Below are 57,671 nucleotides of genomic sequence, written 5' to 3' on the forward strand. Positions count from 1 at the left end.
CAGTGCGAGCACAATCTTGAGTCGGCGTTCAAACACGGCGAAGAGGTACCTTTACTGTCTCTACGATCGAACGGGTCTGCCGGTGCACAGATTCCCGTCGAAATCGCCGAAAGTCGCTTCGGCTCTCAGCGCATCTTACGCCCAACGAGGAACGGCTCCAACGCCCAGCGGCCCGCGAAGCTGCCGAAGCAACCAGTGACCGTACGGCGCAAGGGCCGCGGTATAGGCCGCCTCACACGACGCCAGGACCAGAAGCTCCCCTAACTGATCCATCCGGCCGACGAGGTAAAGCATGTGCAGCCCGGCCACCGACTCGATGGCAAACTTGGCGACGAACGTGAAGAACAACTGGCTCCAGACGCTCTCGCGAAACACGAACTCGCGCATCTTGACAATGAGCACGGCGAGAAACCCCATCGTGATGGCGCGAATGCCGACGTTGGAATAGCCATCGTAGCTCAGCGTCAGCAGATCAGCCGTCAGCCCCGTGATCCAGCAGGCCAGTCGGGCATCGGACGGCTTTGCCACCAGGGCGAAATAAACGCCAGTGATGAGAATGAAGTCGGGCCACACCCCATGCAGCGCCAAAAGCGGCGCGACCGAGCTCTGCAGAGCGGCGACGAGGTAGAGAATGATGGCGAAGGCGATCCATCGCATGTCGAATGTCGGCCTCAGCTTGGATGGGGCAGCGCGTCTCGTGCAATTAAGGCGTCAGTTCGCCCGGCTCTGTCGCTGCCCGGAGCGTGGGCGATTCGCCCGTGTTGTCACGGGACCCTCGCCGATCGATGATCCGAATCAGTGCACGGGCGACCGCCACGTTAGCCCGAGCCGGTTGCCCCGGGAGTTCAAACGCAGCCTTTAGCGCGCCCATCGACTCGGGACTTCCAATCGCCTCCAGCGCCAGGGCCGCCAGCGCGCGTACCCGGATGATCTGCTGTTCGGGCGGATCGTTGCGGCGTCCGGTGTCCGGCGAGTTGAACGAAAGATAAGCCAGCGCAAGGTCCAGTCCGTCATCGTAGCCGAGCCTGCCCAGTCCGCGTGCCGCCTGAAGTTTGATCTCAGGATGATCCGCGACTTCGAGGCGATAGCGAAAGAGCTCCTCCGCCTCATGCGTCTGGGCGTTTGCCAGGAGCATCAGCGCCAGGGCCGACTGATCCGGCACCGCGCTGTGCCCGAAGAATCGCAGCCGCTCGATGCCGTGCGTGTCTCCAAGCATCGCAAGGGCCTCGAGGATCTGCATCTTCACCGCGTCCTTGCGCTCGCGGCGCAGCGCGGTGCGGAGCAGCCGCGTAGACTGCGGCTCCGCCAGGCGGCCGATGGCCAGCGCCGCATTGGCCCGAACCCTGGCATCAGGATGATTGAGAAGAAAGTCTGACAGTTCGCCCGTCCGACGCTTGTCGCCAAGCCGATGCAGGGCAAAGAGCGCCGCGATCCGAACACTGACATCCGAGTCCTCGGCTCTCGTGCGAATGATCTCCATCGCCCGGCCGTCGCGAATCGTGCCCAGCGCCATCAGCGCGGCAAAGCTGACGCCGGCATAGGCATTATCAGCGCTCTTGATGAGTACCGCTTCGCCCTCAGCCGGCGCGACCTCCTGAAAGGCCTCGATGGCCTGCATGCGCAGTACGGGATCGTCAGACTCGGCGGCATCCGCCAGAAAACGAATGGCGTTTTGCCTGAGTGCGGGATATTCGCTGACGGGCAGGTTCGATCTGAGCGGCTTGGCGCATCCCGCGCCGGCCAGCGCGATCGGGAATACGAAGAGCCAACCGATGTGCGGATAACGCTTGCGGTCAAACGGGCTACACAACACGAGATTTTGCCTCCCTGCTTCCGGGTCGCCTCCCTGCTCTCCACATCCGACGCAGCAGCCAATCGAGGATCATCATACCGGCAAGGACGAGCGCCGCCTGGGGAAACCAATCGCCCCATCGCGTGTACAGCGTCACGCGGCTGTCGCACTTGAGGTCCGACACGGCGAAACCCGGCGCCGTCCACGGTTTGCTGCGCCAGCGCTGAACCGTCTCCATGTCTTCGGATATCTGATCCCTGAGCTCAGCGGCCGCGGCCCGGCGACTCGACACGGAGGCCGCCGCCAATGCCCGTGACAGATATTCAAGGCGCTCGACCAGGAAGGAGAATTCGCTTCCGACTCGCCCAAGCGCCGGTCGAAGATCGGTTCCTATCGTGCGACCGAATGCCTCCCGCGCCAAGAGGTAGTCGCTCTGATTCTCCGCCGTGTTCGAAAGCGATCTCGCCAGTCCGTCCAGTCTCCGCAACACATCATCCACCTTCGCGAGCAATTTCCGCTTCTCCTCGGAAATGGTCGTTCGGGCATGAATTTTTCCGTTGGGATGAATTATGGCGCTGGCCCCGGTGTTCACGCTTCGGGCAATGGCAATACGATTCTCAACCGCCCGAAAGACCGCGCCGGCCAGGTGTTGCTCCAGCTCGGAGGTGTGCAGAAACCAGCCGTCATTACTGATCGTGACAAGCATGTCGATGTTCTTGCGATCCGGCTCGCCCGGAACGACCGTGAAGTTGCGGGCGATATACGGAATGATCTCTTCATAGCAGATCGGCACGCCGGCCCGAAATGACCTTTGCCCGCTGGACGCCGCGGGGAATTCAAACGCATGGTAAGCCTCACCGGGCGTCAGCGAATACTCGATGCCCAGTCTGCCCCATGGCGTAATGCCATTAAGCCAGTCGTAGGCCCAGCGGTAAGTGAATCGAAAGGGAACATATTCGCCAAACAGAACGAGATGAATCTTGTCGTATCGCGCCGCCGGCTCCTTCGCATCCGGCATCAGCAGGAATGCCGAGTTATACACGTCCACCCGCGGCGGCACGGCCGACGGCTTCCATTCCATCGACGACGACCCCAGAATCAGCGGGATACCCGTCTCATCGCAAAGCGACTGAAACGAGTCCCGCACACGCTTGCTCCAACCCTGCATCGAGAGCAGATACCCCTTCGGAAACATCGGCGGATATCGCCGCCTTTGCATCTCGTCCAGTTCCGCTGCCGGCGCTTCCAGGAATTCCTTGTTCACAAACCCCTGCATCGCCGTCTCAGGCAGGACGATCAGGTCGGGCTTCTTGGCCGCGGCCTGACGTGCGAGGTCGAGGTATCCGTTCATGATCGAGTCGATCGGCGTGCGATCGGAATGATCGGCGTCGACATACATCGGAAAGTCGTGCTGTACCACGGCAACCCGCGGACCAGGCTCGAAGTACTTGCGGGAGGACTGCGCCGCGCCGTAAATGAGCGCCCCCAGCACAACCGCCAGCGTCGCCAGACTGCCGATCGGCAGACGCGTTGCCTGGTCAGATCGCCAAATCAAAATCGGCTGAATCAACAGATCGGTGAGCCATCCGTTGACCATGACAATGATGAATGTCACGCCGAGGGCGCCGACCAGATCGCTGATCTGAATGAGCGTTATCTGCAGGTACTGACTATGCGCCAACAGCAGCCACGGAAACGAGAGCGGTGGAATCGTCCGAATGTACTCCACCGCGACCCATACCAAGGGCGCCGTCAGCGCGACGGAGACGCCGTGCCGCTGATACATATGACGAATCGGCCATGCCGCCAACGGGAAAAAGAGCGAGTAGTAACCACATAGCGCCAGATACCCCGGCAGCGTGACCGGGATCATCCAGTGGATGTTCATGGCGAAGTAACCGAGGCCGAACAGCCAGCTCGTGAAATAGACCAGCGCCGACCTTCTCGCCGTGCACACGCACACCAGCCACGGAACCAGACATGCGTAGGCCAGCCACCACCAGCCGACATCCGGAAAGATCAGCCACGTCGCACCCAGGCTCATCCCGGTCAGAATAAAAACCGCCTTGACGCTTCCGATCTTCGCCTGTGCGCCAACAAGTCGCGCCGGAGCGCGGAATCGCTCACCCGAAGCAATCTTCACGGGCGACGGTGACGATGCAGTCCGCCTGGACGCCTTCTCGCGCGATTCCGGTCCGGCGGACGATGCATTCGTTGAAGGATTCGGTTTCATCAAGCCGGAAGTCTATCAGAGTCCGAACCGGCGTATATGGTTCCTGAAGCAAATCGGGTCTCACTTGCAAAATATCGAGACGCCGCCGTGGGACCCCGTTTCGCGGCCGGCAACATCGGCGATGGGCAGCCGAACGACCCCCCGTACAAGCTCGCTTGGCGGCGGTCCACCGATTGAGATATGGTATCAACTCGCGACGTTCAAGCGGCCCTTGGACCGATTCGCTGCGCTGCGGGAGCCCCATGATGATTCAGGCCACGCCCGAATGGAAAACTGCCGTCATTACCCTTGTGACCCTATTGGGTCTCACGGCTTGCTCGCAGGCCGGCCAGGACACACCACAACAGACACCGATTGAAGTCGCGGAGACATTCGCCGCCCGACTTTCGAGTGGTGACGCGGATAGCGCATACAAACTTCTCGATAAGAATCTCGCCGCTTCACTGCCCCCGGACAAGCTTCGCGCGGCATGGGGTGATGTGGTCATCCAATCGGGCGGGTTCGAAGCCTTCGGCACCTCCCGATATTCCAAACAGGCCGGGTACGACGTCGTCGTCATTCCGTCGAAGTTCGCGAAGCGCATGATGAACCTCACCCTGACCTTGAATGCCGATCGAACCATCGCCGGCTTTAAGATCGAACCCGCCGCGACAAATGACGGCGGATACGAGCCGCCCGAATACGACCACCCCGATAGATACGAGGTCGCGTCCGTGGAGTTTGGAGATGAGATGTGGCTGGTCCGTGGCGTACTGACTCTGCCGCGCGTCGAAGGCCGAGTGCCCGCCGTCATCCTCGTCCACGGCTCAGGCCCGCATGATGAAGACATGACCCTCGGCCCCAACAAGCCGCTGCGCGACATTGCCGCCGGCCTCTCATCCCAGGGGATTGCGGTCCTCCGCTATCCCAAGCGCACTTACACCTACCGTCTCCGTCTCGCTGCGGAAGGCACCGTCAGCGTGCGCGAAGAAGTGATCGACGACGCGCTGGAGGCCATCCAGTACCTCCATACTCGAAAGGAGATCGATCCCCAGCGCATCTATCTGCTCGGCCATAGCCTCGGCGCAGCGCTTGCCCCGCAGATCGCCGCCGAATCCGGCACCCTGGCGGGAATCATCCTTCTCGCCGCGACGCCGCGCGACCTCACGGACGTCCTGCTCGATCAGCTCAAGTACATCGCCGAATTGCCGTCGCCGAGACAGGAGCAGAATCGCCGCAACTACGAGGAAACGCGGAAGACGCTCGAAGTCGTTCGCGCCAGAAAGCTCGACGAGGGCACAATGGTGCTCAACGTGCCGATCAGCTATTGGAAGGAACTGTCGGCCGCCGTTCAGGAGGCTTTCAGGCACGCCAAGCGACTCAAGTGCCGCATGCTCTTCATGAACGGCGGCCGTGATTACCAGGTTACCGCCAGAGACTTCGACCTCTACAAGGATGCGCTCAAGGAGAATCCAAACGCCTCATTCAAATGGTATCCGGAGCTGAATCACTTGTTCTTCCCCGGCAAGGGTAAGCCAACGCCGCAGGAATATGGCGAGCCCGGTCATGTCGATAAAAAAGTATTGAACGAGATTGCTCAATGGATTCGCCGATGAGGCTCGGCTACCCCAAGGCGATTAGCGGAATGACCTTGAACTGCTCGACGTCGATCAATCCCTGATTTGTCAGTTTCAGTTTCCCAATCACCGACAAACTCAGAAACGACAGGGCCATGAACGGCTGCTCCAGGCGACAGCCCAATTCGCGCACCGCCTCGCCGATCCGGTGCAGCCTGCCCGACACCACTTCGGCGGGCTCGTCGCTGACCAGCCCGGCAATGGGAAGCGGCACCTCTGCAAGAACCCTTCCCTCATGCGTGGCCACGAGGCCGCCTCCCAATTCAATCAGCCGCGTCACGGCGAGAGACATGTCAGCATCCGACATGCCGACCACGATGATATTGTGAGCATCGTGAGCCACTGACGACGCGATCGCCCCCGCGCGCAGGCCGAATCCCTTGACGAATGCACGCCCGATTTCCCCGCTGGCACGGTGCCGCTCGATCACCACCATTTTCGCGAGGTCGCGCGTGGCGTCTGCGACGATTTGGCCCTTCTCAACCTTGCCCGGCTCGATGGTTCTCTCAGTGTCGATCCGGTTCTCCAGAACCTGGATGACATGAATCTGCGGCGGATTCGACTCGGTCGCGCCCACCGGACAGGGAATTGCGAACGCTTCGGGCGTCAACGCATGAACACGAATCGTGTCCCTGCCCACGTCCTCCGCGAGCGACGCCGCCTCCGCAACAAGGCTCCGACCGTCCTCCGCCACGAGTCGGCCGCGATGGTAGGTCTGCAAAACACGTAACGATTTCAAGTCTTCGACGATCGCCAAATCGGCGTAGTAGCCGGGAAGCACGGCTCCCATCTGGCGCAGGTTGAAGTAGCGCGCCGCGTTGTACGTCCCGAGACGAACCGCCGAGATCGGATCGAGTCCCAGCCCAATCGCCTTGCGAATCATGTGGTCGATTTGCCCTTCGTCGAGCAACTGGCGGACATCCTTATCGTCCGTGCAGAACATGAAGCGATCGGCGGTCTCCGGCGTTACCGATGAAAGGAGCGATTCGAGATTGCGCGTCTGCGAACCTTCTCGAATCATGACGTGCAATCCGCTGCGGAGCTTGGCCCGTGCCTCTTCGGCGGTGATGCATTCGTGGTCGCTCATGATGCCCGACACCGCGTAAGCCGTCAGCTCGCGGCCATTCACCGACGGTGCATGACCGTCGATAATTCCCGTCTCGATCATTGAGATTTTGCGCAGTACGTCCGCCTGTGCCGCGATGACCCCCGGGTAATTCATCATCTCCGCCAAACCAAGCACGCGCGGATGATTCACCAGTTGACGAAGATCATCGGCCGTAAGATTCGCGCCCGCCGTCTCCAGATAACTTGCCGGCACGCACGAACTCAGCGTCACGAACACTTCGATCGGAACGCGGCCCGCCCACGAAAGCACCGTTTCAATCCCTCGAATACCCATGACGTTTGCGAACTCGTGAGGATCGGCTACGACCGCCGTCGTGCCGTGAGCCGAGACGATGCCGGCAAACTGCGGAACGAAAAGCAGCGAGGACTCGATATGCACGTGGGCGTCGATCAGCCCCGGACAGACGAATCTGCCCTTCAGATCGATGACTCTTTCCGCGTCGTAATCGCCGATTCCGACGATCCGGTCGCCCGCGATGGCCAGCGACCCACGCTCGATTTCGTGTGAAATCACGTTGACGATGGAGGCGTTCGTAAAGACCAGATCGGCGGGGGCTCGCCCCGCAGCGACGTCAATCAGATGGGCAAGCCGATTATCGGACAAGTCGACAACTCCAAGTGCTATCACAGTTTATAACGCCTGGAGGTCCGTTTTGCCAACGCCGAAGCCCGCCACTAACATCTCCTTCTCTGGTGGGTTGCCGGGCCGGATAAACTTGGTATGATTTGGGGTTCTCCGCAGCTTTTGCTGGGAGCGGCCGTTCGCGTCGCAGGACGTGGCTGTGCAACGGGTTATGTCAGAATCGGAATTATCGAGGCGCATATGGCGGTAACGTTGAGGTTGGTGAGAGTCGGTCGTCGCAATCGGGCATTTTTTCGTCTCCGAGTGTCGGATTCCCGCCATGCCTGCAGCGGCAGGTTCATTGAGGAGTTGGGCTTCGTCGATCCCATTGAGCCCGATGCTGCAAAGCAGGTCGTCCTGAAGAAGGATCGAATCGAGCACTGGCTCAGCAAGGGTGCAACAACTTCGCCGACCGTGCGGGCGCTCTTCAAGAAGAACGGAGTCGAGACACCGGCCAAGGCTTAAGTCCCCGTGCTGGTATTGGATCCGCCGCAGCTTCTGGATTTGGAAGTGTAGCCATGCGGATCGATGTTCTGACGCTTTTTCCAGAGGCTTGCAGGCCTTTTTTTTCCGCCAGTGTCCTGGGTCGGGCGTGTGAAGCAGGATTAGTGACAATCGAGTGTCACAACATTCGTGATTACACCAGCGACCCGCATAAGAAAGTGGACGACAGGCCCTTTGGCGGCGGGCCCGGCATGGTGATGATGTGTCAGCCGGTCCTCGACGCGATCGAGGCCGTGACCAAGTTGTCGCCCGAGCCGCCCCAGGTTGTCCTCCTGACGCCGCAAGGCAAGCGGCTCGATCAGAAGTTTGCCAGAGAGTTATCCGGCGCAGGTCGATTGATCCTTGTCGCCGGTCATTACGAAGGGTTTGACGAGAGAATCAGGCTGCTGCTCTCCCCTTTGGAGATTTCCATCGGGGATTACGTCCTGTCCGGCGGCGAAGCAGCAGCCATGGTGGTGGTGGATGCAGTCGTCCGGCTTGTTCCGGGCGCCCTGGGTCACGATCAGTCGGCTGTGGAAGAGTCGTTTTCCGTGCCTCATCCCGATGAGCGCGAAAACGGTCCCGAAGCCGGTGGTCCGAGCCTGCTCGAGTATCCGCACTACACCCGGCCGCGGGAGTATCGCGGCCTGACGGTCCCGGACGTGCTGGTCAGTGGTGACCACGAAAAAGTAAGAGCATGGCGGCTCGCCGAGGCGTTAAGGCGGACCGCCCAGCGCCGGCCGGACTTACTGAATGGTTCCGGCGGCAGGCAACCGAGAGACTAATCGCCGAATTGGATTACGGCAGGAGACTTACGATGCGTCACAAATTAATCGAAGCCGTTGAGCAGGGTTCTTTGAAGAAGGACCCGCCCCAGTTCGAAATCGGCGACACAGTTTCCGTCGGCGTGCGCATCGTTGAAGGCACCAAGGAGCGCACCCAGCCCTTCATCGGCGTCGTCATCGCCCGGCAGGGTCGGGGTATGAATGAGACCTTCACCGTTCGGCGCATCGTGAATAACGAAGGCGTCGAGCGCATCTTCCCGCTCCAGTCGCCGCGCATCGTGGGAGTTGAAGTGACTCGCCATGGCAAGACCCGCCGCGGCAAGCTCTACTACCTGCGCAATCGAGTCGGCAAGGCCCGCAAGCTCCGCGAGCGCGTCTCCGCCGGCCACGGCAGCGACACGGCAGCCGCAGGCGCCGCCGCCGGACCGGCCCCAAAGTCTTCGACCCGCGAAACCGAAGTGGCCGTCACCGTTTGACGCAGTAGTCCCACGGCTCCTATTCAGACCATGTCCAACTCGAAAAAGAGTCTGGGCGCCGCCGGTGAAAAAGCCGCAGAGAAATTCCTCCGCGCCGCCGGCTTCCGAGTACTTTCCAGAAACTACACCTGCCCCGCCGGCGAGCTCGACCTTATCTGCCTCGACGGATCGACCATCGTCTTTGTCGAGGTGAAGACGCGCGCCAGCGACGACCTCGCCGACCCCGAAACAAACATCACGCCCGCCAAGATGCGAAAGCTCACGCAGGTTGCCCGCGCCTGGCTGACCGCGCATCGCAATCCTGATTGTTCTTACCGATTCGACGCCGTCAGCGTCGTGCTCGGCTCCGATCGGGAACCCGCCTGTCGGCATATCGTCGAGGCCTTCATTCCCTCGCGATAGCGTGCTTCCCTGTGGATGAGCAATACCTCGCCTTACTGCGAGTTCTTTTCGATGTTGAATTTCTTAACCCGGTAGCGGAGGTTGTCGCGGCTGATGCCCAGACTGCGCGCCGCCTTCGACTGGTTCCAGCCGTTCTCGCGCAGCGCCTTGACGATCAGTGCCTTCTCATATCCCCAAAGCGACGACTCGCACTTGGGCGTCTCAGCCATCGGCTCATCACCGATGATCTCTCTCGGCAGGTGCGCCGGCACAAGCGTCGCCCCGTCCGCCAAAAGAACCGAGCGCTCGATGACGTTTTGAAGTTCCCGAATGTTGCCCGGCCATCGATAACTCGCCAAAAGGGCCATCGCCTCGTCGCTGACCGTCGGCTTCATGCACCCCAGATGCACGCACGATACCTGAATGAAGTGATCCACCAACAGCGGAATATCCTCGCGTCGGGCACGCAACGGCGGCAGATTGATCGGGAACACATTGAGCCGGTAGTACAGGTCCTCACGAAAAGTGCCGGCCTCCATCGCCTCGCGCAGATTGCGATTCGTCGCGGCGATGATTCGCACATCCGTGCTGATCGTCTTGGTGCCGCCGACACGGACGAACTCCCGCTCCTGAAGCACGCGGAGCAGCTTCACCTGCGTGCTCATGGAGATGTCGCCGATCTCATCGAGAAACAGCGAGCCGCCGTCCGCCAATTCAAATCGGCCCATCTTTTCGGCGTGCGCCCCGGTGAATGCTCCCTTCTCGTGACCGAACAGCTCACTCTCGAGGAGCGTCTCAGGAAGTGCGGCACAGTTGATCGCGATGAACGGCCGCTCCGACCTGGGACTCGCCGCGTGCACCTGCCGGGCCGTCACTTCCTTGCCGGTGCCGGTCTCGCCGAGCAGCAGAACCGTCGCGTTACTCCCGGCAACGCGGTTGACCATGTCAGTTACTTGTTTGAGCGACGCGGAATTGCCGATGATCGGCGACGAGACTTTCAGTGTTTCCTTGAGGCCCCGGTTCTCCTTCACCACCTGCTGGTGCTGCGAGGCATTGTAGGCCCCGCTCGCCGCGAGGTTCGCGAATACCTGAAGCAGTGCGAGGTCTTCATCGTCGAAGTGCGTTCCGCCGAGTTTGTTGAGCACCTCGACGACGCCGATGACGTCGCCTTTCCAGATGAGCGGCGCCGCAATCAGTCCGCGCGTCTGAAAACTGCTCTTCGCATCGATACCGCGAAAGAAATCCCGATGGTCGCGAACGTCGCTGACAACAACCGGCTTGCCCGTCATTGCCACTTTGCCGGCGATGCCCAGCCCTGCGTCGAACTCCTCGCCGATCAGCGAAGGCCCCCGGTCCCCCACCGCCGCCATGAACACGAGTCGATTGCGCCGCTTGTCGAGGAGCAGCACGCTCGACGCCTCGGAGCGGAGCACGACGGCCGCCTTGTGGGCCACGGCCTGGAGCACCTCGGCGAGATTCAGGGAGGCATTGATGGCGGCGGAGGCCTCTACCAACGCCGACGTCATGCGCGGAGACAACGAGCGATAGCTGGCGGAATCCTGAAGGCTCACAGGTTTGGGTACCGATCCGGAGCGGACCAATTCGTCGGGAGATTTATGGTCCCGTAACCATTGCCCAGGCGTCTCGGAACAACCCAGTCCCGGACCCGTCTGGACGCTAACTTCTGTTGAGAACGATATTTTTGACGGGTGGGTGTGTCAAGGGTAAATTCACCCAACCTTGTGACGGACCGGACTTTCTGACATATCCGGGGCCAGATCGAACCCCAGCCGGCATCCCGGCGTAATAGAGGCAGTTTCGCAGTGTCCCGACGAGAAGATCGGTCCAGCATGGCGTCGGATGAGCATCTGCTGGTCGAATTCTTGGCAGGCGATGAGGACGCGTTTCAGACGCTGGTCGAGCGCCACAGCGAGGAGCTTTACCGGTTCATCGGCCGCTTCATCCGGGATGGTGCCGCTGCCGAGGACATTGCACAAGAGACGTTTATTCAAGTGTTCCATTCAGCGGCGGGCTTCGATCCGTCGCGTCGCCTACGGCCGTGGCTCTATACGATCGCGGCCAACAAGGCTCGGGACTACTTGCGATCGAGGGTGAGAAAGAAGGAACTCCCGCTTTCGACCGGAGCAAGCTCCGGTGATTCTGACCAGGTGAGCTATCTGGATTTCTTCTCGGACGACTCATTGTCGCCCGGGGAAGTTCTCGAAGAGCGGGAGACAAGGCAGCGGGTGCAGGAAGTGGTTTCACGAATGCCGGACAATCTCCGCGAGGTGCTGATTCTGGGGTATTATCAGCGCTTCCCCTACAAGGAGATTGCGGACATTCTCTCCATCCCGCTCGGGACCGTAAAAAGCCGTCTTCACGCCGCCGTGACCCATTTTTCCGCCGCTTATAAGAAGTTTGAACAGGAATCGTCGCCGACTCGTAAAGAGAGATAGGCAGCGTCTTGGAGTGGAGCCTTAGTTGAACGGACGACAGCCGACCATGAACAATAAGCCACACGACCCCCAATTGCAGAGCCTCCTTTTGGGCTATCACCTCGGCCTGACCGACGCACAAGATAGTGCGATGGTTGAGTCCGCATTCCCCGACTCCGCCGAGCGCGCCGAGGCGACGCGCCGCATCCAACAGATTCTCAGCCCCCTTGACCAGTACGAGCTGCCGCCCGCGCGGAGCGATCTCGCATCCCGCATCATGGCGGCGGTCGACGCCGAGCGCGGCATTCTCAAGTTCCCGACGAGCTCTTCGAAAGCGCTGCCTACCGAGGCCGAGATGGGCCCGGGCGCTGGGCCCGTCCTGCCGCTGCGCGAACTGATCGGCCTTGCCGCGGCGGTCCTGCTTTTTGTCGGCATTCTTGTGCCCGGCTACCGGACGGCGCGAAACTCGTCGCAGCGTGCGATCTGCGCGGACAACATGCGACAATTGGGCGTGGGCTACCAGGGCTACGCCGAGGCCAACTCCGCATTCTTCCCGTTCGTCGCCGCGGCCCCGCAGGGGGCATCGTGGGTACCGACGCAGCAAGGCGACGTCCAGCCGTTCAGCAACTCGCAGCACGCATGGCTCCTTGTTAAGCACCGATATGCACCGTCCAGCGCCTTCGTTTGTCCGAGTCGCCCTTCCGACAGCCCGATGACCGCCGAGGACGTCGCAAACAGGAATGACTTCCCCAGCGTGTACAACAACAGCTACACGACCAACCTGATGACCGCTGCCCGGGCACAGCAGGAGTTCCAGCCCGCCAATCCGCTTGCCGCCGACATGACCCCCCTCCTCGATCAGGATCGCAATCTCATCTCCGACGGACACATTCCACTTAATTCCGCCAGCCACGGCAATTCGCGGGGCCAAAACGTCCTGCGGGCGAATCTCGGCGTCAACTGGTCCACGACGCCCAACGTCGGCGTGGACAGCGACGACATCTACCGGGTCATCGGCATCAAGCGCTACACCGGCCAGGAGCGGCCGCAACTGCGCAGCGACGCGTTCCTCGTTCCCTGATATTTCGAACTGGTTCATTTCACGTCCAAAGCAGATCGTACTCAGTTCTTTCATTGCGCGGACTGGACATCGCCTTCCAACCATCAGAAGCGCGGGCCAAACGCAAAAATCCAAGGTGACACAAAGTGACACACGCCTGGCGTTGACGCTCGCAAGTCGTGTGGCGGTCATGGGTTGGGGCGAGGCGCGATTTGCGATGTTTTTTGGGCTTTCGTAAGGCGCGGCTTTTTCCACGCATGTTGCGGTACGAAGTGTGGGAGCCGCCCTCCATGACTCGCGATTGAGATCGGCGGTTGGTGTTGAGCGCGATCGGAAATTCCGCGTTTCTGGTACCGCTTGCTGACGCGCGCGGCTCGGATCGGGGGCTGCGGGACACGCGCAAGTCTTGCAAAGTCGAAGGTGACATAAGGTGACACACGCGATTTTTTTCGCTTGCAAGTGTTGTGGCGGTCATGTGTTGGGGCAAGTCGCATTTTGGGTGGTTTTTGGGGAGCAAACGTCGAAAAGCCGAAATGTCGAAATTCCGCAGACCCGGGGACCTGAGGCGCGAGGCTGTAGGCGGTAGGTTTTAGGCTGTAGGTTTGGAGGTTGAGGCTTGCGGTTGGGATTGTCGGTACCGGTGACATCGGGCGCTACCTCGCGGGGCGTGGGTGGATTGATCTCCATCAGTGAATCCTTGCTCCCCGTGCGCGCCTTGAATGGTGTATTGGTCGTGGTTCAGGGCGCACGAGGTGTGCATTCGCCGGGCAGGGCGCACTCTATCTAGGCATTCGCCCTGTAGTGGATCGAAATAATGGCGCTTGTATTCGCCCGGTAGGGCGCGTGATGGTAGCCAGTGATTTCGATCACTGGACCTTGGCGCCCCATTTCATTCCCGTCCGGAGGACGGACGAACTTGGATGACCAGCCCTCGTCCGCCCTGCCGTGCGGTGAAGAAATGAGAGGCTCGCTATCCGGTGGTTGAAACCACCGGCAACCATCGTTGGCCCTCCGGGCCTTGGTGGCGCCCCTAAACCATGTGATCGGTGCAGGCGCTCCTGTGCAATACCAAACAGCTTCTTGAAAGCTAGCGCGGACGACGGGAGCGCTTGGCGAGGATGGGCAGCGCGAGCAGCAACGCGGCGGCGGGCTCGGGGATTGGGGTGATGGTGAAGTGAAATTCGCCGGAGGCTTCGCCGAAGATGCCGGGCGGCGTGGGGTCGATGTGATCGACGTTTGCCGAGTAGTGAAGCATGTACTGTCCACCGGCTGGAATGAATGCGCTGCCGGAAAGGTTAATGGTTCCAAAGGGCGGACCGACACCGACGTTTCCGCCAAACTCAAATTCGATGGCAATCGGGTCTTCCATCGCAAGGTCGATAACGGCCATCACGAATCCCGTTTGGCCGAGCGCGGCAGAAGGCCAGGCGTATTGCCAGTTGCCGGAGAAGGCGACGAGGGAATCGACCGACGGCGTGAGGAAAATGCGGCCGGAAGTCGTGGTCTGGCCGTCGAGCTGCGCCAAGTGATGCGTCGTGGTGATGTCGAAATGGGCCTCGTCGAGAAGCCAGGAAAAATCGTAATCCGCGTTCGTAATGGACCCCTGATATTTTGCTAGGTGCGAATCTTGAAATGGATTTTGGACAACCAGTGTGAAATCTTGTGCGACGCCGCCGTTCAGAGCGAAATCGGAAATGCCGGTACCAAAGGCCCACTCGGTAATAACCAAATCTGCATCAACTCGCGCGGCAGCTACCGATGCCAGGATGGCGGCAGTGGTCAGGATTGTCGGCAGGCGATTCATGCTGCGCGGCCCCCGGGGCGAAAAGGCTGGCGGCCCACGTTCATTGTACCGGCGGCGAGATCAGAATTCACCGGGGGGGGGGGGGGGCGTTTGGGGATCAGACTATTTCATCCCGATTTTCGGGCCCCGAATCGACCTATGGGCAAGATAGACAAGGGGATTTTCAGAATGTCCCGCGTTGCTCCCGAGTTTCTCTAGATCGGACGCCGACCGCGCGAAGTGAGTGAGCCCCCTTCGCCCACGGCCTCTTCATTCGCATGCTGCCTCAGCTATACTGGGCCCGATGTCTCAACCCGGCATGGCCAAGGCACGATGGTCGACGCCTGCAATTGCATCCCTGGTCAGCGTTGCACTTGTCATCCTGGCGTTTTCCATTGAGGGCATATGGTCACCGGATATCTGGTGGCAGCTTTCCACCGGACGACTGATCTTCGAAAGCGGCCGCGTCCCCACTGCGGATGTCTTTTCGTACACCGTGACCGGCCACGAATGGATTGAGCTTCGCTGGCTCTTTTGCCTCGGGACATACCTGGGCTGGCAATGGGGTGGGCCCGGCCTGCTCATCGCGGCAAAGGCGCTCATTCTCCTTGTAACCTTCGCGATGATTGCGTGGCCGGCGCGTCGCGCGATGAACTCGCTTGCCGGGCCGGTGCTCCTTGCGCTTGCGGTCATCGCCTCCGTCGGCCGCTTTGCCGTGCGGCCGGAGCTGGTCACCTATCTCTTCCTCGCCACGTTTGTCGTCTCGCTGGAACGGCTCGCCTCCGACCGGTGCCGGCGGGGATTGTGGTTCATGCCGCTGGCGCAGATCGTCTGGACGAACTCCCATACCCTCTTCATCCTCGGGCCCGTTGTTTGCTGGCTTTACTGGGTCGGCAGTTTCATTCGACCGGTGGACCTCGCGGAGAGCAGCCAGTGCCCGCGCGGCACGTCCTCGGCGGGCGGCCCGCGATTTTCCATCCGCGGGCGATTGCTTGCCACCGCGATGCTTGCCAGCGTCGCCTGTTTTGCGAATCCCTATTTCCTTCGCGGCGCGCTCTTCCCCTTCAAGTTATTTGCCGAGTCGCGTCAGAGTCATTTCCTCTCGCAGCACATCGACGAGCTGCGCGGCCTGACCAGCCTGCCGATTTACACATGGTCGTGGATCGTCTGGGCCGCCGCGCTGTTGTTCGTCATCGGCCTTGGCACTTTTTTGACCGAAGGCCGGCGGCACCCCGCGGCGCGGTTGCTGGTCTTCCTCGCTTTCGCCTACCTCGCGCTGACGTCGATTCGGAATCTCGCCCTGTTTTCCATGGTCGCCGCGCAGGCGGCGCTGATGAATCTCAGCGACAATGTCGCGCGCCGCGCTGTCCGAGACCCGGCTGCCCCGTTAACAAAGAGCCAGTTCACTCCGTTTGGCCAAATGGCGCTGACCGTCGCCCTGCTTTGTTTAGCATGGTACGCCGCGTCGAATCGCTTTTCGCAGTCTCAAAGCGACAACCGTCGCGCGGGCCTGGGCGTTGTCGAGCAGAACATCCCGCGACAGGCGGTCGAATTTCTCAAAGAGGCCGGAGCATCGCCGGAGGTCTATTCCTCGATGGGCGACAGCAACTATCTGCTCTGGGCCGCGCACGACAAGTTCCGCGTCTATGTCGACGGCCGACTAGAGGTCTATGGCGATGAGTTCCTGCGGGAATACTTCACGGGCCATTCGGACATTGACGCCCTTGCCGCGCGATATGGCATTAGCACCGTCATCGTGCAGCGGGATTCGTTCGGATGGCTGCTGGCCGAGCTCGCCGCCAATCCGCAGTGGGCCCTCGTCCACCTCGACCATCGCAACCTCGTCTATGTCAAAGATTTCCCGGCCAATGCAGGCCTGATTGCCCGTTACCGAATCGATCCGAATCAGCCGTTCACGCCCAGAACGCCCGAGCCGGATGAATCCATCGGTGGGTTCGCGAGGTTGATCGGCGGCGTTGGGCGTCCGTGGTATTCGGTCGGTATGGCCCGGACCTTCCTCACCTTCGGGGCCATCGACAACGCTGAAACGTATCTCGGCAAGGCCCTCGAGCATTATCCCAATGACGTCGATGCCCGGGTGCTGATGTCCGTGGTGCAGACCGTGCGGGGTCGCCCGTCGGAGGCCGAGCGCCTCGTCGCCGGGCTATCACTCACCCCCGCCCAGATCACCGACCAGATGTTTGCGCTCAGCGAACTGCTTCGCGCCGGCGGCAGGTATGCCGAGGCCGTCAGCGCCCTGGCCCGGGCGCGCGAGAGCGCTCCCGAAGATGTTACCATCCTGACACGGCTTGCCGAGACGTGCATCTTGGCCAAAGACCTGCCGCGCGCCATCGAGGCCTTTCGCGCGGCGATCGCGCAGACGCCGGCCGACGCGCGACTGTGGATGAGGCTGGGCATTTGTCTGGAGTCCCAGTCCGATGGCGCCGGGGCCATCGCCGCATACCGTGAAGCGGTCAGGATCAGCCCGGGCCTGTTCACGGTTCAGAACCAACTCGGAACGCTCCTCGCCAGACAGGGCGATTTCGCCGGCGCGAGGAAGTGCTTTGAGACGGCGCTGCGCATCCGGCCGGACTACGAGTCCGCCAAAGCCAATTTGGAACGACTCGGCCCCTCGGCAGAAAAAAAACAGTGACGTGCTAATCCACGAACAGTTGCTCGCCGCGCTGGTCCATCGAAATGGACTCCATCGACGCCGCCAGACGCATGCGCAGCACGGCATAAAGCGGGTCAGCAACGCTGCTTCGCTGCCAGCGATCGACAGGTGACTTGGCCGATCGCCAAGAGCCCGGCGTCAGCCACTTGGTCAGCGCCGCCCATTTTGAAACGCGCACGAAGCACTCGCCCAGCGCCTCAAGGTCGGCCCCCAGCACTCCCGCTGAGAGGTACCGCCGGCTCACCGTTCGATGAAGCGAGCGCGCGAGGATGCAGCCGATGTAATATCGAAACTCACGCGTGCGGTTGACATCGGCGTCGGGCAGATCGCTCAGTTGCAGGTCGTAAAGCTTCAGCAGAATCCGCCCCGCCTCGTAAGACGGCAATTGCCCCGTCAATAGCTCGTAGGCAATCATCCCCAGGGCATAGACATCGCAACGCGGCGTCAAGGCGCTCGGGCGGCCGCTGAGCTGTTCCGGGCTCGCATAGCGCGGGGTGCATGCCACCGGCCCGCCCTCCTCACGAAGAAACGGCAGCGGAATCGACATGACCTGCGAGATGCCGAAATCGAGAATCTTCGGCCGGCCCTCATCGTCGACGAGGATATTGCTCGGCTTGAGATCGAGGTGGATGATGCCGCGCTCGTGGGCATACTCGACGACCTCGCAGACGCGCGTCATTAGCGCCAGCCGCTCGCGCGAAGAGAGTCCACGCTCCCGGGCATAGTCGGTCAGCGGAACGCCGCGCACGTATTCCATCACGAAATAGGGCCGGGCATGAAAGGCGCTCTCGGTCATGTTCGCGTGAATCATCGAGGCGATGCCGGGATGATGGAGCCGCCGCATGATCTCGGCTTCAAACGCGAATCGCCGACGATCGGCCGCTTCGGACAGCGACGCACGCAGCACCTTGATCGCCACCGTCCGCCCGGATGTGACGTGTTTTCCCCGATAGACGACGCCCATCCCGCCCCGGCCCAGGACACACTCGACCCGATACTGATCGATGTACCTGAGGGATTTCATCGCCTCGTCGGCTTCGTCGATCGGGCTCCCGAATTCGTCGCGAAAAGTGGTGGTTCCCCCCGTAAAAGCGGGACCACACGGCGACTTCGGATCGGCGATCTCGTCAGGCGAGAAATACGGCATTAATGACTGAGCTTCGGCCCGAATCCTTTCGTCTCCACCGGCCGCGCGCGCGATGTACGCCGCCTGCTCCTCGCGCGGCAGTTGGGTGGCGGCGATCACAATCGCCTGCACCTTCTCATGAAACCGGGTTCGCACCTTGAGAGTCTCCCGACAATCGCCGGCCCAGCCAGGCCAGTGCATAGCGGAAGTCCTTCTCCACCGTGCTCGCGCTGACCCCGAGTATCGTCGCCACGTCCGCGTATTTCATGCCGCCGAACCAGTGGAGCATGACCACCTCGCGCAATCGGCTGCCTTCGACGCCAAGCTCTTCAACCGCCTGCGCCAGATCGAGAAGATCGATCGTCTGATTCTGCCAGTCGATGGAAACGTCTTCGAGCGGAATGCGCTTCCAACGACCCTTGGCCGGCTCGTCTGTTTGCGACTCATCCTCGACATCGGCCTTCGCCTCACTGGGCGCGGCCTCGTCCGGCGTGTTTTTCTTGATCAGAATGCCTGCGCCGCCGCGCTTCTGCGACTCCCTCGCCTTGATGTGGTCGACGACCACCTGCCAGACTTTTTTGGTGGCGATTGCCCGGAAGTGATGGGCGTCGTTCCACTGGTCCGGCGCATGGCGCATCAGGTGGATGCAGGCCTCGTTGACCAGCTCGGTGGGTTGCAGGGTAAATCCGGCGGGCTGCCGGCGAAAAAAGTGGGCCGCGGCCTGGCGAAGCTCGTCATAGACCTCGGGAATGAGGTCTTTCATCCCACGTCCGTCGCCCTGCATTGCCACACCTGCTCCCTTTGGCTTGCGGCCCCATGGCCCGTTCCGACGCCTTGCGGGTTCATCATAGCATTTTCGTATGGCTTCTTGAGCGGCCTTTTGCGATCGCGTGAACCCGGGCCTGGCACGACCGATGCCCTTTGGCACTCACCAATCGTATGGCCGATGATCGATTTCGGGCAAGATAATTCGGGTCAGAGAGTAGAGGGCTGCTTCGACGCAGATGATTGAATCCTGCTCCCCTCCGGATCGGGCCCGGGGCAATCCTGCGCTCCGGGCCCATCCGGGACTTATGCCCTTGCCTCGCCCCAACCTTCCTAAACGGCCGTTTCGCCCGGTTTCATCCCAATTCCGTTTTTCGATGATGGCTTTCTTCGAGGTTCTGCGAACTGAGTTACGGGTCGCCGGCTGCGATTTCCGGCGCCTGCCCGTTGAACTCAAATAAGGAGTGCCATCCATGAATCGATTCACCTGGACACTTAGCCTGACGATCTGTTTCGGAGCCTTTGCGGCCCAGACCCGGGGGCAGTTGATTGACGACTTCACCGACGGCGGCGTGGTCCTGAACTCGACGCAGGAAGTGATGGGCTACGAAAGTCCCTCGGCGGCGTTGGGCGGATGGCGGGCGTTTTCGTTCATTAACAACTACCAGTCCGGAACCCTGACCCTCGATGAAAACGTGGGGACGTTTCGCATCGACTCCACCGGACTCGGCCAGGTCAACCTCGGCTGGGGATGGCGCGTGACCCCCGGAGGCATGGTGGCGATTTCGACAAACCAACTTAATCAAGACTGGAGCGGCTACAGCGGCATTCGCTTTCACATCAGCCAGAGCATGACTCGACTTCGGCTACAGGCGCGGCTAGCCACCTCCGTCCCCGGCAGCAGTCGCTCCAGCGGCTCGCCCACCTTCACGATCACCACCACCGGCGCCAGCACCTTTGACATACCATTCACTTCGTTCTTGCCGACACTTGGCGACGGCGTCGTGATCAGCAACGTCGATTACGTGAGCGTCACCTTGTGGAACGGATTCGTCGGGAACACCGCCGCATTTGATCGCATCGAGCTGATCCCGAATCCCGAGGTGCCCGGCGACATCGACGGCGATGGTGACGTGGACCTGATTGACGCCGACCTCTTCGCGGCCGTCCTGACCGATCAGGATGTCGATCCGATGCACGTTGCCCGCAGCGATCTGAACAACGACGAATCCGTTGACGGACTGGATATTCAGCCCATGACGGCGGCGCTGCTGGATTCTTAATCGCCGCTGAAGACCGGTTTGGCGACTTCACTTGCCCCTCCCGGCGTGCTCCCTTCTAATCCCCCTTCCGCCCTGTATCGTAAGGGGTTGGATCTGCACCACTTGGAGACGCAAGCGTGAAAGCGGCTGAACTGGAGAAGCGAATTCGCAGCAAAAAGGCCGTGGTCGGCATCATGGGAATGGGCTACGTCGGACTGCCCCTGGCCCGGACCTTCGGCAACAGCGGGTTCACCTGTATTGGCTTTGATGTAGACCCGAACAAGGTCCGGATGCTCAACGCCGGCAAGAGCTATATCAAGCACATTCCCGATGCGATGATCGCCGGACTGAGGAAGGCCGGGCGCTTCCGGGCCACCGCGGACTTTCGGGAGCTGAGCAAGCCGGACGCCATCATCATCTGCGTCCCCACGCCCCTTTCCAAGACGCGCGACCCGGACATGACCTACGTCGAGTCGACGGCCCACGCCATCGCCAAGGAACTCCGCAAGGGGCAGCTCGTCATTCTCGAATCGACCACCTACCCCGGCACGACGCGCGAGCTGGTCATGCCCATCCTCGAAAAAGGAAGCGGGCTCAAGGCCGGCCGCGACTTCTTCCTGGCCTTCAGCCCGGAGCGCGAAGACCCCGGTCGGAAGGATTACTCGACCGAGACGATTCCCAAGGTCGTCGGCGGGCTGAACCCCACGAGCCGCAAACTCGCTGTGGCGCTCTATTCCGGCGCGATCCGCGCCGTGGTGCCGGTCGGGAGCTGCGAAGTCGCCGAGGCGGCGAAGATTCTGGAAAACGTCTATCGCTGCGTGAACATCGCGATGGTCAACGAGCTCAAGACGCTCTTCGACAAGATGGGCATCGATGTCTGGGAAGTGATCAACGCGGCCAAGACCAAGCCATTCGGCTTCTCCGCCTTTTATCCCGGCCCGGGCCTCGGCGGCCACTGCATCCCGATTGACCCGTTTTATCTCACGTGGAAGGCCCGGCAATACGGCGAGTCGACGCGCTTCATCGAGCTGGCCGGCGAGATCAACACCCGCATGCCGGAGTACGTCATCAGTCGACTGATGAACGCGATGAACGATCACGGCAAGGCGCTGAAGGGATCGAAGATCCTGGTGCTCGGCCTGGCCTACAAAAAGGACGTCGACGATATCCGCGAGAGTCCGAGCATCGAGTTGATTCATCTTCTCTGGAAGCACGGCGCGAAGGTGGACTACAACGATCCGCACGTGCCCAAGACGCACAAGGGGCGCGAGCACGACCTGGGCATGAAGAGTGTCCCGCTCACCGCGGCCCAGCTCAAGAAGTACGACGCGGTGATCATCTCCACCGATCATTCGGCCTACGACTACGCCATGATCGTGAAGAACTCCAAGCTGGTGATCGACACCCGCAACGCAACGGTGAACGTGCGACAGGGCCGCGCCAAGATCGTCAAGGCCTGACGACCGGGCGGCTCTGATTCGCCAATGGGGGGACCGCCCCCTGCGCATCGCCGCCTCTCGCGTCGGCCGCGTCCATCGGCCATAATTCTCCCGGCCGAGCACCATTTACATTTACGAATAAGGAGCAAGACATGAGTCGCGTTCGAGTCCTCGTCGGCACCAAAAAAGGCGCTTTCATCCTCACCTCCGATGCGGCGCGCAAGAAATGGGAGGTCTCCGGGCCGCACTTCGGCGGCTGGGAGATTTATCATTTGAAAGGCTCGACGGTTGATCCGAATCGCATCTATGCTTCGCAGTCCAGCGGCTGGTTCGGTCAGATCATCCAGCGTTCCGACGACGGCGGTAAGACGTGGAACCCGCCCGGCACCAAGCCTGAGGACCTCATGGGGCCAGATGGCATGCCCAAGGGCGGGAGCAACATGTTCGTCTATGACGTGTCACCACAAACCGGCAAGCCGCTCAACACCCACCAGTACTTCGACGGCAATCAGCGTCCCTGGGAGTTCAAGCGCGTCTGGCACATCGAGCCGTCGCTCTCCGATCCGGACACGGCTTACGCGGGCGTCGAGGATGCCGCCATTTTTCGCACGACTGACGGCGGCAAGACCTGGCACGAGCTGTCCGGCCTTCGCGGCCACGGCACCGGCTCGATGTGGCAGCCGGGCGCAGGCGGCATGGGCCTGCACACCATCGTGCAGGACGCGACGAACCCGAATCGCATGCACATCGCCATCTCCGCGGCAGGCGTCTTTCGCACCGACGACGGCGGCAAGACCTGGGCCCCGAAGAATAAGGGGCTGACGTCGCAGTACCTGCCGGACCCAAACGTCGAAGTTGGCTTCTGCGTGCATCGCATCGCCCTGAATGCCAAGCGGCCGAATACGCTGTTCATGCAATTGCACTGGCACGTCTGCCGCAGCGACGACGCCGGCGACACGTGGAAAAAAGTCAGCGGCAATCTCCCCAGCGACTTCGGCTTTCCCGTTGTCGTCCACGCCCACGAGCCGGAGACGGTCTATGTCGTGCCGATCCTCAGCGACTCGCTGCACTACCCGCCCGAGGGCAAGCTGCGCGTCTACCGCAGCCGCGTCGGTGGCAACGAGTGGGAACCGCTCACCAAGGGCCTCCCGCAGAGCGACTGCTACGTGAACATCCTGCGCGGGGCAATGAGCACGGACACGCTCGACCCCTGCGGCATTTACTTCGGAACCACCGGCGGGCAGGTGTATGCGTCGGCGGATTCGGGCGATAATTGGTCGCCCGTGGTTCGCGATTTGCCGGCGGTCTTGTCGGTCGAGGCCCAGGTGCTCGGGTGAATCATTGCGAAATGAAAAACACTGAGCATGTTCATTTAGTCAATACCTGTAGTGCTTCACTCCAAATGAGACAGTTTGCCCATCGGTTATGGTGGTGGTTTCTCCGAGTCCCTTGAGGGGGAAGCAGCTTCGCAGGTTTCCCGTCGGACGCCTTTTCCCTGAGCCTCTTCCCCTCCCGCGGGGGAGGCTTTGCCGGGGAGAGGCAGCGGTGTTGGTCGCACGGAGGAGCGCAATGTCCAATCGCCAGGGACGTCGAAGCTGGAAGCCGGCGGACAAGCTTCGGCATCGCTGCCGGGCGGGCTGGGAAATCCGTTGATTGAAATCGTCTACCGAAATTGCTCGAAGGCAGATCGAGCATGATAGCGGTCCGCGACATCGAAGATCTGGCTCATCCGCTCCAGCAACCGGGCTCGTGTTGGCTGAAGCGAATCCCGAAACAAACACACTCCAGGACAAGAAAAAGCGGCGTCTACGTTTTGGGGCGTATACGCTTTGGGCCCTCGCTGGTGGACCCGCGATAACGAAGATGCTTATGAACCGGCGCGGTTGGGGCCGCTGTTGGGGCCGCTCTTTCGACTGGGTTTGCGGGGCATAGAAAACTCAATCGTCGGCTTTTCCTGAATTGTGTCAGCCAGGCGGCGGCGGTGAGCGGAGAGCAAATCACTTCGAGTGATCATGCCGATGAGCTGCTGCGGTTTCTTTCGGCTGACCACCGGAATACGGCCGATGTTGTGGTTAACCATGTGGTCGGAGGCCTGGCGAAGCGTGCAGTCGCCATAAACGATCAGGGGCGGACGGCGAATCAGCTCTTGAAGTTGCGTGTTCGGAGATAGTGCGGGGTCGAGCAAATCGCGACGGGTCAGCACGCCAACGATTGTGCCCGCGGCATCCACAACCGGAAAACCCTGATGGGATGAGCCTGGTACGCCTGAGGTGATCCAGTCGCGAACCGTGCCCAAGAGATCACTTGCATTTAATGTCACGACCTTTGTCGAGGCAACATCCTGTACCAGCACCTGATCGAAGAAGTCGGCGGAATATTCGTGAGGTACACGAATTCCACGGCGGGCGATCTTCTCGGTCATGATCGTCTGACGCATGAGGAGGTACGATACGAAGTAGGAAGCAGTGCATCCACCGAGGAGCGGCAGAAGTCCCAACGGTTGCAATGTCGTCTCGAATGCAAATACGATTGACGCCAGGAGGGATCTGGAAGCGCCCGCGAACATCGCAGCCATGCCGACCAGCCCGGCGATGCGGTGGTCGATCCCGGCGTGCGGAAAGAGGTGAGCGGCCCAGGCACCCAGAACCGCACCAAAGGCACCGCCGATCGTAAATAGCGGAGCCAGTGTTCCGCCGGAGGTTCCGCTGCCCAGAGAAATTGACCAGGAGATCAGTTTCATCGCACAAAGGCTCAGGAGCACCGCGACGGGCAGATTACCCGATAGAATATCGCTGATGTTCGTATATCCAACGCCAAGGGTGCGCGGTGCGAAGTAACCCACGACACCGACGGCGACGGCGCCGATGGCGGGCCACCACATCCAATGGATAGGCAACCGATCGAATGCATCCTCAATCGCGTAGACCAGCCGGGTCACGAGCACTGACAGAGCGCCGACCACGGCTCCAAGCACGATGTAGGTCGACATTGCCAGTCCACTGGGCTGAGCCAGATCAGGCATGGCAAAGATCGCATGCGAGCCTTCAAAGCTCATTCTGAGAGCTGCCGCAGCACTACTCGCCAATGCAACGGGAATCAGCGAGCGAGGACGGTACTCGAAAAGAAGTAGTTCGATGGCGAGAAGGACGGCTGAGACGGGGCTTCCGAATGTAGCCGACATGCCGGCCGCGGCGCCGGCGGCGAGGAGTATTTTACGTTCGTCGGCCGTGATGCGGAACATTTGCCCGATGAGTGAGCCGAGGGCGCCGCCCGTGGCAATAATAGGTCCTTCAGCCCCGAAAGGGCCTCCGGTGCCGATGGCGATGGCTGCGGAAAGTGGCTTGAGCAGCGTTACTCGCGGGGCGATGCGGCTCTGATTCGTCAAGACCTGTTCCATGGCCTCGGGAATGCCATGACCGCGAATAGCTGCGGAGCCGAAACGAGCCATGAGTCCGACGACGACTGCGCCCATGACCGGGATTGGAATGACCCAAAGCCCCAGGTTGTTGTCGGCCGGCGAAGCAAACGAGGTAGAAAACCGCCCGAAGAACGACACATTCGTGATGAACCCGATCAGGTGAATCAGTAACTGGGCTACGAGGGCTGCGGCGAACGCGATTCCGATACAAAGAGCGGAAATGAACAGCGTTCGTCGATCTACAGTGGTGGTGCGAAGGGGCAATTGCGCTGCTTCCAGCACCCATTCGAGTGAGGGGGAAACCGGCAATCCTTGGGGCGGAGAGGAATGGGTTGGATCGTGGTCAGACCTTGGCATCTTGGCTTTTGTTTCTCCGGGTGAATCGGGCACTCTCTCGCAGCAATCTACCAGAATTCGATCGAAATGAAACGAGGTCGACTATCTTGCGGATTCCCATGGGGGACTCTGGACTGATTCTAGTTGCCGGCGAATGGCCACCTATTCCATGGGCGATCCATTTGTTGGTCTTGGCCGACCGCGAAAGTAATTCCCCCCTCCCCCCGGTCAGGAATAAACAAGCATCACGTTTTCAATTGGCATGTTATCGCGCGAGCCAAGCGTTTCAAATGTTCTGTTTCGGTCCGAAGAGCTCATGGCGAATTCGCGCATCGTCGAGGTTTCGCTCGCTCAGAGCGCGGAGCATTTCAACCATGACAAGGCTTAGGCCCTCAGAAGAAAGACTCCGCGTCGTTCGTAGGCACGAGCCCCTTTAGGAGTGATGCGCCCACGAGCAAATACTTACCGACGATGGGATCGTGTTCAGGCTTAATGCCCAGCGAGCAGTGTTTTTGTGCGATCAGTTCCACGGCGGGGCCGAGCGCCGCCAAGTTGTCGATGTTGGGCGCGCATGCGCCGATCGCGCCGGCCGGCACTCTGGCAGCCGCGATGACGATAATGCTACCGCCGACAATGCACACCTTTGGGAGTGGCATTGACGTCTTGTGACGTCCGTCTGCCGAATGAAAAGGGTAATCGAGATGTCCAGTCTCAGGAATCCACTGTTGCGCACTTCTATCCGGCATTCTTCAGGACACCGTGCGGATCGATGAGGAACTTCTTGGCGACGCCCTCGTCGAAGTCGGCGTAGCCGCGCGGTGCGTCGTCGAGCGTGATGACCACGACGTTCACCGCTTTGGCGATCTGGATTCGGTTATGCAGGATGGCCATCATGAGCTGGCGGTTGTACTTCAGCACCGGCGTCTGCCCGGTATGCAAGGCGTGGCTCTTGGCCCAGCCAAGCCCGAAGCGGATCGAGAGCGACCCCTTGCGCGCCGCGGCGTCCTTCGAGCCGGGGTCGTCGGTGACGTACAGTCCGGGGATGCCGATCGCGCCACCGGTGCGGGTGATCTCCATGGCCGCATTCAACACGGCCGCGGGGGCTTCGCTGCTCGCTTCCGCGCCGTGACCGCGCGCCTCGTAGCCGACACAATCCACCGCACTGTCCACCTCGGGAACGCCGAGGATCTGCGCAATCTTGTCTCCGAGTGAGCCGGACTGTTTGAGATCCACGGTCTCGCAGCCGAAGGTGCGCGCATGCGCGAGCCGCCGCTCGTTCATGTCACCGACGATGACCACCGCCGCGCCCAGCAACTGCGCCGCCGCGGCGGCCGCAAGGCCCACCGGGCCGGCGCCGGCGATGTAAACCGTCGAACCCGGGCCGACGCCCGCGGTGACCGCGCCGTGATAACCGGTGGGGAGAATGTCGCTCAGACAGGTCAGGTCACGGATCTTCGCCATGGCCTGGTCCTTGTCGGGGAATTTGAGGAGGTTGAAGTCGGCGTACGGGACCATGACGTACTCGGCCTGGCCCCCCACCCATCCGCCCATGTCCACATAGCCGAACGCGCCGCCCGCCCGCTCGGGATTGACGGTGAGGCAAATGCCGGTCTGCTGCTCCCTGCATGTTCGACAGCGGCCGCAGGCGACGTTGAACGGCACGGACACCAGGTCTCCGACCTTGCAGAACTCCACGTCACGCCCGGCTTCAATGATCTCTCCCGTGATCTCGTGACCCAGCACCAGGCCAATAGCAGCCGTGGTGCGGCCACGCACCATGTGCTGATCACTGCCACAGATGTTCGTGGCGACAATCTTGAGGATCACACCGTGCTCGGCTCGTTTGCCCCTGGGATCCACGAGCTTGGGAAAGTCGATGCCCTCCACCTCCACGTTGCCCGGGCCTTTGTACACGACGCCCCGATTCGTTGACGTGCTGGCCATGCGTGTTTCTCCTTTATAATCGATTCACCACATCTGCTAAGCGCGGGAGCTTGACGATGGGATCATCGTAGTACGGGCATTAGGATATTTCCGAAACCTTGCAGCTTTCTCCCTTTCGAGTACCACGGCGAGGAACGCGATGAATGTCGTGAAGGAGCCGATCGACGTGCGGTCTTACTCCACGCCCTGGGAGTCAGAGTCCATGGCCGAGTTGTGGAACAGGCGAGGGTTCCGTTCAAGGAATTTCTCGATCCACACTTCGAGGATCGAATGCGCACTGCGTCTCATGTTCCACCATCCAAAGCAGCTCACGATGGCTGCTCCCAGGGTATTGACGATCAGGTCCCACATCGTATCGGTCAGGCCTGAAGGGTCGCCGAGCATGGGCTTCTGCATGGTCGTTCCGAAGACCTGATCCATGGCGAATTCGAAAATCTCCCAAAGCGTGCCGCCAGCGACGGAGAAAGCGAAGGCAAAGAGGGCAACAAATCCGGGACGCATACGAAAGTCGATGCGCCTGTTCTCATTCAGCACGTAGACCAGCAGGAAACCAACCACGCCAAGCAACAAGCCCGACGTCGCGTGAAGGGCGACATCCCACCACCATAATCGCGCATAATAGTTTCGAAACTCGCCCAGGAAGAGCGCGGCAAACACAAACAGGATCGCAAGAACCTCGTACTCCGGAGGGATACGAACGGGAAGTCGCCGACCCAGGAGCACTGGCGCCGCCGTGATCGCCATGACTGCAAGCAGCCAGACGCTGCTTACCCACAGGCGCTCGTGGAAAAGAAGGATCAGCTCTACGGCCATCACGGCCTGGAGAATCAGTATGATTCCAAGCCGGATGCGCGCGGCCGTGCCTCGGTCGAGCTCTGCAGGGGAGGCCGTATCGCCGGCGTCGCCTCGTTCACCATGTTGGGCCACTAATGGCGCCCGTCGTACGGTGTCAACCGAGAAAGCTCGTCAACATCCAAATTGACTTCTCATGCACTTTTTTCCGTCCGATCATCATGTCCTCGGTCGGTGTGTCTTTCGCTTCAGCGGCCATGCTACGCGCAATCGCGAGATCACTGAGTACCTTCTTGTGAGCCTCGATGAGGTGCGTCACCATCTGCTCGGCTGTCGCGTCCTCGGCGACCTCTTTGATCTCGGCCATCCGTGCGAGCGTGCCGAGCCCTCCCGGCGCCAGTCCACCGATCGCTCGGATTCGTTCCGCAATGGCATCTACTGCCGAGAAGAGCTCGGTGTACTGTGCCTCGAATGCGTCGTGCAGGGAAAAGAACGACTTGCCGCGAACGTTCCAGTGGCAGACATGGAGCTGACTAATCAGGGCGTAGGTACTCGCGACAGTCTGGCGTAATGCGTTGATCACTTGTTGGGTCATTTTGTAATCTCCATACTTGTTAACCACTTTATCATAACTACTAAACGCGGCAGCTTGGCGGCAGAGCGTCTCATTGTACCGGCGTTCGGACGCCGACGATACCCTGCAGCTTTCTCTCCTGGCGTCGCGCGACCACGCGGCCCTTGGCATCACGCATGCAATTGGACCTCCAGGACCCGCTTGGACTTTTCCAGACCGCGCGAAATACCTCGGTGAGCAGGTGCGCAGAGGCGGCATCGCCAAGCTCGTTCGGAAAGCAAGTTGCCAGGGTCCGGTGTTTGCGATTTCTTAATCGAATTCGATCAACGGCTTGAGGATGCCATCTTCCTTTGTCTCCATCATTCGCAGCGCTTTGTCAACTTCTTTAAATGCGAACCGATGCGTTGTCAGCGGGCTTGGATCGACGCGACCCCTTTCGACCAGACGCAGCAAGCGACTCATTCGAACGTTGCCGCCGGGACAAAGCCCTGTGCGAATGACCTTGTCGCCCATGCCAACGCCCCATTCAACGCGCGGGATGTCCACGCTGTCTCCATGACCGAAGTAGCCGGCAACCGAGATCGTGCCGCCCGGACGAGTTGCTTTGACACAGGCTTCAAAAGTGGTTTGTGCGCCCAGACACTCGATCGCTGAATCGACGCCTTTGCCGTTTGTGAGCTGCATGATCGCCTCAACGGTATCGACCTTGTTGAAGTCGATCGTTTCATCCGCGCCGAAATGCCTGGACAGCTTCAATCGCTCGGCCACACCATCGACGCCGATGATTTGTCCAGCTCCGAGTAATCTTGCTCCGACCGTGGCCATTAATCCGACGGGGCCCTGAGCAAAAACCGCCACGGTTCCGCCCATGGGAATGTTCGCGTGTTCGGCGCCCATGAAACCGGTTGACAGCATGTCGGCTGCATACACCGCGACGTCATCCGAGATCGAGTCGGGAATGGGGCAAAGGTTGGCCAACGCATCGCTAACATGAAAATACTCAGCGAAACTGCCGTCCTTCACATTGGCGTACTTCCACCCACCCAGCATGCCGTCACATTGCGACGTGTATCCGCGCTGGCAATTGTCACATTGAAAACAGGGCGTGATGGAACCGACCAAAACACGGTCGCCTTCTTTGAAGCCGGTCACTTCGCTACCCAGTTTGTGAATCACGCCCACTGCTTCGTGTCCGAGCGTTAGATTTTGCCGGTCGCCGATCGCTCCTTTGATGGTGTGGACGTCTGATGTGCAAACCAGCGCTCGCGTTGTTTTGATGACGGCATCGTTGGGACCCACGTCGGGGATCGGTTTTTCCGTGAATCCCGTTTTTCCAATTCCTTCCATGACGAAGGCTTTCATCGAGCCTGTACTGATCGAGCGTTTGGGTTGCGGTTGTTCGATTGTTCTGGACATTTCTTGCTCCGTGGGAGAATTGGTCCATCGTGAAAAATTGGCGGGCCAGAAACTGGCGAGCCGCCGGGATGATAGTTCGCGTCCACTTCGAAAATAACCGTCGCAATTTGTGTGCCAAACGCTTTTGGCCGCATCCGAGTGCCGGAAAGATTAACTTTTTGGTGGAAAGATCCAAACCGAGATTCCCCATTTGGCCCTTACCCGAACGGCGAAGGCACTGGAGACAGTTCTGAACTCGTCCATTCAAGGGTCCCCGTTCACTTCGCGCCCTTGCCCGCGGTGCTGTCGGCCCGTTTTTTTCTGATTTCGTAGGCCCGAGCGCCCGGGCTCGGTGCTTCGAGGCGGATCAAGGCGTCCTTCCTCCGCCTCCGACGCTGACAGGGAACGCTCAATACCGCTCTGTTGTTCCTCGTACGGGAGGCATTGGCACTGTGCCTGCGAGACGCTGTATCCGTGCGAGGATGCACCGGTCGGCCGCCCTCTTAGGCACCGTCATCCCGGCTTGGCGGCCGACTCAATGATCTAGTCTCGTGGTCAGTTCGCCGATTGGTCCTGGGCCATCGACAGACGAATCGTACTTAATCGCAGCGCATTGCCAATAACCGACACGCTGCTAAAGCTCATCGCGGCGGCAGCCATCATCGGATTGAGCAGCAAGCCGAATACGGGATAAAGAACTCCCGCGGCTACCGGCACGCCGAGGGCGTTGTAGATGAAGGCGAAGAAAAGATTTTGTCGTATATTGCGCATGGTGCGTCGGCTCAGCGTTACCGCCTTAACGATTCCCCGCAAGTCGCCCTTGACCAAAGTCACGCCGGCCGACTCAATGGCGATGTCCGTGCCCGTTCCCATGGCGATGCCCACGTCGGCCTCGGCAAGAGCAGGTGCGTCATTGATGCCATCACCGGCCATGGCTACTTTGCGACCGTCGACTTTCAGCGCCTTGATTCGCTCGTGCTTGTCCTCCGGGCTCACTCCCGCCTCAAACTCGTCGATACCGAGCATCTCCGCGACTGTTCGTGCGGTCTTCTCGTTATCGCCGGTGAGCATGATGATCCGCAGGCCAAGACCGTGGAGAGCCTTGACCGCTTCGGGTGTTGACTCCTTGATGGGGTCGGACACGGCGATCAGCCCTGCAAACGCGCTATCCACGGCCACGTACATGACCGTTCGGCCCTGCCGCTGCAGCTTGTCGGCCCGCTCATCGAGTGCTGAAAGATTGGTTACGCCGTTGTCCTCCAGGAGCGGGCGATTGCCAATCAAAACCTTTGTCCCACCAACCGATCCGCGAACGCCGCCTCCCGTGATGGAATCAAAATCATCGACAGCCGACAACGCGAGGTTTCGGTCCTGCGCACCTTCGACAATGGCACGAGCCAGCGGATGTTCGCTCTGCTGTTCGAGGCTCGCCGCCATGTGGAGCAGCTCATCGTCCGAACCGGAGTCCACAGGGAGGCACTCCGTCAGCTTTGGTCGTCCCTGGGTGAGGGTTCCGGTCTTATCGACGACGATCGTATCGACCTTCTCCAGCGTTTCCAGGACTTCCGCATCTTTGATAAGCACGCCTTCTCTTGCTCCGCGGCCGACGCCGACCATGATCGATATCGGCGTGGCCAGCCCCAGTGCGCAGGGGCAGGCGATGATCAGAACCGCGACAGCGTTGACCAACGCCCAGGCGAGCGCCGGTTCTCTCGGGCGCAGCGCGGCCCAGACGATGAACGTCACAATCGCGATCACTACCACGGCGGGCACGAAATATCCGGAAACGGTGTCGGCGATTTTCTGAATCGGTGCACGACTCCGCTGTGCATCCGCGACCATGTTTACGATCTGCGATAGCACCGTATCCTCACCGACCTTTTCAGCTTCCATGAGGAACGATCCGGTTTGGTTGACTGTGCCGCCGATGACTTCATCGTCCGCTTGCTTCTGCACCGGCAGGGGTTCGCCTGTAATCATCGACTCATCGATGCTACTCTTCCCCTCAGTCACCCTCCCATCGACGGGAATCTTCTCGCCAGGCCGGACTCGTAGAATATTGCCGCTTCGAACTTCATCTAACGAGACTTCAATTTCAGCCCCATCTCGGACAATCCGGGCAGTCGGTGGGGCCAAGGAAAGCAATTCCCGGATGGCGCTGCTCGTGCGTCGTCGGGCGCGCAGCTCCAAGACTTGACCGAGAAGCACCAGCGTGACGATGACCGCCGCGGCCTCGAAGTAAACTTCGACGTGCCCGTCCACTTTGAGATCGTCCGGGAGCAAGCCTGGAAAGAGCGCGGCGAAGAGGCTGTAGAGATAGGCCGCGCCGACACCGATGGCGATCAACGTAAACATGTTAAGATTCCAGGTCGCAATGGACCGAAACCCTCTCGCAAAGAACGGCCATCCCGCCCACAACACCACCGGCGTGCTGAGGATCAGTTGCAGCCAAATATCAACGGATCGCCCCACCCACACGTCGATCGGTACGCCAACCATCGGCAACATGGCGAGCAGAAACACCGGCACGCTCAGGGCTACACCCACCCAGAATCGCAGCGTCATGTTGCGAAGTTCGGAGTCGTCCTCAACCTCGGCGTCGAGGTACTTCGGCTCCAGGTCCATGCCGCATTTCGGGCAGGTTCCCGGCTCCTCTTGCTCGATCTCGGGATGCATCGGGCAGGTGTAGATTGTCTTTCCCGTGTCGATTTTCGGCCTTGCCGATTCCATCGCCATCCCACACTTTGGGCAACTACCGGGCTTGTCGCTCTCGACGCCCTTGCACATCGGACAGAAGAATTCGCCGGCGCCGTCCTTCTGCATGCGTTGCGTCGGCTCCTGGTGCGCGCGATCGGGCTCGCCGGGTTCCGCGACGACCGGCGCGTCTTCGCCCAGGAACTTCTGGCGGCAATGCTCGCTGCAAAAGTAGAAGTTCTGGCCATCGCGCTCGGCACTGCACGCGCTCGCTTCATCGACGGTCATCTTGCAAATAGGGTCAATTGCCATAATTCGCGTTTCCTCAGTCAAGCAATCCTGTTAAACGGCCACAGAAGTTCAAAGGTGTCGAGTATCCCAGACCCTAGCACAAGCACTAGCGTTTTTCCGCACGTTCATATTGTATGTTTATGCAATCGCTGCTACGGGCTCAGTCCGTGCCGGAGCAGGAGGACAGTTCGCCTATAAATACGGGCAGTAAATCTCCGCCGCCTGCCAGAATGCGTGCGGAAGCGGAATCAGGATCAGGGCCAGAATCAAGAAGGTCGCGTAGCCGATCCAGCGACGGCCGGTGCTGATGGGCGTGATGTCGTTTAGTGGCGGCGTGCCGCGACCAGCGATGAAGAAGACGATGATGGCCCACAGCAAAAGGCCCGGCCAGACAAAGATCGCCAGCAGGAACAACGACCATGTTGCTACGCTGCTGACGGTCGCACCCATGCGGCCTCCGAACATCGCCCGTGCCATGTGGCCGCCATCAAGCTGGCCGATGGGCAGTAAGTTCAACGCGGTGACCAGCAAGCCGAGCCAACCCGCGAAGGCCAGGGGACTCAGTTGCAGCATGTAGCCGTGTTGCAACTGATCGCCGAGCACCGCCCTGGCAAGCAAGGCAAATAACATCGAGGAGCCCACCGATGTTCCGTGCAACATTGTTCCCTGCATCATCGAATGTCCGGCATCGGCATTGGGAGGGAGCACTTGCGAGTTCTGAAGACCAAGCAGCAGAGCCGGAATCGCGATGACCAATCCGGCCAAAGGGCCCGCGACAGCCACATCAAACAACGAGCGGCGATTCTCCGTTGGTGACTTCATCTGTATGAAGGCGCCAAAGGTCCCGAGGGCGAACGGAACAGGAATGAAGAATGGCGGCGTAACGTTGAGCTTGTGATGCTTCGCCATGAAGTAGTGGCCCAGTTCATGAACGCCGAGAATCAGCAACAAGCTAATCGAATAGGGTAAGCCAACGGTAAATGAACGCGGATCTTGCAACAGATTGACGCCCTGATGCATCGCTCCGGCCCAAGTCGTCGTCAGAAATGTCAGACCAAACAGCAGCCAGTGAATCCACGGACGCGTCGATCTCTCGAAAACCTTCTCTTCGACGACTTGCGGCATCAGGATAATTGAGTTGCCTAACTCGTCATCTTCCTGGATCAGCGGAACAATGCGGCCCTCGAATTCAGTCCGCAAGTCCTTAAGCGCCTGTTCCGCCGGTTCCAGCAATGGACCACGAAACATGCTGATGCCGTGTTTCTCCGTCGCCAAGCGAACGTCCATTACGCGACGAATGATGCCGGGCTGCTCTTCGGGAGCCAACATACGAAGGAGATTCTCGGCTCTCTCGCCTGTCACCGTTTCCACCGATTCGTCCGCCGCGCGTCCCGCCATGCTGCCCATCATCCAGAAGCACAACAGCATGATGAGCCAGAACCAAGAGAGGCCGCCCATCATCGTTCCGCCGGGCATCGTCAACAGAAAAAGTACCGGCATCAGCAGACACAGAATAAATAGCAGGCTGAGCCAGCCTGACTGCTTCGTATGCCGTTCCATGATGTTCTCCCATTACTTTTTCCTGTTACATGTTTCGTTACCGATCATAGTACGATGCCGCACGCGTCTCTTCGTGTGCGGGGCCTTCGTTATCTTCCTTCCAGGACGCCGAAAATGTTAACTCCTTTCAACCCGCACTGTTGCGCCTTTTCATTGCAACCATCAGCCTGCCTCTTCGAGGCAACGCCAAATAATTCGGGCCGGGACATCGACTAATGAAGATGCTCGTGCGAAGCCTGTGGGCTCGCGGCAACGACGGATGATACCAGCCGTACGTCGTCAACCGTGTAGAAGCAAGTTGGATCGCATTCTAGCGCCACATCGATCACCCTCCTTGTCTGACGTCGGCGCACCTGGACGAAGAGCAAAGAGACCGGGCCGGCTAGGCCTCTACCTGTAAAGTCCGTCACACGAAAACCGCGTTCACGCAGGGCCGTCGCAACCGTGGAGCCATTGGGGCAAAAGATGCGAACGACCTGTTCCCCGATTGCGAACCACCCCTCGACCGTAATGCCTACCACGGTGCCGCATGCAAACCCGAGTGCATAAGCAATCAGGTATATTGGGTGCGAGAGGCTTGTGATTACCTTGGCGACCACTACCACCCACACGAGAACTTCGACGAAGCCGAACGCAAATGCGTATCCGCGCATCCCGCGAATGATGAAACCTGTGCGAAGCGTACCGAGTGAAACGTCGGCGACGCGCGCCAGAAAGATAAGAAGCGCCATTCCTAAGACTTCCAGACTCATTAGACTCTCCAAAAAACGGCAATCCAGTTGTCGAGAAATCGATACCGTCAACCGGCTATCATTCCGCGCATCGATGTTAATCGTGAATGAGCTGCAATCTGCTCTGTAGAAAAACCCTGAAATCCACCCATCCGCAACGGGGGCGCTGGTCCAATTTTTAGGACGCAATCCAGGACGAGTGCGATCTGCAAGTCGCCACGGAAGGGCTGCTGGTGGCGTATGCGACGGCCAACTCGGCACTGCCCGCATTCGCGCACCGATTCAGCCCCAGGAAGATGACACAACACCAACTGTTCGCTTTTCTGGCGTTGGAAGGTTTTTTCAAGTCCGGCTATGGGGGAGTTGTCACTCCTTAACGGCGGCGATCGCCGCACACCTACAAGTGGTCCGTAGAGCGCCGTGTCCTGTGTCGATTTTGAAGCGACGAGCGTCATGGGCAATGGCCGCTGAAACCTCCCTTCAGGAATCCTCCGGCGGCGCCATACATCCTAACGCATATTCCCGAGTTAGGATCTCACATCTCCTGCTTCGGACCAAAAAACTCGTAGTGAATTCGCGATTCGTGGATATTGAGTTCCTTCAAAGTGCGAAGTAATCCCACCATGAAGGGCTTGGGGCCGCAAAAATAAAACTCGGCATCGCTGGCCGGCAGGATATCCTCAAGGAGGCGTGCGTCGACGTATCCGGTACTATGGCAATGTCCCTGACGAATATCATCATCCAGGGGTGCGTCATATCGAAAATGGGCGCGAATACTTGGGCATTGGGCTGCAATGCCCTTCACCTCATCGGCGAAAGCGTGAAAGCGGCTGTTTCGAGCCGCATGAATGAAGTTTACCGGCGACTCAACTCGGTGATGCGCCAGGCTCTTCAGCATCGACAACACCGGCGTGATGCCGATGCCGCCGGAGATGAGCGTAATCGATCGATCGCCGATCTCCAGGGGATTGAGCGTGAATTCTCCGCACGGCGGACCGATTTCGAGAACATCGCCTTCCAAAACGTCGTCGTGAAGATAGTTGGAAATCAATCCGTTCGGCGAGCCCGTGTCGGGCGCCAGTTCACGCTTGACACTGATTCGGTAATGGCCTACGCCCGGCCGATCTGACAGGCTGTAGTTTCGCGGAGAAGTCGGCGCTGCCGGATGGTCGATTTGTACCGTGATGTACTGGCCCGGCTTGAATGTTGCCAGTGCGCCGCCGTCCTCCGGGCGCAGATAGAATGACGTAATGATCTCATTCTCCGGTTGCTTCCTATCGACAATGAAGCGTCGGAAACCGTTCCATCCGCCGGGAGTTGCACTCTGTGCCTGATAAATCTGAGTCTCTCGCTTGACAAAAAGGCCCGCCAGGAACCCGTAGGCCTCACTCCACGCGGCAATCACGTCATCCGTTGCCGAATCGCCGAGGATGTCCTTGATCGCGGCGAGCAGATACTTTCCAACGATTGGATAGTGATCGGGCTGGATTCCAAGCGAGCAATGCTTGTGGGCGATGAGCTCAACGGCGGGGCCGAGCGCCTCAAGATCATCGAGATTCGCGGCATATGCGCAGATGGCGCCGGCGAGCGCTCGCTGTTGACCTCCGGAATGCTGATGGGCTGAGTTGAAATATCTCTGGACTTCCGGATTTCCGGAGAACATCAGGTGGTAGAATCGAGTCGTGATGGCTTCGGCGTGCGTTGCAACGGTCGATGCCGTCGCCTTTACGATTTGGGTCGTCTTGGTGGTCAACATTGAAATACAGATGCCTCTCGCTCGGGAGTGTCGGTAGCCAGGCCGCTCCATGCGGGCCTGTGCCTGAATTCAATTCATGGGAGCGAGAATATAGAGCTTGAAATCTACATGTCAAGGTGTATGATTGCCGCGAATCAGGAGGTCGCTCGTCGATGCTGTCGAAAACCGCTGAATACGCTCTCCGGGTTGCCTATTGGCTTGCACGAACGCCGGATCGGTCCGCGTCGGCGGATCAACTCGCCGAAATCACTCAAATACCACGGCGGTATTTGCACAAGGTGGTCCAGGACCTTGTTCGAGCCGGGCTGGTGCGATCCCAGCCGGGTCCAGGCGGCGGTTATGCGTTCGACCAGCCGCCGGGGAGGACCACTCTCCTCGATGTTGTCAGTGCCGTGGCGCCGCTCGAGCGTATCAAGCATTGCCCGCTCGGATTGCCTTCGCATACGAGCCTGTGTCCGCTGCATAGGGAATTAGACAATGCCTTTGCCGCTACCGAAAAGGCACTGACGCGGGTGAGCCTCGCCCAACTGCTCCGATCCGCAAGCCCAATCATCCCTTTATGCGATGCTCCTCGCCGGCGCGGCATGTTGCAACTTCCGCAGTTGTGCGAAGTTCGCAAGTGTTCGACTAGGAAGGTCTCGCGATCGAGCACGGCGGTGACACGAAAGCGTTCCCAGACACACTGACGGCCTTGGTTCGCGATCAGCAGAGAGATTGCGTGACGAGGCGGAGTCTGCTTATCTCGGGGGAGCGGGTCAACGCGGCGGCATCGGGTTTGTTTGTGACGGCGCTGCCTGTGTTCCCGATCACGGCCGGCTGCCGCAGCCTCGCTCAGTTCGACGTCACGCCGGCCGGCATTACGTTGGCTTCGAACGTCGCGGCGACAGTCACTTTTCCACAGGTATTCGGCTGGATTCACTTCGAGACGCCGGTGGGAGAGGTCGCGCACGATCAAGTATTCGTATTCGAATTCTCAACCGTCCCGATCATCCGCAGCGCCGAACGCTTCCTGAATCAGAAGTCTCTGCTCATATTTGTGGCTGGCAGAAGTTCCCGTGGCCGGGCTGGCCGACTCGGGACGGCTGATCCCCGAGAATGGGAAACGCCCGAGTAGGCGCTCTCCGAGGCGTACTCTCAGGTAACTCCATGCCCCCAGGTTACGCGGCTCGTCCTGGACCCAATAGGCTCGCGTCCCATCGGGGTAACGCGAGAGCGCCGCGTCCAAATCTTCCATGCGCCACGGATAAAACTGTTCGATGCGGACGATGGCGACGTCGTCTCGCTTGGTCCTCTCGCGAGTCGCCGCGAGGTCGTAGTAAAGCTGTCCGCCACAGAGCAGAATCTTTTTGACATTGGAGGGGTCGCGATCCCGATCCGAGATGACCCGCTGGAAATGTCCATCGACGAATTCGTCGAGGCTGGAGACGGCCGCCGGGTGCCTAAGAAGACTTTTGGGGGTGAAGACGACAAGTGGCTTGCGCCATGACCGGAGCACTTGTCGGCGCAGCAGGTGAAACAGTTGGGCGGGAGTCGAAGGCTGCACGATCTGAATGTTGTCCTCAGCCGCCAGAGTGAGAAACCGTTCGATATAGGCGCTGGAGTGTTCAGGCCCTTGACCGTCGAAACCGTGTGGAAGCAGCAATACCAGGCCGCTCAGCCGTCTCCATTTGTCTTCACCGCTGACGATGAATTGATCTATCAAGACTTGCGCGGCATTCACAAAGTCACCGAATTGCGCTTCCCACATAACGAGACCATCCGGGCAGTCGAGGCTGTAGCCGTATTCAAAACCGACGACGGACGCCTCAGACAGCGGGCTATTGTGAATCTCCACCGGTGCTTGCCCGATTGCCAAGTGCTGTAACGGAACGTAGGTCTCGCCGTTCTCCTGGTCGTGCAAGACGGCATGGCGATGACTGAAGGTGCCGCGGGCGCTATCTTGTCCACTGAGTCGGATGCGGGTGCCTTCGGTCGCCAAGCTCGCGAGCGCCAGCGTTTCGGCGGCAGACCAATCCAGCGGGGATTCCCCTGCGATCATCTGTTCGCGCTTGTTGACGAAGCGCTCCAGCCGAGGGTGGCGATGGAAACCTGGCGGGACCGAGAGCATTTGTCGCATCATGCCGACGAGCCGCTCCTTCTCCACGCCGGTCGAAACTTCATCCGTCGGCTCCGAGCCACCATGATATCCTGACCAGATGCCCGTCAATTGGGTATCCGGCGACACATAGCTTTGGCCGCGGGCTTCGGCGAGGTCTTTTTCCAGCGCCTGATGAAACATATCAGCGACTGAGTCGGCTTCATCCCTGGTGATCTTTCCGAGCTTCAGCAGATGATCCAGGTAAGCTTCGCGAACCGGCTTGCGCATCCGGATCGCCCGATAGAGGACGGGCTGCGTGTAGGCGGGTTCGTCCATTTCGTTATGGCCGTGCTTGCGGTAGCCGTACATATCGACAACGATGTCCCGCTGAAATTCCATGCGAAAGTCCATCGCCAAACGGATCACCTGAGCAACGGCCTCGGGGTCCTCGCCATTGACGTGAAGGATTGGGCTCTGGAGTATTTTCGCCACATCCGTGGCGTAGAGGCTTGAACGGGCCTCGGCGGGAGAAGTCGTGAATCCGATCTGATTGTTTACGACGACATGAAGCGCGCCGCCGACTGAATAGCCCTGGAGTTCGCTTAGATTCAGTGTCTCCTGGACGATGCCCTCGCCGGCGATCGACGCATCGCCGTGAATCAAGAGCAACATTCCTGTTTTCCGCCGCACATCACCGGCGCGGTCCTGTTTGGCGCGCATCCGTCCCTGGGCGACCGGATTGATGAACTCGAGATGGCTGGGATTAAAGCAAAGCGACAGATGAACGAGACGACCGTCCGCTGATTCCCAGTCCGTACTGTGGCCGAGGTGATGCTTAACATCTCCGGTGCCGGCGTATGCGGCGGGATCGCGAGGTTCGAATTCGCGGAAAATGTCGGCCGGCCGTTTGCCCATGATGTTCGCAAGGACGTTGAGCCGTCCACGGTGGGCCATTGCAATGACGATCTCGCGAATTCCGTGTTCTGCAGCGCGATCGATCGCCAAATCGATAAGCGGAATAAGACTTTCGCAGCCCTCGAGTGAGAAGGTCTTCGCCCCCACGAATTTTTTCTGTAATAATTCCTCGAAGGTCACCGCCTTTGTGAGACTCGTAAAGATTCTGAATTGCTGCCGGCGCGTTAATTCCAGGCGGTTCTCCGTGCCCTCCATACGTTCCTGGAGCCAATGGCGAGTCGGGAGATCGTCTATGTGCATGAATTGCGCACCGATCGATCGGCAGTATGTATTGCGCATCCGGCGCAGCAGGTCACGAAGCGTCCGCACCCCTGGGCCGGCGATCGTCCTGCTGGAAACTTGTCGATCCATGTCTGCTTCGGTCAGACCGTAGTGGGCCGGGTCCAGTTCCGGTGACGACGGTCGGGGGAAATTGAGTGGGTCGATTTGTGCGATCATGTGGCCGCGCACGCGGTAGGCGCGGACGAGCTGATCGACGCGATCCTGGAGCACAGCGCTTTGCGACGCGTCCTTGGATGCGACAAACCCTATGTCACTCGTCACGATGTCGCGGGTGGTCGCAGGATTGGCGTGCCGGTCATCATTGAATCGATCGAAAATCGCCCGCCATTCCATCGGAACTGAATCTGGATCAGACCGATAGTTGTTGAACAGGCGCTCGACGTTTGCTGCATTAACGGGATCGGAATGGCTGGCGTCATCGTTCATTTGGCCGCTACGATATCAAATGTATGGCCCTCGACCAAGTCGACCATCCTGGCGGCACAAGGAGTCGCCCGGTGGGTTGACGTTTCGTCTTTTCCTTGCCATCTGAAACGGTTCTACGATCCGAGGAGCGCCTCGATGGACAAGTGACAGCCCGTGCGACGTTGCGCGGCTGACGGGGTCGCACCCTCGTTTTTCCCTCAGGGTCCGCGCTGCCCGTGTTTTTGACGGAACATGCCTTTCGGTACTATAGTCGAGTCAAATTCGACGAGAAACGGTGCCGTTGACCTTTTGATCTGTTCAACGAGGCGAACGACCATGGGGCACGAAGCAGGTCTAGATGACCAACGACATGCTACGTCAGCGCTTCAAGAGCGTATGAAGGAACTGAGCTGCCTGTATACCGTTTCCCAGGCCATCGCCGAAGTAGAGCTTACGCGAAACGACAGAATCCAAAGAATTTTGAAGGCGCTTCCGCGCGCGTGGCGGTATCCGGACCGCGCCGTCGCCAGGATTATGCTCGATGACGAACGGTTCGAAAGTCCGGGGTTCGACGGGGTTGGCGCCGTCCAACGCGTAGAGCTCGTCATCGAGGACGTACAGAGAGGCTCGGTCGAAGTGGGCTACACATCTACCTTGCCCGCCGATGCCGGGGACCCATTTATTCCAGAGGAACTCAGTCTGCTGGAGAACGTCGCCCGACAAGTCTCGCTGTTCATCGCCCGGGAGGAGGGCGCAGCGAGGCGAGGCTTGCTCGAAGCGCAGTTGCGCCACGCCGATCGCCTCGCGACGATCGGCCAACTCGCCGCAGGCGTTGCACACGAAATGAATGAACCATTGAGCAACATACTCGGCTTCGCGCAACTGGCCCTGAAGGCGCCGGAAATACCACAGCCGGTCATCGATGATCTGCGTGAAATCGTCGCGGCTTCATTGCGAGCTCGTGAGATCGTCAAGAAGCTGTTGCTTTTCGCCCATCAAACACCGCTCAAGAAGGCGCCCATAAACATAAACGAACTCATCGAAGATGCTTTGTTTCTCTTGGAGGCCGGGTGCGAGAGGCAGGGTATCAAATTGATACGGCAACTCGCCGCCAATCTGCCGACCATCGAGGCGGATCCGATTCAGATTCGCCAGGTGCTCGTGAATCTGACGGTCAACGCGATGCAGGCCATTGCGGTCGAGGGGACCGTGACAATTGAGACCAGGTTCGAGGCGATGCGCCTGGTAATATCCGTGGCCGACACCGGTCAAGGAATGAGCCCCGAGACCCTGCGTAAAGTATTCAACCCCTTCTTTTCGACCAAGGATGTTGGCGAAGGGACGGGCCTGGGCTTGTCGGTCGTTCACGGCATCGTTACGGCACATGGTGGTACAATTGACGCGGAGAGCCGTGAAGGACAGGGCTCCCGCTTCATCGTTCGGTTGCCTCTCATTGGAAATGTCCGGCAGCCTGCTTCTGGAAAGAGTCAATCATGACGAATCAGGACCGCATTCTCGTGGTCGATGACTCCGTAAGCACCCTCAAGGTCCTGGAGAGGAACCTCGTTACGCAGGGATACGTGGTCTTCACGGCGCAAGACGTCGCCAATGCGGTCGAATTGCTGGAAAGCACTTCTGTCGATCTGGTTGTAACGGATCTCCGCATGCCGAGGATCGGGGGGCTCGACCTGATTCGCCACGTGCGCAGCAACCTTCCCGACACCGGCGTCATCATGATCACGGGATTCGCCTCGATCGGAAGTGCGGTGTCAGCCATGCGGGAAGGCGCGGAAGACTATCTACCCAAGCCCTTCACCGACGAAGAGCTGATCGCCACCGTGCAAGGTGCATTGGAGAAGGTCCATGCGCGCCGCGCTGCCAAGGCGCCCGCCGCTGAAATGCATCAGCCTCCGCATGGCCTGATCGGCGATTCGTCGGCGATGCGGCAAGTCTTCGACCTGATTTCCCGGGCAGCGGTCGCGGACGCCACAGTTTTGATCTCCGGCGAAAGCGGCACCGGTAAAGAGCTGGTCGCCCGCGCGATCCACTACGGCGGCACTCGGGCATCGGGGCCGTTTGTTCCCGTGAACTGCGCGGGCATTCCCGAAGGCCTGGTGGAAAGTGAACTTTTCGGCCACGTGAAGGGCGCGTTTACCAGCGCGACGTCCAACCGCGCCGGATTGTTCGCGGCCGCCGATGAAGGGACGATCTTCCTCGATGAGATCGGCGAGCTGGCGCCCTCGGCACAGGCCAAATTGCTGCGCGTGCTCCAGGAGCAGGAAGTTCAAATGGTCGGCGCCGACCGGTCCCGTGCGGTCAATGTCCGTGTGATCGCCGCGACCAACAAGGACTTGGGGTCGATGGTTGAGCGTGGAGCATTCCGGGAGGATCTGTTCTATCGACTTTACGTGGTGACGATTGATCTTCCTTCGCTGCGCGAGCGCGACGACGACGTCCTGCTGTTGGCGCATTACTTCCTGGAACGGTTTTCGAAGCAGGCGGGTCGGCCCGTTCCGAGGCTGACCGATCGAGCGATTGAGTCTCTTCGCGCCTATTCATGGCCGGGCAATGTTCGAGAGCTTCAGAATCTCATTCAGCGTCTCATCGTCATGACTGACGGCGACACCATCGATGCGACGGCGTTGCCCCTCGCGATGCGATTCACGGTGCCGCGCGAGCGCGGGCTTCAGCGTTCGCTCGACGATGTTGAGCGTGAGCACATCAATGCGGTTCTCGCTACCGTCGGAGGGAACAAGACCCGCGCGGCTGAGATTCTCGGCATCGATCGCAAGACTCTTCGAGAGAAGTTGAAGAACTACAAATCGCTTTGAACTCTGTCAGGCCGAAACTGGAGAAACGAACTCCGGCGGCTTTACCGCTAACACGGAGCACGGAATCTGCGGCAGCAATCGCTCGGCCGTGTTGCCGATGAGGAACCCCGCGATCCCCGTATGAGCAATGGTGGCCATGACCAGGAGTTCAATGTCACACTTCTCGATATGTTGCATGATCGCTAAGTCAGGTGGATCGGTGACGATGTGAACCTGCGGCTGTTGGTTAAAATTGAAGTTTTTCAATTGCGATTCAATGTGTTGCTGCGCCTCGGAGCGGAGTGCTTCGGCCTTTGCGGAAGATACGACCGACGGGAATTTACAGTCGAATTTCGGGAATTCGAGCGAGTGAATAACATGCAATTGAGCGCCATTCAGTTCCGCCATGGCACACCCGTATTCCATTGCCAGGTCACCTACCGGTCGCAGGCAATGCGCGACGAGTACAGATTTGATCTCCTCACCGTTCCGACGCTGTGTAATCCAGACGGGACAGGGACATAGCCGCAATAGCTTGATGCCCGTACTCCCCATGAGAAAGCCTCGCACTGCGCCAAGGTGCCGCGTTCCAGCCACGACGAGATCGTGCCCGTCGCGCATTACGAGCCGAATCATCTCCAACCAGCTCTTGCCGAAGCGCACCTCCAGACTGGCGTCTATGTTTTCCGATCTAGCACGCTCAACGAGATCGCCGAGTACACGCTTTGCCTGATCAAGTACCGATTGTTCACCGCCTTGGGATTCCGCGATCATTCGTTGAGTCGCGGCGGACACGTCGAGCGCGTAGAAGAAACGCAACCGTGCCGAATTCAATTTGGCCAGCCACAGGGCGCGTTCGATCGCCTCGATGCTGGGAGGCGGCAATTCGTCCGAGACAAAATGGTCTCCTTGCGAGAGGTCAACTCCAACCAATATGTTCTTGAAATCTCTCATGCTGCGCTCGATTCGTGAGTCAGGTAGACCGGCATTTCCCATTTGTCACAACTCAATGTTCATCCTATCTGAACGGCCTGCTCGATTCAATCGAGAACGGCCTCGGTCGCCCTCAATCGAACCGATTTACGCGCTGCAACGCGCCAATCCTGGTACTCACGCGGCCGGAACAACGAGTTCGGCCCGTTTCCGCGCCGCGTCAATCCTTGCTTCCAAACGAATCCGCAACGTATCGCCCGGTCACGAGCATCAGCTACGCCGAACCAAATGCGGTGGGACACCGAGCCGCTGAATGCGGTCAGGAATCGCGGCGAATAACCTGTCGGGGCACTGCCACCTCGGCCATCTGAAACCTGACATGCCTGGCGTGCCGCACCACCCTCGCGCCGATCTTGATCAGCCTTTCCCGAAGCGTGGTTAATCGGCGTATTGTGGAGTGTATCGACAGGCCCGGCAGTTCACGCGCTGGCCATGCATTCTTGCTGGAATCGCCGGCGAAGCTGTCGTGCATTTCATTCGCAGGATGCGGCAGATTGTCGAAGAGTACGCGCTTTCCCCTTCCAAGGGCGCGCCCTGATGGGAGGCAGCCGCCCTTCCCGAGGGCTATGTTCCGCGCCGAACGATCTCGACCGAACAATTCGCGTTCATGGCCACGGTCGTCGAAACGCTGCCTAATAGGAACCGCACGATTCCGCGATGTCCGGTAGCGCCGACAAAGATGCAGTCCGCTCCATTCTTATCGCATGTCTCGGCCGCTTCCAACAGGCCGTACTGGGGGTGGGCTGGATTCACGAGCGTGGTTACTAATAGCTCCGGGCGCTGAAGGCGCAAAAAATCCGCGGCTTCGGACACAACCCGCAAGGCCGGCCGCCCACTGACCGCCGGCGAATCGGACGAGAGTGGCGCACCGCCCCAGATCGTATTATCTACCTGTTGAGAGACAAACGTCAGTGGGCCCGTCTCAAATGACGCGACGACGACACGAGTCCCAACGGGCCAACTCCGGGACGCTATCACTTCGACCGCCGCGTGCGCATCCGGTGAGCCGTCCACGCCTACGATCAGCCGCGGCGCGGAAGTCTCGTCCGATTCCGGCGGGAAATTCAGGCGATCTTGCCGTCCCCTCGACACCCGCACCGAACCTCGAAGTGTCGTCACGATGCGGTGGGCTACGCTGCCCAGCAACAACCGCTTCAGCCCTCCGAGGCCGCGCGAACCAACTACCACTAGGTCGAAAGGACGAGCCCCCGCCTGTCCATCGTCACCTTCGGCGCACTTGATGATCTCCAATGCCGGGGATCCAACGCGGACTTCAGCCGTAACCGCCCAACTCGGGAAGAGGCTGCGGATCAGATCAGCTCCCCGCCGTGCAATCGCGAGCTGCCTCTCGTAGTCCTCGCCGGAATCCGGCTGACGTTGCCCGCCTGTCTCTGCTCCTCCGGTCGCCGAACCGCAACGGATTGATTGATCATCGAGAACCGATAAGACATGAACCTCGGTGTCGGAGGGAAGTCCGGCAAGTCGAAGGCTTACCAGCGCGGATTCGCTGTACTGAGAGCCGTCATGGGCTACGAGTATCTTCATTGAGATGGTTCCCAGAGACTACAGTGCCCTTCAGATTGTATTTCAGGGACATCGCGGCCGCAAGCAGCCTTCGCCAGCGGAAAGTCGCACGATTCGTCAAATTCGAAGCCTGTCGTTAGGCGCGCCTCTCCCGCCCGAAGCGCCCCGTCGACGATCACTTTTCCAGCACCGGCCTTGCATCTTCTCTACGAATTCCCGGGCTTCGTTAGAGTCAAATTGGACGGCAACCTCATCGACGCGACAGCGTTGCCCCTGGCAATGCGATTCACCGCGACGCGCGAGTACGGGCCCCATCGCGCGCTCGACGATGTTGGGTGCGAGCACATCGAAGCGGTTTTCGTCACCGTACGGAGAAACAAGACCCGCTCGACTGAAATTCCCGGCATTGATCGCTAGAGTTTCCCAATGAGACTCAAGAAGTGACATTTTTCCTTCAATTGCTGATTGGGAATCACCACGGCCACTATTTCGGTTCATTTCACTCCGCCGGGGCGTTCCGTTCCGCACGATCCGCCGCCAAGAACTCGATTCCTGCTTGTAAAGTGCGGATTCACGAGGAATTGCGCATGGCACGATGCTTGCTGTAATCCCCTAGTGAAAACCGTGGCCGGTCAGCCATGGAATCGAGTTGGCAACAAAGGTGAACCAAGATGACGACGACAACGAAGCCATGCAAGTCCACCCAAAAGGAAGATTGTTCGACGAAACCGGGTATCGAGGAGCTGCAACCTGATCGGCCCGCGTCGCAACACATGCTTATCGAGAGCATTGAATATGAATGGGCGACGCCGCTGAATCTTCCGGGACTGCTTGTGTCGCCAAATGATGCTTCGTCGCCGACGCGGCAAACGCGCGAGACCACTTGTGACCTCATCGCTTCCGAAGACGGCGACATTGCGAGCGCCTGCCAGCTTCCGGGACGATTGGTAAGCGAGTCCGGCATGCCCGAGGCGTCGCGCTCGGAGCATTCCGTCTCTCCACCGCAAGCTGCCGTGGATTTTTGCAACGTATTAAACGAAGAACCAGTTGGCCCGCACACGGAGACAGTTCCATGTTGACAGAGACACCGACCATCGCGACGGAAGCCCGCGGCATCGTCGAGCCGACACTGACGGACCGTGCCGCTGAAGCGCTTGATTCACCGGTCCGCAGAAGTCTCTATAACACTGTTTTGCAACAGTTCAACGCCGCCGCTGATTCAATGAGGTTGGATGCCGGCGTTCGAAAAATACTCGCCCGTCCCAAGAATGAGATTGTTGTGAACTTTCCGGTGCGCATGGACGACGGCCACATTGAAATGTTCGTGGGTTACCGAGTGCAGCACAACGACGCACTGGGTCCCTTCAAGGGCGGCCTGCGCTACCATCCGCATGTCGAAATTGACGAAGTTCGCGCGTTGGCGGCATGGATGACCTGGAAGTGCGCCGTCGTAGGCGTGCCGTTCGGCGGCGCCAAGGGCGGCATTCAAATTGATCCGAGTGATTATTCGCGGGCTGAGATTGAGCACATCACGCGGCGCTTTGTCTTCGCGTTGGGCGATAACATCGGTCCCGAGTACGACATCCCGGCTCCCGATGTGAACACGAATGCCCAGATCATGGCGTGGATACTTGACACCTATCTCTCGACGCGACCGGCACACGAACGGCAGTGCAACATCCACGTGGTCACTGGAAAGCCGATCGCCGCCGGCGGCAGCGAGGGCCGCGACAAAGCCACGGGCCAGGGCGTCGCATTCATCGTTGATGAATGGGCAAAAGACAACATGGTTGATCTGAGTCAGATGACATTCATGGTTCAGGGATTCGGTAACGTCGGGTCGTGGGCCGCGCGGCTACTTGTCCAGCGTGGCGCTCGATTGATCGCGGTCGAGGACGTTACAGGCGCTGTTCGAAACGATAGCGGGATCGACCCCGAGGACTTGCTGACTTATGTCCGGCGGTCCGGCAGCCTGGACGCCTATCCCAAGGCCGAGGTGATCACTCATCGCGAGTTCTTCGGGACGAAGGCCGACTTGTTCGTTCCTGCCGCCATGGAGAATCAGATCACCGCGACGACCGCGCCATGGCTCAAGGTCCGACTGGTAGTCGAGGCGGCCAATGGTCCGACGGACGCCGAGGGCGACAGGCTTCTCCGACAGAACGGCGTCGAGCTGCTGCCGGACATCCTGTGCAACAGCGGCGGCGTCATCGTGAGCTACTTCGAATGGCTCCAGAACAAGCGGAATGAGGCGTGGGATCTCGAAGAAGTTGACCGCCGTTTGCGAAGGATGATCACAAACGCCTATCGGTCCGTGCGACGAACAGAAAAGGAATCGAACGTCGACCCGCGGACGGCCGCGTATCTCGTCGCACTAAAACGCCTCGAACGACTGTACATGGAGCGGGGAATCTTCCCCTAGTGATACAGAGTCGAAGCATAAGGATATCGCGATCGAGGAATCGCATTTTTTGGGAGTCAGTCATGGCAGATGCAATTTACGTTCACAACTCGAACTCAATCACGAAACTGGCCCAAATCAAGGCAGACCTCGCCGCGAGTCCGTCGCTTCAGGCATTCTGGATTCTTCGTGTTGGATTCACGATTGCGCCGATCGTTGCCGGGTTCGATAAGTTTTTTCACTGGCTCGTTAACTGGGACCAATACGTCGCCCCGATCACCGCTAACCCGCATATTTCATCAGTGATCTTCGAATGGTGATGGACGGAGTTTTTCGGCTTTGTGCGTGAGCGGAGGGATGAAGGTGGAGGTTGGGGCGCGCAGAGCCCCCTTACCCCCAAGCGGTGATCAGGTTGTTTTTCGGGTCATGATGGGGCGGGCGGGATCAGGCGGAGTCGTGGAACCAGGGATCGCCACAGGTCCTGCAGGGGGCAGCTGCTCGACAGTCGCAGTACGACGCGGCGCACGGAGACGACCACCCGCGCGGCGACCTTGAGGAGTTTCAGGCGAATGGTGTTCACCTGGGCCTCGGCCAGTTCGGTGCCGGCCAGGGCCGTGCGGCGCAGCGTTTCCACCAGGACGTAGGCCGCCGAGGACAACAGCAGCCGGAACTGATTGGCCAGGAAGGCGTGGCAACTGGTGCGATCGGCGAAGAGCCCGAGCTGCTGCTCCTTGATGCGGTTCTCCATGTCGCCGCGGGCCGTGTACAGACCGTCGTAGATATCGTTCGGCGTGCGGTCGGTCAGGTTGGTCACCACGAATCGAACGTTGGGCCCCTGAACCAGCCGCTCGGCCTTGACGATCACGCGGCGCGGGCGATCCCAGGTCTGCGCCGCGTACTCGATCTCGTGGAAGTTCCGCACCTTCTGCTGCGTGGTGGCGAACTGGGCCTCGGCCGCCTGCATGAAGGACTCGGCCGCTTTCTCCAGGACGGTGTTGCGGGCCAGGCCCAGCACGTACTTGACGCCGTGCCGGTCGCACCATTTCATCATTCGCCGGCGGCAGAAGCCGGAATCCCCGCGGACGATGATCCGCACCCCGGGCCACGCCTGTCGCAAGCGCTGCACCAGCAGCTTCAGGATGGGCCAGGCGTGATGGGCCCCGTCGATGTTGCTGGGCCGCAGGTAGGAGACCAGCAGCCGCGAGCCGCAGAACACATACAGCGGTAGGAAGCAGTGGTGGTCGTAATAGCCGTGGAAGAAGCGGCCTTCCTGGTTGCCGTGGATCGGATCGTCGGTCGCGTCGAAGTCGAGGATCAATTCCTCCGGCGGCGATTCATAGGACGCGATGAACTGCTCCACCAGCACACGCGACATTCGTGCCAGGTCGCCGCGCGTGACGCGGTTCTCCAGCCGGCACAAGGTCGGACTGCTGGCCAGCGGCTCATCCGCGCTCGGCGGCCGCCCGGTCAGGACCGCCAGCACGGGATCGCTCCGCAGGGCTTGATGGTCGTTGAGATCTTCGTAGCCCATCGCAATGGCAAAGATGCGCTGGGCCAGCATGACCCGCTGGTCATGTTGAATTCGGGCCGGATCACGCGGGTCGTTGATGACCCCGGCCAGTTGATCGACCAGGCCCAGACGCCGCTCGACCTCCCGAAGCAGCAGACCCCCGGCGTCTGAGGTGAGCGTTCCGCCTGTGAAATCGGCCACGATTTTCTTGCGGCCGAGACTGGAAAAGAACATCGGTTTGCTGTTACAGTCTGTCACGAAAAAGCCTCCCTGCCTATGGACCGGAATGTTCTTACGAAACCCCAGTCTACAGGGCTTCGAGGCTTTTTCTATTCCTATTCAACGCCGACCTGATGAAATATTCGGGCTAATCTCGTGGGTGGGAATACCCACGGGTTCATGCTCGGGGTCGGTGTTATCGAGATCGTCGCCGGAATCGGCGTCGCCCTCTGGCCTCGGGTTTTCGCCTATGTGGTCGCGGCATGGCTCCTGGGAATCATCGCCAACCTGCTGATGATTCCGGGATACTACGACCTTGCATTGCGCGACCTTGGCCTGGCCCTGGGTGCTCTGGCGCTTGCACGACTGAGCAAACTTCACGGGCCCGAGCGGCCCTTGAGTGGTCTGTTCTCAAGGAAGAGCACGGTTCTGTAGCGTACCCAAAACTTCACCAGGGGTAAGACGGATCGGCCTCAAGCCAAAGACCCGGCAGACGGAAAGGAAATCCCATGCAAGTTCAAATTGTTACGCAGAGCCATCCTCTGGGTGATTGGAGTCGAGAGCACCTGCAAAATCGGCTTCGGCGTTCCCTGGCTCGTTTCGTCCATCGTATCGAAAGCGTGACGGTTAGCTTTGAGGACGTGAACGGGCCGCGCGGCGGAATCGACATCCAGTGTCGCATAAGGCTGCTCATGTTTCCGCGCGGAGAAATAAATGTTTCGGCGGTGGGGAAGTCGGCCTATTTGGCGATGCACAACGCGATCCAACGAGCCAAGCGGCGGCTAAGAAGGGCGGCTCCAGACCGGAGTCGTGACGCCGCGCACTATAATCTGCACAGTCTGAAGCTTGGATTGTAGACCATGATAGCGAGCGAGATTTTCCCCTTTCGTTAAGCGAATTGGGACTTGCAGAGGGAGTCCAGTCATGAACGTCAAGATTACCGACATAGAGCGAAACGGGGCTCGTGCACGGAGTGAATTGCCCCGCGAGTCCGATCGACTCATGAGAGTGGATCGCATAAGCAGACGGGCATTTCAGCGTGAGCTGAAACGAGCCAATTTTATCGATACGGAAAAAGCGCCACTAACGCCCGAGACCGCGCGCCCGACGAAGGTGTTTACGGAGTGCCGACCCACCCATGAGCAGATTCGTTTCCGCGCGCAGGAGCGTTACGAGGCGAGGATGTTAAGCGGCGTTGCCGGTGATGAGTTGAGCGACTGGCTCGCTGCCGAGCAGGATTGCTGGCGGGAGTCAATGACAGCCTGGCATCGATTGCAGGCGGCGTTGACACTAACGGAAGCAGGGACATAAGAGTCACCACCCGCGGAATTTGTGCGCCGCGGCGAGACAGGTTTCGTTGTTTCTGACATCCAGGACGCCATCGGCCGGAGCATTGGAACAGCATTGGCTAATCGCGAGCATGCTGATAAGATAGAGCACAAGAGCCGGCAAGTAACCGAAAATCAGTTCTCATGGACCGACATCGCCTGTCGCACCGAGGAAGTCTACGCGTCCGTATTGTAGCCTTCTCGTCGTAGCTGTTTGCGATGCGGTCTTGAGCGCCTTTGGTTGCCAGGTAGGTGCGCATACGGCAAGTATTAACACAAGCCCGTGGAGAAGCCCATGTCCGCAGGGAAAGCCAAGGCAAAACGCATGTCTGGCGTCCCAATTAAGCATGGGACGTCTCCGGCAATTTCCCGCTCGTCGCATGCTTCGCGAGCAGCTAATGAAGGCCGCCAACAGCGAAGGACACCCGAGCGCAGGACGAAGCGCAAGGTCGATCGAATTCGAATCAAGCGCGCCTATGATACAGCGACCGCTCCGGACGGGCATCGGGTGCTCGTAGACCACATCTGGCCACGCGGGCTCTCGAAAGATGTCCTCCGGATCGAAACTTGGCTCAAGACAATCGCTCCGAGCACGCCGCTGCGAAAGTGGTTCGACCACGAGCCGGAGAAGTGGGACGGATTCCGCGCGAAATACGCCGCGGAGCTTCGCCAGAAGCCGGACGAGGTCACATTTCTCTTGGAACTCGCCCGCGAGGGTGTCGTAACGCTCGTCTACGCCGCTCGCGATGAAGCGCACAACAACGCATTGGCGCTGGCAGAATTCCTGCGCGGACTAGAATACAGCTCAAGGAGAAGGTGATGCGTACCAAAGAAGTCGGCACTACTCATCCTCGCGCGGAATGCGATCTCGACGAAATCCTCGCGGACAAGCGAATGCTCTCTGAGGGCTGCCCGAATGTACAGCCGATTGCACAGCTTCCGAAGTCGTCCCCGTGCCAGCCGGAGAAATCGGCTTCGGAAACCGAAAAGGAGCGTCAATGATTTCTCTCAATGTAAATTCGCCCATACATGACTTTGACGAGCCCCTCGGTCTTTTGTCTGACTGCCATCGCCGGATCGAACACTTTCTCGCGGCGCTCATTCGAGTGGCGCAGGAGTTCGGCGACCGTGCGCTTACGGCAGAAGCTGCTAATGCCATCCGAGTCTGCCGACGCTATTTCACTCTTGCGGCTCCCAGGCACACGGCTGATGAGGAAGAATCGTTGTTTCCTCGGATGAGGGCTGCCGCCGACGCGCTCGGAGAGTCCTACGAGGCTCTCGATAGGCTGGAGGCCGACCATGAGGAGGCCCAAGACCTTCACGCAAGAGTCGATGGCGTGCTCGAACAATGGTTGAGCGAAGGGCTGCTCCCGGCGACCCAATTACGGGAACTGCTTGCAATGCTTGAGAAGCTTCAGGCGCTGTATCTGGAACACATCGGCATCGAAGACCGGGAGATATTTCCAGTGGCGGCTGATTTGCTATCAGCGGAGCAACTCGCGGACGTCGGACGCGAAATGCAAGATCGAAGGCGAACTATGCATTTAGATGTTTAGAGCTCAACGAGCCTTCTGAGGCGCCCTCCGCCCTGCGATTGGGCAATGGTTTGTAGTTGCCTCCATTATTCAAGTTTATTCGTAAGGACAAGGCGTCGACGGTGATCGATGAGACTCGAACGTATCAAGCACGGCACGCGGCTTCGAGTCCGGCAATCGGTCGTGAGTCCGTCGAGGGGGCTCTGGACGACGACAACGGAGGGGACGTTCTTGCAGTATTACAAGGAAAGACGTTCAGTTCTTCAGAATTGGTTCGCCCACAGTGAATCCGGGCAGCTCCCGCTCATGCGCCTGAGAATCCTATTGGACGATGGAAGCATCACGGACCTCGTATTGCAGCGAGATGTCGAGATCGAGGTTCTCTCAAAAGTAACGGACGCCGGGGCCGTCTAGTACCGACTGCGTATTTGTCGATATTATTTTTCAATCCGTCGCGGCGCCCTCCACTAGCGGCTTTCAAGCCACTGCCGCAGAGTGTCGTTGACTTGTTTTTCCAGGTCGACGCTGCCTGATCGCGCGAGCGCGAGGAACGCCTCCCGCACGTCGGGTTCCAGATGGATGGACACCGGTCCATGGGACGTAGCGGCTGGCGCCGCCGGTTTGGGAACAGGATGCCGCGGCACGCTGTAGCTCCAATCGGGATTCTTGTGCTCTTGGAACTCGTCGTACTCGAATGCACCGATGGCTTCGTTGAAATCCTTGATCTTCGGGATCGGCACCGTCTCTCGGGCCTCCGCGCTCCCCGCCTGCAATGCGTCAAACTCATGCCGAAAACGCGTCATCAGGCTGGTTATCAACATCGAACCCTGGACCGGCAGGTAGCATCGGTTGGCCTGGGGTGCGTGTTGCGCGCCTGCAAGCGCTCGATCGAAGTCGTCCTCGCCCGCTCCCTCCATCGAGAAGTATTTGTCCAGCGTGGTCGAGGCCGTTCGCAAACCGTGCTTGCATGCCGTGCATTGATTGCACGATTCCACGTATAGAAACCGCGCCACCATTTGCGCGATCCGCGGCGCGCTTGTACCCTCACAATAGGCAATGAATCCGGCAGATCCCAGGCCGCTGCCGATCATATGCAGCGAGCCAAACTCCGCCGGTGTATCAAATTTATCAGGCATGATCACGCCCGTAGCGACGCCCGAGAGCACTACCTTGAAGTCCCGTCCCTGGCTTGGACCGCCGGCCACTTCATAAAGCAATTGACGAATGGTGATTCCTGCCGGTCGCTCGTAGACGCCCGGCCGCGATACATCCCCGCACAGCGTAAAGATGCAGGTGCCCGGCGTATCCGCCGTGCCGATCGCGCGAAAGTTCGCCGCCCCGTTGCGTACTATGCTCGCAACGTGGGCAAAGGTTTCTGCGTTGTTGACCAGCGCCGGATTCGGAGAGCCCGGCTTGGCGAATAAGCCAAGCTCGTACGGTGGATAATGTGCTTCTCGTGGGAGCGGCCCTGCACCATCAATGACGTTTAGCAGCGCCTTTTCCTCGCCGAGCAGGTATTCCTCCGGCCCCTCCACGATCGTGAACCGCAGGCCCTCCAGCAGGCCCATTTTCCAGAACTCGTTCAGAGCATCCTTGATACGCTGAATTTCCAATGCAAACGACGTCTTGAGACCAATGTACAGATGCTGCGCCCCGATGACATGCGCCGCTATCAACATGCCCTCGATTGTCGAATATGGGTTCTTGCGAAGAAGATAGCGGTCCTTAAACGTCCCCGGCTCTCCCTCCGCCGCATTGCAAACCACGAATCGCGTCGGGCACGAATGCGTCTGCAGAGTCCGCCACTTGGTGCCGGTCGGAAAACCAGCCCCGCCCCGGCCGCGCAATCCCGACTGTCGGATTTCGTTCAATACAAGCTCGGACGTCAGCGATCGTGCTTTGACAACGGCATTCTCGCCCGTGTCTTCCAGATATGCTTGGTAGGATCCGTAAGCCTCACGCGGTAATAGCCAGTATGGATTCTGCATGCTCGTCTCCTTCGCGTAGTAGAAGTCGCCGGTTGACTGAATCCGGCACTTCACGTTCCACACAAGCCTCCGTGGGCTGCGGCAGTGCGCCCGTGAGGGTAACTGGAGTTGGCGATTCTCTCGTCAATCCCGGTTTCGGCCCATCTTACAGACATCGATTGCGAAACTCTGCGCGTCAGCAAAGGGCATCATGCGGAACGCAAGGGCTCGACGGTGACGGTTCAATTCTTCCCGAAGGGACACAACGCCCCGCTCCCAGCAACCATCCAACCGAGATTCTGATCAAAAAACGCGGTTTTTTTGTCAAATCATGGTTGGCACGTTGATTGCCCATATACGTTCGGCGAGGGAGATGATTGTTGGTCATACCTTCGAAGGGGCGCTGCTGCGAGTGGCAGCCGCCAAGGACTTTTTACGTCAAAGGAGACGCACAATGAAAACGATTACCACAAACGAGCTCAAGACACTCAAGAGCCAAAATGGAAATCTTACCCTGGTCAACACCCTGAGCGCCGCGGCTTTTGAGGGAACCAAGATTCCCGGCGCGGTCAACATTCCGCTGGAGAGCAGCGATTTCGTAGCCCGCGTGGAGCAAAAGGCGGGCAGCAAAGCAAAGCCGGTCGTCGTTTATTGCGCCAGCAAGGAGTGCAACTCCTCGGAAGACGCGGCGAAGAAACTGGAAGCAGCCGGCTTCACCGCCGTTTCGCGTTACACCGATGGCGCTGCGGCCTGGCAGAAGGATGCGGGAGTACACGCCGGCCACTGTGGCTAAGTAGTACTCACCACGATGCGGTGGAATTCCCGGTCAGCGGGGCCAACTCTCGGCTGGCACGCTGACCGCCACTGTAATTTAGCTTTTTTCGGGCCGCATGACCAGTGAGCCTGACGTGCCCGTTGCGGTTCATTCAGACCTTATGTTTGATGATTTCTCAAGAGCAACATTTACGGTGGCAACATGAACAAACGAAATATCTATATCACGCACCATGACATGAATCGGTTACGCGAGCTGCTTCGCAGCACTCGTGATCCGTTCGGCAAGGAAAGACCTTACCTGGATGCGTTGCGCGCAGAACTCGAACGCGCCAAGATCGTGGCCCCGGAAGCGATCGACGCCGACATTGTCACGATGAACTCCACGGTGCAGGTGCGCGACGATGACGGGAGTCGCGACACGACGCTCACGCTTGTATTCCCCGAGGATGCGGATCCGGAGTCCGGTCGGATTTCGGTGATCGCACCTCTCGGCGCCGCTCTTTTGGGCTACCGCGTGGGCGCTCGCGTTTCGTTCAATCTGCCCAGCGGCCGGCGGACCTGCGAGATCATGAAAGTGTTGTATCAGCCCGAGGCCGCTGGCGACTTGCACCTGTAGCAGCCGGGGACAGTGAAGATGATCGTTAGTGGAACTGAACCTTCAGTAGGAGAGCTGAAATGGCACGCAAAAACAAGACCGGACTTAAACCAGCGGCGTTGAAATCCGCAACGAAGTCCGCATCGACCAGACCGAGTGAAGAACGAGTCCGTTCCCGGGCGTACGAAATCTATACCGAGCGTCGCCACAGCGGCGTATACGGTCACGCAACGGACGATTGGATTGCCGCCGAGCGCCAACTGCAGGCCCGAGACAAAAAGGCCCAGGACTCCGCGGTGGTCGCCGCCGCCTTTATGTGGGCGGAATACAGGTAATCCGTCATTGAGTTCCTCACCGCGTGGCTTCCGCGCTTTGACTGTGCCAATTCAGACCGCGGGAAACAGAACGACAACGTGAATCGGATTGATGAAGCGGTAATGCACTTCCAATAACCGGGCCGCGTTTGGAGTCAGGTTCAATATTACCGAGTCTCAAAGGAGAATCGAGAAATGAATACGAGGCGCGATATGTCGTTCACGAAATACACTCCAACGAAGGAGCTGCTGGCAGCCGTCATTATTACCGCACTCGCTTGTGCCTGGGCGCTCTCGCTCGATGCAACGGACCTCATCGCGAGCGTGGTGGGGTGGCTCCTCCTGGCGTCCCTTCTTGTGCTGGTATTGCAGTCGTTGCGGATTCGATGGTACATGCGCGACTTTGTG

The 57,671-nt window shown here is 59.6% G+C and carries 49 protein-coding genes and 2 pseudogenes (1 of these 51 cut by a window edge); 26 read left to right on the top strand and 25 right to left on the bottom strand.

Annotation, left to right across the window (positions count from 1 at the left end):
• From HS101_00915 to lnt, 4 genes are all read right to left on the bottom strand, one after another.
• Positions 1 to 36, bottom strand: the beginning of a protein-coding gene (locus HS101_00915) for a hypothetical protein (GenBank protein ID MBE7504828.1). 2,136 nt of this gene lie to the left of the window's left edge; only the first 36 of its 2,172 coding nucleotides appear in the window; its start codon is at positions 34 to 36; its stop codon lies off the left edge, out of view.
• A gap of 99 nt (positions 37 to 135) precedes the next feature.
• Positions 136 to 657 (bottom strand): rod shape-determining protein MreD, encoded by a 522-nt coding sequence (mreD, locus tag HS101_00920; protein ID MBE7504829.1) that lies wholly within the window; start codon positions 655 to 657, stop codon positions 136 to 138.
• A gap of 46 nt (positions 658 to 703) precedes the next feature.
• Positions 704 to 1,813, bottom strand: a complete 1,110-nt coding sequence (locus tag HS101_00925; GenBank protein MBE7504830.1) for a HEAT repeat domain-containing protein — start codon at positions 1,811 to 1,813, stop codon at positions 704 to 706.
• Positions 1,803 to 3,935 (bottom strand): apolipoprotein N-acyltransferase, encoded by a 2,133-nt coding sequence (gene lnt / locus HS101_00930; protein ID MBE7504831.1) that lies wholly within the window; start codon positions 3,933 to 3,935, stop codon positions 1,803 to 1,805. Before lnt ends, HS101_00925 begins: the two co-directional genes overlap by 11 nt.
• Positions 3,936 to 4,267: 332 nt before the next feature.
• On the opposite strand from lnt, the gene HS101_00935 reads away from it, so the two are divergent.
• Complete coding sequence (locus tag HS101_00935) at positions 4,268 to 5,620, top strand: alpha/beta fold hydrolase (protein ID MBE7504832.1); 1,353 nt, start codon at positions 4,268 to 4,270, stop codon at positions 5,618 to 5,620.
• A gap of 7 nt (positions 5,621 to 5,627) precedes the next feature.
• Here the strand turns inward: HS101_00935 and ade are convergent, their stop codons facing one another.
• Positions 5,628 to 7,373: an adenine deaminase gene (ade, locus tag HS101_00940; GenBank protein ID MBE7504833.1), complete on the bottom strand. Its 1,746-nt coding sequence runs from the start codon at positions 7,371 to 7,373 to the stop codon at positions 5,628 to 5,630.
• 219 nt (positions 7,374 to 7,592) lie between these two features.
• On the opposite strand from ade, the gene rpsP reads away from it, so the two are divergent.
• From rpsP to HS101_00960, 4 genes are read left to right on the top strand one after another with little or no spacing between them, the layout of a single operon-like run.
• Positions 7,593 to 7,856: a 30S ribosomal protein S16 gene (gene rpsP, locus HS101_00945; protein MBE7504834.1), complete on the top strand. Its 264-nt coding sequence runs from the start codon at positions 7,593 to 7,595 to the stop codon at positions 7,854 to 7,856.
• 53 nt (positions 7,857 to 7,909) lie between these two features.
• Complete coding sequence (trmD, locus tag HS101_00950; GenBank protein MBE7504835.1) at positions 7,910 to 8,659, top strand: tRNA (guanosine(37)-N1)-methyltransferase TrmD; 750 nt, start codon at positions 7,910 to 7,912, stop codon at positions 8,657 to 8,659.
• A gap of 32 nt (positions 8,660 to 8,691) precedes the next feature.
• Positions 8,692 to 9,135 (top strand): 50S ribosomal protein L19, encoded by a 444-nt coding sequence (gene rplS, locus HS101_00955; GenBank protein ID MBE7504836.1) that lies wholly within the window; start codon positions 8,692 to 8,694, stop codon positions 9,133 to 9,135.
• 30 nt (positions 9,136 to 9,165) lie between these two features.
• Positions 9,166 to 9,537, top strand: coding sequence for a YraN family protein (locus HS101_00960; GenBank protein ID MBE7504837.1), 372 nt, complete (start codon positions 9,166 to 9,168; stop codon positions 9,535 to 9,537).
• 32 nt (positions 9,538 to 9,569) lie between these two features.
• On the opposite strand, the gene HS101_00965 is transcribed toward HS101_00960, so the two are convergent.
• Complete coding sequence (locus tag HS101_00965; GenBank protein ID MBE7504838.1) at positions 9,570 to 11,087, bottom strand: sigma 54-interacting transcriptional regulator; 1,518 nt, start codon at positions 11,085 to 11,087, stop codon at positions 9,570 to 9,572.
• A 252-nt stretch (positions 11,088 to 11,339) separates the two neighbouring features.
• Here HS101_00965 and HS101_00970 point away from each other — a divergent pair, with 252 nt between their 5' ends.
• Positions 11,340 to 11,972 (top strand): sigma-70 family RNA polymerase sigma factor, encoded by a 633-nt coding sequence (locus tag HS101_00970; GenBank protein MBE7504839.1) that lies wholly within the window; start codon positions 11,340 to 11,342, stop codon positions 11,970 to 11,972.
• A 46-nt stretch (positions 11,973 to 12,018) separates the two neighbouring features.
• Complete coding sequence (locus HS101_00975; GenBank protein MBE7504840.1) at positions 12,019 to 13,032, top strand: hypothetical protein; 1,014 nt, start codon at positions 12,019 to 12,021, stop codon at positions 13,030 to 13,032.
• A 1,066-nt stretch (positions 13,033 to 14,098) separates the two neighbouring features.
• On the opposite strand, the gene HS101_00980 is transcribed toward HS101_00975, so the two are convergent.
• Positions 14,099 to 14,815, bottom strand: coding sequence for a hypothetical protein (locus HS101_00980; protein MBE7504841.1), 717 nt, complete (start codon positions 14,813 to 14,815; stop codon positions 14,099 to 14,101).
• Positions 14,816 to 15,113: 298 nt separating this feature from the next.
• On the opposite strand from HS101_00980, the gene HS101_00985 reads away from it, so the two are divergent.
• Positions 15,114 to 17,447, top strand: a complete 2,334-nt coding sequence (locus tag HS101_00985) for a tetratricopeptide repeat protein (GenBank protein MBE7504842.1) — start codon at positions 15,114 to 15,116, stop codon at positions 17,445 to 17,447.
• Positions 17,448 to 17,451: 4 nt separating this feature from the next.
• On the opposite strand, the gene HS101_00990 is transcribed toward HS101_00985, so the two are convergent.
• On the bottom strand, positions 17,452 to 18,750 hold the full coding sequence (locus HS101_00990; GenBank protein MBE7504843.1) for a serine/threonine protein kinase: 1,299 nt from the start codon (positions 18,748 to 18,750) through the stop codon (positions 17,452 to 17,454).
• Positions 18,731 to 19,378: a sigma-70 family RNA polymerase sigma factor gene (locus HS101_00995; protein ID MBE7504844.1), complete on the bottom strand. Its 648-nt coding sequence runs from the start codon at positions 19,376 to 19,378 to the stop codon at positions 18,731 to 18,733. The genes HS101_00990 and HS101_00995 overlap by 20 nt, the downstream gene beginning before the upstream one ends.
• A gap of 454 nt (positions 19,379 to 19,832) precedes the next feature.
• On the opposite strand from HS101_00995, the gene HS101_01000 reads away from it, so the two are divergent.
• The 3 genes from HS101_01000 (at position 19,833) to HS101_01010 (ending at position 23,397) form a co-directional block, all read left to right on the top strand.
• Complete coding sequence (locus HS101_01000) at positions 19,833 to 20,642, top strand: hypothetical protein (GenBank protein ID MBE7504845.1); 810 nt, start codon at positions 19,833 to 19,835, stop codon at positions 20,640 to 20,642.
• 173 nt (positions 20,643 to 20,815) lie between these two features.
• The gene (locus HS101_01005) at positions 20,816 to 22,081 is read left to right on the top strand and encodes a nucleotide sugar dehydrogenase (GenBank protein MBE7504846.1); all 1,266 of its coding nucleotides are present in this window, start codon (positions 20,816 to 20,818) and stop codon (positions 22,079 to 22,081) included.
• A gap of 131 nt (positions 22,082 to 22,212) precedes the next feature.
• Entirely contained in the window at positions 22,213 to 23,397 is a 1,185-nt protein-coding gene (locus tag HS101_01010; protein MBE7504847.1) for an exo-alpha-sialidase, read from the top strand.
• A 530-nt stretch (positions 23,398 to 23,927) separates the two neighbouring features.
• On the opposite strand, the gene HS101_01015 is transcribed toward HS101_01010, so the two are convergent.
• The 10 genes and pseudogenes from HS101_01015 to hmpA form a co-directional block, all read right to left on the bottom strand.
• The gene (locus HS101_01015) at positions 23,928 to 25,835 is read right to left on the bottom strand and encodes a chloride channel protein (GenBank protein MBE7504848.1); all 1,908 of its coding nucleotides are present in this window, start codon (positions 25,833 to 25,835) and stop codon (positions 23,928 to 23,930) included.
• Between the two features lie 431 nt (positions 25,836 to 26,266).
• Positions 26,267 to 26,404, bottom strand: a pseudogene (locus tag HS101_01020) (NO-inducible flavohemoprotein).
• Between the two features lie 145 nt (positions 26,405 to 26,549).
• Positions 26,550 to 27,758: a formaldehyde dehydrogenase, glutathione-independent gene (gene fdhA / locus HS101_01025; GenBank protein ID MBE7504849.1), complete on the bottom strand. Its 1,209-nt coding sequence runs from the start codon at positions 27,756 to 27,758 to the stop codon at positions 26,550 to 26,552.
• Between the two features lie 174 nt (positions 27,759 to 27,932).
• Complete coding sequence (locus HS101_01030; GenBank protein MBE7504850.1) at positions 27,933 to 28,571, bottom strand: hypothetical protein; 639 nt, start codon at positions 28,569 to 28,571, stop codon at positions 27,933 to 27,935.
• A gap of 136 nt (positions 28,572 to 28,707) precedes the next feature.
• Complete coding sequence (locus HS101_01035) at positions 28,708 to 29,145, bottom strand: DNA starvation/stationary phase protection protein (GenBank protein MBE7504851.1); 438 nt, start codon at positions 29,143 to 29,145, stop codon at positions 28,708 to 28,710.
• 288 nt (positions 29,146 to 29,433) lie between these two features.
• Entirely contained in the window at positions 29,434 to 30,486 is a 1,053-nt protein-coding gene (locus HS101_01040) for an NAD(P)-dependent alcohol dehydrogenase (GenBank protein ID MBE7504852.1), read from the bottom strand.
• Positions 30,487 to 31,074: 588 nt separating this feature from the next.
• The gene (locus HS101_01045; protein MBE7504853.1) at positions 31,075 to 33,525 is read right to left on the bottom strand and encodes a heavy metal translocating P-type ATPase; all 2,451 of its coding nucleotides are present in this window, start codon (positions 33,523 to 33,525) and stop codon (positions 31,075 to 31,077) included.
• A 171-nt stretch (positions 33,526 to 33,696) separates the two neighbouring features.
• Positions 33,697 to 35,064 carry a site-2 protease family protein gene (locus tag HS101_01050; GenBank protein ID MBE7504854.1) on the bottom strand — a complete coding sequence of 456 codons (1,368 nt, stop codon included), beginning with the start codon at positions 35,062 to 35,064 and terminating at the stop codon, positions 33,697 to 33,699.
• A 212-nt stretch (positions 35,065 to 35,276) separates the two neighbouring features.
• Positions 35,277 to 35,816 (bottom strand): DUF2179 domain-containing protein, encoded by a 540-nt coding sequence (locus HS101_01055; protein ID MBE7504855.1) that lies wholly within the window; start codon positions 35,814 to 35,816, stop codon positions 35,277 to 35,279.
• Positions 35,817 to 36,330: 514 nt separating this feature from the next.
• Entirely contained in the window at positions 36,331 to 37,551 is a 1,221-nt protein-coding gene (gene hmpA, locus HS101_01060; GenBank protein MBE7504856.1) for an NO-inducible flavohemoprotein, read from the bottom strand.
• 152 nt (positions 37,552 to 37,703) lie between these two features.
• On the opposite strand from hmpA, the gene HS101_01065 reads away from it, so the two are divergent.
• Positions 37,704 to 38,237, top strand: a complete 534-nt coding sequence (locus HS101_01065; protein ID MBE7504857.1) for an Rrf2 family transcriptional regulator — start codon at positions 37,704 to 37,706, stop codon at positions 38,235 to 38,237.
• Between the two features lie 287 nt (positions 38,238 to 38,524).
• Here HS101_01065 and HS101_01070 read toward each other — a convergent pair whose 3' ends face one another.
• On the bottom strand, positions 38,525 to 41,311 hold the full coding sequence (locus tag HS101_01070; GenBank protein ID MBE7504858.1) for a 2-oxoglutarate dehydrogenase E1 component: 2,787 nt from the start codon (positions 41,309 to 41,311) through the stop codon (positions 38,525 to 38,527).
• Between the two features lie 747 nt (positions 41,312 to 42,058).
• Between HS101_01070 and HS101_01075 the strand changes: the two genes are divergently transcribed.
• Together HS101_01075 and HS101_01080 are read left to right on the top strand one after the other, a co-directional pair.
• A complete protein-coding gene (locus HS101_01075) occupies positions 42,059 to 42,787 on the top strand; it encodes an ATP-binding protein (protein MBE7504859.1) in 729 nt (242 codons plus the stop codon).
• Positions 42,784 to 44,121, top strand: a complete 1,338-nt coding sequence (locus tag HS101_01080; GenBank protein MBE7504860.1) for a sigma-54-dependent Fis family transcriptional regulator — start codon at positions 42,784 to 42,786, stop codon at positions 44,119 to 44,121. Before HS101_01075 ends, HS101_01080 begins: the two co-directional genes overlap by 4 nt.
• A gap of 6 nt (positions 44,122 to 44,127) precedes the next feature.
• On the opposite strand, the gene HS101_01085 is transcribed toward HS101_01080, so the two are convergent.
• The 3 genes and pseudogenes from HS101_01085 to HS101_01095 form a co-directional block, all read right to left on the bottom strand.
• A complete protein-coding gene (locus HS101_01085) occupies positions 44,128 to 45,054 on the bottom strand; it encodes a universal stress protein (GenBank protein ID MBE7504861.1) in 927 nt (308 codons plus the stop codon).
• 298 nt (positions 45,055 to 45,352) lie between these two features.
• Positions 45,353 to 45,475, bottom strand: a pseudogene (locus HS101_01090) (transposase).
• Positions 45,476 to 45,657: 182 nt separating this feature from the next.
• Complete coding sequence (locus HS101_01095; GenBank protein MBE7504862.1) at positions 45,658 to 46,638, bottom strand: universal stress protein; 981 nt, start codon at positions 46,636 to 46,638, stop codon at positions 45,658 to 45,660.
• A gap of 1,051 nt (positions 46,639 to 47,689) precedes the next feature.
• On the opposite strand from HS101_01095, the gene HS101_01100 reads away from it, so the two are divergent.
• Both HS101_01100 and HS101_01105 read left to right on the top strand, forming a co-directional pair.
• Positions 47,690 to 49,039: a Glu/Leu/Phe/Val dehydrogenase gene (locus tag HS101_01100; protein ID MBE7504863.1), complete on the top strand. Its 1,350-nt coding sequence runs from the start codon at positions 47,690 to 47,692 to the stop codon at positions 49,037 to 49,039.
• A 62-nt stretch (positions 49,040 to 49,101) separates the two neighbouring features.
• Positions 49,102 to 49,338, top strand: a complete 237-nt coding sequence (locus HS101_01105) for a hypothetical protein (GenBank protein ID MBE7504864.1) — start codon at positions 49,102 to 49,104, stop codon at positions 49,336 to 49,338.
• Between the two features lie 104 nt (positions 49,339 to 49,442).
• Here the strand turns inward: HS101_01105 and HS101_01110 are convergent, their stop codons facing one another.
• The gene (locus HS101_01110; protein MBE7504865.1) at positions 49,443 to 50,762 is read right to left on the bottom strand and encodes an IS1380 family transposase; all 1,320 of its coding nucleotides are present in this window, start codon (positions 50,760 to 50,762) and stop codon (positions 49,443 to 49,445) included.
• A gap of 165 nt (positions 50,763 to 50,927) precedes the next feature.
• Between HS101_01110 and HS101_01115 the strand changes: the two genes are divergently transcribed.
• The 7 genes from HS101_01115 (at position 50,928) to HS101_01145 (ending at position 54,024) form a co-directional block, all read left to right on the top strand.
• The gene (locus HS101_01115) at positions 50,928 to 51,182 is read left to right on the top strand and encodes a hypothetical protein (protein MBE7504866.1); all 255 of its coding nucleotides are present in this window, start codon (positions 50,928 to 50,930) and stop codon (positions 51,180 to 51,182) included.
• 74 nt (positions 51,183 to 51,256) lie between these two features.
• Complete coding sequence (locus HS101_01120) at positions 51,257 to 51,604, top strand: HPF/RaiA family ribosome-associated protein (GenBank protein ID MBE7504867.1); 348 nt, start codon at positions 51,257 to 51,259, stop codon at positions 51,602 to 51,604.
• A 67-nt stretch (positions 51,605 to 51,671) separates the two neighbouring features.
• Positions 51,672 to 52,058: a hypothetical protein gene (locus HS101_01125; GenBank protein MBE7504868.1), complete on the top strand. Its 387-nt coding sequence runs from the start codon at positions 51,672 to 51,674 to the stop codon at positions 52,056 to 52,058.
• A gap of 342 nt (positions 52,059 to 52,400) precedes the next feature.
• Positions 52,401 to 52,895 (top strand): DUF488 family protein, encoded by a 495-nt coding sequence (locus tag HS101_01130; GenBank protein MBE7504869.1) that lies wholly within the window; start codon positions 52,401 to 52,403, stop codon positions 52,893 to 52,895.
• Entirely contained in the window at positions 52,895 to 53,077 is a 183-nt protein-coding gene (locus HS101_01135) for a hypothetical protein (GenBank protein ID MBE7504870.1), read from the top strand. The genes HS101_01130 and HS101_01135 overlap by 1 nt, the downstream gene beginning before the upstream one ends.
• The gene (locus HS101_01140) at positions 53,074 to 53,631 is read left to right on the top strand and encodes a hemerythrin domain-containing protein (protein MBE7504871.1); all 558 of its coding nucleotides are present in this window, start codon (positions 53,074 to 53,076) and stop codon (positions 53,629 to 53,631) included. The genes HS101_01135 and HS101_01140 overlap by 4 nt, the downstream gene beginning before the upstream one ends.
• A 108-nt stretch (positions 53,632 to 53,739) precedes the next feature.
• Entirely contained in the window at positions 53,740 to 54,024 is a 285-nt protein-coding gene (locus tag HS101_01145; GenBank protein ID MBE7504872.1) for a hypothetical protein, read from the top strand.
• Between the two features lie 53 nt (positions 54,025 to 54,077).
• On the opposite strand, the gene HS101_01150 is transcribed toward HS101_01145, so the two are convergent.
• Positions 54,078 to 55,598, bottom strand: coding sequence for an SLBB domain-containing protein (locus tag HS101_01150; protein ID MBE7504873.1), 1,521 nt, complete (start codon positions 55,596 to 55,598; stop codon positions 54,078 to 54,080).
• Positions 55,599 to 56,031: 433 nt separating this feature from the next.
• Between HS101_01150 and HS101_01155 the strand changes: the two genes are divergently transcribed.
• The 3 genes from HS101_01155 to HS101_01165 all read left to right on the top strand — a co-directional run bounded on the left by HS101_01155 (position 56,032) and on the right by HS101_01165 (position 57,284).
• On the top strand, positions 56,032 to 56,370 hold the full coding sequence (locus tag HS101_01155) for a rhodanese-like domain-containing protein (GenBank protein ID MBE7504874.1): 339 nt from the start codon (positions 56,032 to 56,034) through the stop codon (positions 56,368 to 56,370).
• Between the two features lie 183 nt (positions 56,371 to 56,553).
• Positions 56,554 to 56,970 (top strand): nucleoside diphosphate kinase regulator, encoded by a 417-nt coding sequence (gene rnk, locus HS101_01160; protein ID MBE7504875.1) that lies wholly within the window; start codon positions 56,554 to 56,556, stop codon positions 56,968 to 56,970.
• Positions 56,971 to 57,029: 59 nt separating this feature from the next.
• Entirely contained in the window at positions 57,030 to 57,284 is a 255-nt protein-coding gene (locus HS101_01165) for a DUF2934 domain-containing protein (protein ID MBE7504876.1), read from the top strand.
• Positions 57,285 to 57,671: the final 387 nt, after the last annotated feature.

It is taken from the genome of Planctomycetia bacterium (assembly GCA_015075745.1).
Lineage (GTDB): Bacteria > Planctomycetota > Phycisphaerae > UBA1845 > UTPLA1 > UTPLA1.

Coding starts and splice junctions, on each gene's coding strand:
- HS101_01045 (MBE7504853.1), bottom strand. CDS start 33,525: ATGGCAATTGACCCTATTTGCAAGATGACCGTCGATGAAGCGAGCGCG.
- rpsP (MBE7504834.1), top strand. CDS start 7,593: ATGGCGGTAACGTTGAGGTTGGTGAGAGTCGGTCGTCGCAATCGGGCA.
- HS101_01155 (MBE7504874.1), top strand. CDS start 56,032: ATGAAAACGATTACCACAAACGAGCTCAAGACACTCAAGAGCCAAAAT.
- HS101_01125 (MBE7504868.1), top strand. CDS start 51,672: ATGAACGTCAAGATTACCGACATAGAGCGAAACGGGGCTCGTGCACGG.
- HS101_01010 (MBE7504847.1), top strand. CDS start 22,213: ATGAGTCGCGTTCGAGTCCTCGTCGGCACCAAAAAAGGCGCTTTCATC.
- HS101_01115 (MBE7504866.1), top strand. CDS start 50,928: ATGCTCGGGGTCGGTGTTATCGAGATCGTCGCCGGAATCGGCGTCGCC.
- fdhA (MBE7504849.1), bottom strand. CDS start 27,758: ATGGCCAGCACGTCAACGAATCGGGGCGTCGTGTACAAAGGCCCGGGC.
- HS101_01015 (MBE7504848.1), bottom strand. CDS start 25,835: ATGCCAAGGTCTGACCACGATCCAACCCATTCCTCTCCGCCCCAAGGA.
- rnk (MBE7504875.1), top strand. CDS start 56,554: ATGAACAAACGAAATATCTATATCACGCACCATGACATGAATCGGTTA.
- HS101_00960 (MBE7504837.1), top strand. CDS start 9,166: ATGTCCAACTCGAAAAAGAGTCTGGGCGCCGCCGGTGAAAAAGCCGCA.
- HS101_01130 (MBE7504869.1), top strand. CDS start 52,401: ATGTCTGGCGTCCCAATTAAGCATGGGACGTCTCCGGCAATTTCCCGC.
- trmD (MBE7504835.1), top strand. CDS start 7,910: ATGCGGATCGATGTTCTGACGCTTTTTCCAGAGGCTTGCAGGCCTTTT.
- HS101_00935 (MBE7504832.1), top strand. CDS start 4,268: ATGATGATTCAGGCCACGCCCGAATGGAAAACTGCCGTCATTACCCTT.
- HS101_00995 (MBE7504844.1), bottom strand. CDS start 19,378: ATGCAGGGCGACGGACGTGGGATGAAAGACCTCATTCCCGAGGTCTAT.
- HS101_01040 (MBE7504852.1), bottom strand. CDS start 30,486: ATGAAAGCCTTCGTCATGGAAGGAATTGGAAAAACGGGATTCACGGAA.
- HS101_01000 (MBE7504845.1), top strand. CDS start 19,833: ATGAATCGATTCACCTGGACACTTAGCCTGACGATCTGTTTCGGAGCC.
- HS101_01140 (MBE7504871.1), top strand. CDS start 53,074: ATGATTTCTCTCAATGTAAATTCGCCCATACATGACTTTGACGAGCCC.
- HS101_01095 (MBE7504862.1), bottom strand. CDS start 46,638: ATGAAGATACTCGTAGCCCATGACGGCTCTCAGTACAGCGAATCCGCG.
- HS101_01100 (MBE7504863.1), top strand. CDS start 47,690: ATGTTGACAGAGACACCGACCATCGCGACGGAAGCCCGCGGCATCGTC.
- HS101_01065 (MBE7504857.1), top strand. CDS start 37,704: ATGCTGTCGAAAACCGCTGAATACGCTCTCCGGGTTGCCTATTGGCTT.
- HS101_01080 (MBE7504860.1), top strand. CDS start 42,784: ATGACGAATCAGGACCGCATTCTCGTGGTCGATGACTCCGTAAGCACC.
- HS101_01110 (MBE7504865.1), bottom strand. CDS start 50,762: ATGTTCTTTTCCAGTCTCGGCCGCAAGAAAATCGTGGCCGATTTCACA.
- HS101_01135 (MBE7504870.1), top strand. CDS start 52,895: ATGCGTACCAAAGAAGTCGGCACTACTCATCCTCGCGCGGAATGCGAT.
- HS101_01035 (MBE7504851.1), bottom strand. CDS start 29,145: ATGACCCAACAAGTGATCAACGCATTACGCCAGACTGTCGCGAGTACC.
- HS101_01005 (MBE7504846.1), top strand. CDS start 20,816: ATGGGAATGGGCTACGTCGGACTGCCCCTGGCCCGGACCTTCGGCAAC.
- mreD (MBE7504829.1), bottom strand. CDS start 657: ATGCGATGGATCGCCTTCGCCATCATTCTCTACCTCGTCGCCGCTCTG.
- HS101_01030 (MBE7504850.1), bottom strand. CDS start 28,571: ATGGCCGTAGAGCTGATCCTTCTTTTCCACGAGCGCCTGTGGGTAAGC.
- HS101_01165 (MBE7504876.1), top strand. CDS start 57,030: ATGGCACGCAAAAACAAGACCGGACTTAAACCAGCGGCGTTGAAATCC.
- HS101_01085 (MBE7504861.1), bottom strand. CDS start 45,054: ATGAGAGATTTCAAGAACATATTGGTTGGAGTTGACCTCTCGCAAGGA.
- HS101_01145 (MBE7504872.1), top strand. CDS start 53,740: ATGAGACTCGAACGTATCAAGCACGGCACGCGGCTTCGAGTCCGGCAA.
- HS101_01150 (MBE7504873.1), bottom strand. CDS start 55,598: ATGCAGAATCCATACTGGCTATTACCGCGTGAGGCTTACGGATCCTAC.
- hmpA (MBE7504856.1), bottom strand. CDS start 37,551: ATGTTGACCACCAAGACGACCCAAATCGTAAAGGCGACGGCATCGACC.
- HS101_00985 (MBE7504842.1), top strand. CDS start 15,114: ATGGCCAAGGCACGATGGTCGACGCCTGCAATTGCATCCCTGGTCAGC.
- HS101_01055 (MBE7504855.1), bottom strand. CDS start 35,816: ATGAGTCTGGAAGTCTTAGGAATGGCGCTTCTTATCTTTCTGGCGCGC.
- HS101_01070 (MBE7504858.1), bottom strand. CDS start 41,311: ATGAACGATGACGCCAGCCATTCCGATCCCGTTAATGCAGCAAACGTC.
- rplS (MBE7504836.1), top strand. CDS start 8,692: ATGCGTCACAAATTAATCGAAGCCGTTGAGCAGGGTTCTTTGAAGAAG.
- HS101_01050 (MBE7504854.1), bottom strand. CDS start 35,064: ATGGAACGGCATACGAAGCAGTCAGGCTGGCTCAGCCTGCTATTTATT.
- HS101_01105 (MBE7504864.1), top strand. CDS start 49,102: ATGGCAGATGCAATTTACGTTCACAACTCGAACTCAATCACGAAACTG.
- HS101_00975 (MBE7504840.1), top strand. CDS start 12,019: ATGAACAATAAGCCACACGACCCCCAATTGCAGAGCCTCCTTTTGGGC.
- HS101_00980 (MBE7504841.1), bottom strand. CDS start 14,815: ATGAATCGCCTGCCGACAATCCTGACCACTGCCGCCATCCTGGCATCG.
- HS101_01120 (MBE7504867.1), top strand. CDS start 51,257: ATGCAAGTTCAAATTGTTACGCAGAGCCATCCTCTGGGTGATTGGAGT.